Genomic DNA, 56,337 nt, shown 5'->3' on the forward strand with positions numbered 1-56,337 from the left:
ACGGGGATTCGCGGAAGGGGCATCCTGCCCCTGCCGCGAACGGCGCACATCCCTGTGCGCCGCCCTTCGGGTTTTTCCCCGCCATGGCCGCCGCTTCGGAAGGGAACCGGTAGGTCAAAAGCCAAAAGCCACAGCCGAAGCCACAGCCACAGCCACAGCCGAAGCCACAGCCGAAGCCACAGCCACAGCAACAGCCACAGCAACAGCCACAGCAACAGCCACAGCCACAGCCACAGCCACAGCCACAGCCACAGCAACAGCAACAGCAACAGCAACAGCAACAGCAACAGCACTAGCAACAGCGCTAGTAACAGCACTAACACTAGCAACTATGACCCTGAAGACAGTGCCGACCGGTGCGCCGCATGTCATGGCGACAGCGATCGCATCGCCTCGGTACCGGACCCCTTGCCGTACCCACAGCAGCGGCGGCATTGCTGTGGCGCAGATTGAGGCGGAACTGGGTCGATGTGATAGTGCGAAGGCCATCACCTTGCGCGCGCCATGCTCAGCTCCGCCTACAACGCCGATACCGTCGCCGCCTTCATCCAGGGCGCGCGCCGCCTGCTGGTCCTGACCGGCGCGGGCATGTCCGCCGAGAGCGGCGTGCCGACCTTCCGCGGGCAGGACGACAGCCTGTGGGCGCGCTTCGATCCGCAGCAACTGGCTACCGAGGAGGCGTGGCGGGCGGACCCGGCGCTGGTCTGGGGCTGGTACCGCTGGCGCATGGCGCTCGTCGCGCAGGCGCAGCCGCATGCCGGGCATCACGCCCTGGTGCGTCTGGCCGGGCTGAAGAGCACCACCCTGGCGACCCAGAACGTGGACGACCTGCACCAACGCGCCGGCAGCGAGGTCGCCGCGCACGTGCACGGTCGCCTGTCGGCGTTGCGCTGCGGCGACTGCGGCCAGCCCTGGCACGGACTGCTGCCGCCGATCGACGTGCAGGCGCCGACCCAGCGCCTGGCCCCGCCGGCCTGCGCGGCCTGCGGCGGCGCGGTGCGCCCGGGCGTGGTGTGGTTCGGCGAGGCGCTGCCGGCCGCTGACTGGGCGCGTGCCGAGAGCGCGGCCGATGCGGCCGACCTGGTGCTGGTGATCGGCAGTTCCGGCCTGGTCCACCCGGCCGCCGGGCTGCCGCTGCGGGCCAAGGAGCGTGGCGCCTGCGTGGTCGAGATCAACCCCGAGCCCAGCGGCCTGTCCGCGCACGCCGACCTGCACTGGCGCGACCGCGCCGCACTGGCCTTGCCGCTGTTGCTGCAACGCTGGCCGGCGGGCTGACGCCCGCGCGCACGCTGTCGGCTCGCGGGCGCTCAGCGCAACGAACGCAAGAACGCGTCCACCGCCGCGGTATAGGCCGAGGGCAGGCCGAGGTCGCGGTTGATCTCGGCGTGGCTGCGATCCTGCGGCAGCACCTCGACGCGGATGCGCCGTGCCGTCGCCTTGTCGGCCAGATGCCGGGCCTGCGCGCAGGCATCGGCGCGGCGGCTGGAACATACCGCCAGCAGCGGCGGTGCCAAGGTGCCCATCTGGTGATACGGCGAGGCGGCGATCCAGTCGCTGCGCTGGCTGCCGAAGGCGCGGTCGTACAGCGGCAGGTGCGGCGCCTGCATCACCTGCTCCACGTCCATCGCCGCGCTGTCCAGCGCCACGGTGCCCAGCGGCGCGCGCGCGCCGGCCTGCGCCAGCAGCGTCGGCGACAGGTCCAGCAGCGTCACCAGGTGCGCGCCGGCCGAGTGCCCCATCAACACCATGCGTGATCCATCGGTGCCCCAGCCTGCGGCCAGCGCCTGCACCTTGGCCACCGCGAGGGCGACATCGCCGGCCTGTTGCAGCGGCGTGGCCTGCGGCAGCATGCGGTAGTTCACCGACACCAGCGCGTAGCCCTGCGGCAACCAGTGCGCGACCTTGTTGGCGGCGACGCCGGGATTGTCCTTGTCGCCGTTCGCCCAGCCGCCGCCGTGCACCATCACGATCAACGGCGCGTTGCGCGCATTGGCGGGCAGGTAGATATCGAAACGTTGCGCTGGATCGGTGCCGTAGGCGACATCGCGCAGCAAGCGCGTGCCGTCGGGCAGCGTCGCGGGCGGTGCTGCCGCCGACTGCGCCAGCCGCGCGCGCAGGCGTTCGCGCAGGCGGCCATCCTGCGCGTGCAGCGCTGCGGTATGCAGCGCAGTCAGCAGCAGCGCCATACCGAGCAAGATGCGGGCGAGCGACGTCATGGACGGAGTCCTTGGAGAGGGCAGGCGCGGGAGGGGAGGGTGATGCGATGCGTTGCCGATACGCTTGCGGCGCGCGCGGCGCACGCTGCGGCAGCGGCTGACGCGGCGCGCATGGCGGCCAGCGTCGCCACTGCGCCGGCGTTCATGCCTCGCGCACCCGCAGCGTCGCGCGCAGGCCATGCGGCGCGGCGTTGTCCAGGCGCAGTTCGCCGTGGTGTTGGCGGGCGACGCGCTCGACGATCGCCAGGCCCAATCCGCTGCCGCCGTGGCCGCCGTGCACGAAGGGTTGTTGCGCGCGTGCGGCCAGCATCGGATCCAGCCCCGGGCCGTGGTCGCGTACCTCGATGCGCCAGCCGTCGCCGTCGCGCGCCAGGCGCAGCTGGAACGGTGCGGCGCCGTGGCGCTCGGCGTTGCCGATCAGGTTGCCGAGCGCGCGCTGCAACGCCATCGGTTTGGCGTACAGCGGCGCCTGCTCCGGCAAGTCGACCTCCCAGGCCGCGCGCGTCGCGCCCAGCGCATGCCGGCACAGTTCGGCCAGGTCCAGCGGCGCGCTGGCCTCGTCGCGGCCGTCGCGGGCATAGGCGATGAACTGCGCCAGGATCGCGTCGATCTCGCCGATGTCGCGTTCCATGCCGTCGCGCAGTTCCGGCTCCACTTGCGGCAGCAGCGCGAGTGCGTATTGCAGGCGGGTCAGCGGCGTGCGCACGTCGTGCGAGATGCCGGCCAGCAGCAACGTGCGCTCCGCCGCGGCGCTGCGTACGTCGGCACTGGCATCGGCCAGGGCGCGCGCCAGCTCGTTCACCTCGCGCGGGCCGCCGCCGGCGATCGGTATGGCACCGTCGCCACGCACGATATGCGGCGCGGCCAGGGCCAGTTGCCGCAACGGCAGCACCAGGCGCCGCGCGAAGTAGGCCGCGGCCAGCCACACCAGCAGCGCGCAGGCGGCCAGCAGCGCCACCGAGAAGCGGCGCATGCCGTGGCCGTGGCGCTCCCCGGCGAACGACACCCACAGCGGATCGGGCGTGGCCAGCTTGAGCCACAGCGCGCCGTCGTCCGCGCTGCGGCGCAGTTCGCGGCCCGGACCGAGCTGGCTTGCCGCGCGCCGCTGCAGTTCGTCGGTCAGCGGCCCGGCGCGGGTGCTGGCCGCTGGCGGCGGACTGTGCCGGACCTGCACTCCGGCTTCGCGCAGCGCCGGTTCCAGCGCTGTCGGCGCCGGCGCGCGCTGCAGCGCTTCGGCGACGTTGGCGAAACCGTCCAGCGTGCGCAGCAGCTGTTGCGCGGCCGGGCGCAGCGCCAGTTCGCGGCCGAGCAGCAGCGCCAGCAGGCCGGCCCCGGCCAGCACCAGCGCGATCACCAGCGCCAGTTGCCCGAACAGGCTGCGCGGCCAGCCGTCACCGCTGCGGCGGCCGCGGCTCATGGCGCGGCCTGCGGCGGCACGTAGACGTAGCCGATGCCCCACACGGTCTGGATCAGCCGCGGGTTGCGCGCATCGTCTTCGAGCAGCTTGCGCAGCCGCGCCACGGTGACGTCGATGCTGCGCGCGAAGGCGTCGTGCTCGCGGCCGTGCGCCAGGCTCATCAGGCGGTCGCGGCTGAGCGGCTGTTGCGGATGCCGCAGCAGCACCGACAGCACCGCGAACTCAGCCGTGGTCAGCTTCAGCGGCTGTCCGTCGCAACTTAGCTCGCGCCGGCCCAGGTGCAGGCGGAAACGGCCGAAGCCGATCTCGCCGCCGTCCGGCTGCGGCGCGCCGGCGCCGGCCGGTCCGGTGCGGCGCAGCACCGCGCGGATCCGCGCCAGCAGCTCGCGCGGGTTCACCGGCTTGGGCAGGTAGTCGTCGGCGCCGATCTCCAGGCCGACGATGCGGTCGATCTCGTCGCCCTTGGCGGTGAGCATCACGATCGGCGTGGTGTCGCCCTGGCCGCGCAGGCGCCGGCAGATCTCCAGGCCGTTCTCGCCGGGCAGCATCAGGTCCAGCACCACCAGATCGTAGTGGCCGCGCGCGAGCGCCTGCTGCAACTGCGCGCCGTCGGCCACCGCCTTCACCGAGAAGTCCTGGCTCTCCAGATAGCGGCGCAGCAGCTCGCGCAGACGCGCGTCGTCGTCGACCAGGAGCAGGCGGGCAGGGGCGTCGTTCATGCACGCACTATCGGCTGCGCCGCGGTCGCCCGGCAACGCCTGCCGCCCGGATTGTGTAAGCGGATGTTTCCGCCGCCGCCCGCGGAAACATCCGCTGGCCGGAACCCGACATCATGCGCCGGCGCGCAGCCTACCGTGGCTCCACCGCAGCGCCGTGCTGCTTCCCGGAGAAGAACCATGATCCTTTCGCTACGCAATCCGATCCTGTCGCTTGCCTTGGCCATCGCTGGCCTGGGCGCATTGGCGGCGCCGGACGCGCAGGCGCGCGAACGCATCCGCACCCGCAGCGCCAGCCACGTGGACGGCGCCCGCAGTGCCGCGGTGAACGCCAGCGCCAGCGGCGCCAACGGCAGCCGCGTGCGGGGACGCCAGTGGCAGGCCGATGGCCAGGGCAACGCGGCGGGCAGCAGCGGCGCCACGGCGAGCCGTGCCAACGGTGCGTCGGCCACGCGGCAGGGCAGCTTCTACCGCAATGACGACGGCAGCGCCGGCCGCCAGGGCAGCGCCAGCGTCGACGGTGCCAACGGCGGCAGCGTCAGCAGCAGCGGCAGCATCGGCAGGAGCGCCGATGGCAGCGTCGCCGGCAGCCGCCAGACCAGTGCCACCGCCGCCAACGGTTCCAGTTACCAGGGCTCGACCATGGTCGCCGACGGCAGCCTCAGCCACACCGGTACCTGCAGCAACGCCGCTGGCGAGGTCGTGGCCTGCCGTCCGTAGCTGGCTGCCCGGGCATGGCGATCACGCGCCCGCGGCGGCCAGTCCACTGCGGGCGCGATCGCCCACGTCGCCACTTTTCCGCCCATCCTTTATTCGAGAACCGCCATGAAGACAGCCATTGCCCATGGAATGCTGTGCAGCCTGCTGTTGGCCGGCACCGCTGCCGCGCAGGCCGCGCCGAGCGCCACGCAGAAGCAACAGTTGCAGCAACGGCTGAAGGCGGCCGACGCCAACGGCGATGGCCTGATCAGCCGCAGCGAAGCGGCCGCCTCGCTGCCGCGCCTGGCCCAGCGCTTCGATGCGCTGGACGGCAACCACGACGGCCAGCTGGCGCCGGAGGAACTGCGCGCGGCCATGCAGCAGGCCGGAGCGCGCTCGCGCTGAGTTGGAGCGGCGCCGCTGCGCGGTGGCGGCACCGCGCCTGCAACCCGCGTCCCCGGCCGGGCAGCGGTCAGCGCCGCTTGCTGTCCATCGGCGCTCGCCTGGGTCGCGCCCGGGCCGGGCGCGGCTGGCGGCAGCACGTGCGGCTGCGGTTCGGCCCACGCTGCGCGCTGTTGCCGGTACTCCGCGCAATCGCCGTGGGCCGACGCGCGCAGCAGGTTGTCGCCGGGGGCGCCGAGGGCCTTGCGGCATGGGCGATCCGGCCGGTTCCAGGCCCGATCCGGCGTCCTGTGGCCGGGTTTTGCGGCGCTGCGGCGGCAAACTATTGCCCCGCTTGGGTTTTCGGTTCGACGACTACATTTAGCGTTGACGAGGCCCAGGTACCACACTATCTTGTGGTGGTCGGTTCCAGCGGCCACCAGGCCGCGGGATCAAAAGGGAAGCCGGTGCGGCGCGCAAGCGCCTAGTCCGGCGCTGCCCCGCAGCGGTAATTGGGAACGAACCCGTCACCCGCACTGAGGCGTCCCGCCTTGGGAAGCGACGGGCTAGGAACCGGCCATCGGCCGTCGCCCATAAGCCCGAAGACCTGCCGACAGCCGCGCGATGCACACAGCGCGGCGCCGACCGTTGAATCTCCGGGGGGAGATGGTCGGTGAAGCGGTGACTGCCCGCAGGCTCGCGCCTGTGCCGTCGCGGTCGCTGCGACACCGCGTCCCCACGCTGCTGATCCGGTCGGAGTCCTGCCTGCGAGGGCCGGGCAGCCGGTGCACCACGCTTGGAGACCTTCATGAGCCAGACCCACAGCCTGCCGGCCGCAGCCCCCCTCGACGCCGCCGACGTCGACCCCACGCCCGCCGCCGCCGCTGCCGCGCAGCCCGACGTGGCCGCCAGCGAGCCGAGCAATGACCAGCGCGCCGTGACCTGGATCGTCAAGGACGGCGGCAACCGCCGCATGGCCTTCGACCGTTCGCGCCTGCAGCGCACCCTGGACCGGATCCATGCCGAGTTCCCGCAGCTGGACGTGGCCGACTACGAGCGCAAGGCGTTCGCGTTCGTCGAGAAGAAGGAAAGCCTGTCGGCCGACGAGATGGTCGACTACCTGATCCGCGAGGCCGAGTCGCGCGTGGACATCGCCACGCCGGAGTGGGAATACTTCGCCGCGCGCCTGTACCTGCACCGCCTGTACAAGCGCGCCAGCAAGAACCGCTTCTACGATGCCGGCGAGAAGTACGGCTCCTACGTCGGCCTGCAGGAAAGCCTGGCCGACCGCGGCGTGTACTCGATCGACATCCTCAAGAACTACTCCAAGGACGAACTCGCCGAAGCCGGCAGGATGATCGAGCCGGAGCGCGACAAGCTGTTCGCCTACAACGGCCTGTACCTGCTGGCCACGCGCTACCTGGCCACCGACAACTCGCGCAAGGTCTACGAGCTGCCGCAGGAGCGCTGGCTGACCATCGCGCTGTACCTGATGCAGGATGAAAAGCCGCGCGAGCGCCGCATGCAGCTGGTCGGCGAGGCCTATTGGGCGCTGTCCAACCTGTACATGACCGTGGCCACGCCGACCCTGGCCAACGCCGGCAAGATCGGCGGGCAGCTGTCGAGCTGCTTCATCGACACCGTCGACGACAGCCTGCAGGGCATCTACGACTCCAACACCGATGTGGCGCGCGTGTCCAAGCACGGCGGCGGCGTCGGCGCCTACCTGGGCTATGTGCGTTCGTCCGGCTCGGCGATCCGCGGGGTCAAGAACTCCAGCGGCGGCGTGGTGCCGTGGATCAAGCAGCTCAACAACACCGCCGTGTCGGTGGACCAGCTCGGCCAGCGCAAGGGCGCCATCGCCGTGTACCTGGACATCTGGCACCGCGACATCGAGGCGTTCCTGGACCTGCGCCTGAACAACGGCGACCAGCGTCTGCGCGCGCACGACGTGTTCACCGCGGTGTGCGTGCCGGACATCTTCATGGAAGCGGTGGAGCGCCGCGGCGAGTGGTACCTGTTCGACCCGCACGAGGTGAAGGAGGTCAAGGGCTGGTACCTGCAGGACTTCTTCGACGAGAAGCGCGGCGAAGGCAGCTTCCGCGCCAGGTACGAGGAAGTGGTGGCCGACGAGCGCATCGGCCGCAAGGTGGTCAAGGCCATCGACATGCTCAAGCGGATCATGGTCAGCCAGCTGGAGACCGGCAACCCGTTCATGTTCTACCGCGACGAAGTCAATCGCATGAACCCGAACAAGCACCAGGGCATGGTCTATTCCAGCAACCTGTGCACCGAGATCCTGCAGAACATGAGCCCGACCCGGGTCATCCAGGAGATGATCAGCGGCGACCAGATCGTGACCACCAAGCAGGCCGGCGACTTCGTCGTGTGCAACCTGTCCTCGGTGAACCTGGGCCGCGCGGTCACCGCGCAGCCGGACCTGCTGTCGCCGGACGTGCTGGAGCGGCTGATCCGGGTGCAGGTGCGCATGCTCGACAACGTCATCGACCTCAACGATCTGCCGGTGCCGCAGGCCACCATTACCAACCAGAAGTACCGCGCGATCGGCCTGGGCACCTTCGGCTGGCACCACCTGCTGGCGCAGAAGGGCATCGAGTGGAACTCCAAGCAGGCCGAGGACTACTGCGACGAGCTGTACGAGCGCATCAACTACCTGACCATCCAGGCGAGCCTGGCGCTGGCCAAGGAGAAGGGCGCGTACAAGGTGTTCAAGGGCAGCGACTGGCAGAACGGCGAGTACTTCAGCAAGCGCGGCTACGACAGCGCGCAGTGGCAGGAACTGGCCGCGCAGGTCAGCATCAACGGCGTGCGCAACGCGTGGATGATCGCGGTGGCGCCGAACATGAGCACCGCGCAGATCGCCGGCTCCACCGCCTCGATCGACCCGATCTACAGCGCGTTCTACTACGAAGAGAAGAAGGACTTCCGCCGTCCGGTGGTGGCCCCGGGCCTGACCGTGGACACCTATCCGTACTACGAGAAGGGCGCCTACCGGGTCGACCAGTTCGCCAGCGTGCGCCAGAACGCGCGCCGCCAGCGCCACGTCGACCAGTCGATCAGCTTCAACTTCTACGTGCCCAGCACCATCCGCGCCAGCACCCTGCTCGACCTGCACATGACCGCCTGGAAGGAAGGCCTGAAGACCACCTACTACGTGCGCTCCAACGACATCGACATCAGCGAATGCGAGTGGTGCTCGAGCTGATCGCCACCTCGTAGCGGCGCCTGCGCGCGCATGGTCTCTTTTAGGAGCGCCATGCGCCCGCTGCGCCGTCCCGCATCGCCGCGCCGCTCGCCGGCGCCGTTCAACCGACTACCGAATCCGACCCATGGCCATCGCGCTCGACCGCATCAAGATCCTCGAACCGATGCATCCCAACCGCTCCACCGGGATCATCAACGGCACCACCAGTGGCATCCTCAACTGGAACGACATCCCGTACCCGTCGTTCTATCGCGCGTACAAGGAGCTGTCGACCAACTTCTGGATCCCCGACGAGGTGGACATGAAGGGCGACGCCAAGCAGTACGGCGAACTGTCGGCGCGCGAGAAGAACGCCTACGACTCGATCATCGGCCTGCTGGCCACGCTGGATTCGCCGCAGACGCGCTTCATCTACAACGTCGCCGAATACATCACCGACCCGGCCGCGCACGCCAACGCGGCGATCATCGGCCAGCAGGAAGTGATCCACAACGAGAGCTACTCGTACGTGCTGGCGTCCATCGCCGGGCTGGCCGACCAGAACCGCGTGTTCGAGATCGCGCGCACGCACCCGACCATCATCGCGCGCAACCAGCCGATCATGCAGGCCTACGACGACTTCATGCGCGAGAAGACCGCCGAGACGTTGCTGCGCTCGCTGATCCAGTCCTCAATCCTGGAAGGCATCAACTTCTATTCCGGTTTCGCGTTTTTCTACAACCTGGTGCGGCAGAACCGCATGACCGGCACCGGCAAGATCATCAGCTTCATCAACCGCGACGAGCTGGCCCACACCAAGTTCATCAGCGAGCTGATCCGCGCGATCATCGGCGAGAACGCCGAGCTGCAGACCAACGAGCTGACCGACTACGTGCACCAGGCGTTCGAGCATGCGATCCGGCTGGAGACCGAGTGGTCCTCGGAAGTGCTCGACGGCATCGAAGGCATCGACGTGGACGAGATGATCCAGTACGTGAAGTACCGCGCCAACAAGATGTCCGGCATGCTCGGCATCGAGAAGCTGTACACCGACGCCAGCGACAACGTGATGCCGTGGATCAAGGCCTACGCGGACAACTTCACCGAGACCAAGACCGACTTCTTCGAGATGCGCAACGCCAGCTACAAGAAGACCAACTCGGACAACGGCTTCGACGATCTGTGAGAGAGGCCGGGATTAGGGATTGGGGATTCGGGATTGGTAAAACCGTGCCGAACCTCTCTTTCCCAAGCACCGATCTCCTGTCTCCACTCATTGACTCTGAGAAGCAGCGGTCCGGGAATGTGTGAGGCGTGATTTGGTCGCGGTCACGCCGAGCCTGCTTTTACGAATCCCCAATCCCGACTCCCCAATCCCCGCCTCATGCGCCTCCTGCTCGCCTACGCCTCGCTCAGCGGCAACACCCGCGACGTCGCCCGCCGCGTGCAGGCGCAGTGCGAGGCGGCCGGGCATTGCGTGACCTGGATCCACACCGACATGCAGACCCTGCATGCTGCGCTCGGCGACGCCGCGCGCGCGGCGGACTTCGACCTGCACCTGCTCGGCAGCTGGAGCGACAACGCCGGGCGCACCCCGGCGGAGATGAAGCGCTACATCGCCGAGCTGGTCGAGGCGACCGGCAAGACGATCGAGGTGGCGGCGTTCGGCACCGGCGAGACGCAGTGGGGGCTGGAGTACTACTGCGGCGCGGTCAAGCGCATCGCGCGTTTCTTCGACAGCGCCTATCCGCGGCTGGAGATCGAACAGATGCCGCATGGCGATCGCGACAACGCGGCGATCGACGCCTGGTGCGCGCAGGTGCTGGCGCTGCGCGCTGCGCGTGCGGCGGCGCCGGCCGGTTCCGTAGTGGCGAGCGTGCCGGCCGCTGCCGAGCCGGCATCCGGCAGGGCGGCCGGATTCGTGCCGCTGGCGTTGCCGTTGCACGATAGTGGCTGACGCTGCATTTCTGACCATTGTTTCATCGCGCCGCCGGCATCGTCGCTGCTGTGCCGCGCCATCCTCCGACATCAGACAAGGTTCCGCTCCATGTTCACCACCATCACCGTCGCCACCGCCCAGCAGTTCGCAGACGCCATCGCAGCGCATCCGCGCGTGCTGGCCGATTTCAACAAGGACAACTGCCCCGGCTGCCGCATGCTCGACAAGTCGCTGGAGCGCTTCGCCGAGAGCGACAGCGCGCAGGGCGTGACCTTGCTGAAGGTGAAGATGGAAGACGTGGGCGAGGACTTCTTCCGCGCCCAGGGCCTGCGCCAGACTCCGACGCTGATGCTGTTCCGCCAGGGCGAAGAAGTGGCGCGGGTGCCGGGCTTCGTGCCGCCGGCCAAGATCGACGAAGCGGTGCGCGCGCACCTGGGTTGAGCGCTCGCGGCAAGGCTCTTCTGTAGGAGCGGCTTCAGCCGCGACAGGTTCTACCCGGAGGTCCTGTCGCGGCTGAAGCCGCTCCTACAGGAGCGCGTCCGCGTGAACATCCCACACGCTGCGCGCCGTGCTTGACCTCAACTACGCTTCAGGTCGTCCAATAGCGGCTCCCGCACAAGGAGCCACCATGCGCATCACCCAACTGAGCCTGCCCGCCAGCGATCCCGGGGCCAGCGCCGCGTTCTATCGCGATGTCCTGCAACTTCCGGTCGTGGCCACGCAGGTGCGCATCGGCTGGAGCCTGCTCGATCTGCTGCCCGCCGACGCCGAGGTCGGCAGCATGCATCTGGCCTTCAACATCCCGCCTGCGCGCTTCGATGCCGCCTGCGACTGGCTGTCGCGGCGCGCGCCGTTGTTGCGCGATCCGCTGGGCGAGGTGCGGTTTGCGCTCGACGCGGCGTGGCAGTCGCAATCGGTGTATTTCGCCGGGCCCGACGGCGCGGTGCTGGAACTGATCGCGCGCCGGCCGTTGCCGGCGCAGGCTGTCGCCGACGGCGCGTTCTCCGCGGACGAGTTGCTGTGCATCAGCGAGATCGGATTGCCCAGCGCGCAGGTGCCGGCGGTCGCCGCCGCGGCGCAGGACCGGGTGGGCCTGATGCCGTTCATGCCGGTGTCCGACGCGTTCGCGCCGCTCGGCGATCACGAAGGCCTGTTGAGCGTGGTCGATGCGCAGCGGCGCTGGTTTCCCGAGCAACGCCAGCTACCGTTCGCGCGTGGCGTGCGGGTGGTCGTCGAAGGCGTGCGCGGCGGGCAGGTGCTGCGCGATGAGGCGGGATGGGAGGTGGTGTCGCGGTGAGCTTGTCGGCTCGCGCATTACTGTAGGAGCGGCTTCAGCCGCGACAGACGCTATCGGTAACGCGTGTCGCGGCTGAAGCCGCTCCTACAGGGACGCGTGCGCGAGTGATCCGCCACTACCCGCGCTTTCCCGCCGCATGCCCCTGCGCCAGCTGCCACAGGTGGCGCACCACCGGTAGCGCCTGCGCGGTGGCCGGCAGCGTGGCCAGCGCCAGTCGTGCCATCGGCACGCGGCCTTCGATGTCCAGGTAGCGCACGCCGGGCAGTTGCACCTGGGTGGTCGAGGCCGGTACCACCGAGACGCCGAGTTCGGCGGCGACCAGGTTCACGATCGACGACATCTGCGGCGCTTCCTGCTTGATTTGCAATTCGAAGCCGGACTGGCGGCAGGCTTCGAGGATTTCGTCGTACAGGCTGGTGCCGAAGCTGCGCGGGAACAGGATGAACGGTTCGCCGGCCAGCGCCGACAGCGGCGCGCGCTTGCGCTTGGCCAGGCGGTGCGCGGCCGGCACCGCGATCTTCATCGGCTCGTCGGGAAACTTCAGCAGCTGCAGCTCGGGCGGGGTGACCACGCTGTAGCGGATGAAGGCCGCATCCAGGCGGCCCTGCACCAGCGCGGCGAGCAGGCCGGCAGTGTTGGTTTCCTCCAGCGCCAGCGCCACCGCCGGCCAGCCGCGGCGGAAGTTGCGCACCAGCGTCGGCACGATCGGATTGAATGCCGCCGAGGCGGTGAAGCCCAGCCGCAGCACGCCGCTCTCGCCGCGCGCGGCACGCCGGGCGGCGTCGCCGGCGCGCTCCAGGTCGGCGAGCACGCGCTTGGCTTCGATCCGGAACGCGCGCCCGGCTTCGGTGAGGTCGGCGCCGCGCGGGGTGCGCACGAACAGCGGCGTGCCCAGCTCCTGCTCCAGCGCACGGATCTGCTGGCTCAGCGGCGGCTGCTGGATGCCCAGCTGCGCCGCGGCGCGGGTGAAATGCCCGGCCTCGGCGACGGCCAGGAAATAGCGCAGGTGGCGCAGTTCCATGTCATATCCACAAGATATGGAGAATGCCTGGATCATATATTGGACACCGGATCGGCGCAGGCAAATACTGGCCGTCCTTTCGCTGCGCCATCGCCGTCGTGACCACTTCCAGCCAATGCACGCCGCTGCACGCCGTGGACGCCGCGCCGCTGGCGCGCATCCGCCTGGCGCTGTTCCTGGCCGGCTTCGCCACCTTTTCGCTGCTGTACAGCGTGCAGCCGCTGCTGCCGGCATTTGCACGCGAATTCGGCGTCGACGCGGCGACCAGTTCGCTGCCGCTGTCGTTGGCCACCGGCGGCCTGGCGATCGCGATCTTCTGCGCCGGCGCGGTGTCGGAGAACCTCGGCCGGCGCGGGTTGATGTTCGTGTCGATCGCGCTGGCGGCGCTGCTCAACCTGATCGCCGCGTGCCTGCCGCACTGGGGCGCGCTGGTCGCGGTGCGCGCGCTGTCCGGCGTCGCCCTGGGCGGGGTGCCGGCGGTGGCGATGGTGTACCTGGCCGAGGAGGTGCCGGCGCGCAAGCTGGGCGCGGCGACCGGCCTGTACGTGGCCGGCAACGCGTTCGGCGGCATGGTCGGGCGCATCGGCATGAGCGTGCTCACCGATCACTTCGACTGGCGCATCGCGCTGGCGGCGGTCTCCGCGATCGACCTGCTGGCCGCGGTCGGCTTCGTGCTGCTGCTGCCGCGCTCGCGGCATTTCGTGCGCCGCCGCGGCGTCAACCTGCGCTTCCACCTGCAGGCCTGGGGCGGGCATCTGCGCGATCGCCACCTGCCGTGGCTGTTCGCGATCCCGTTCCTGGCGATGGGCGTGTTCGTCAGCGTCTACAACTACGCCGGCTTCCGCCTGGGCGGGCCGGAGTTCGGGCTCAGCCAGAGCCAGCTGGGCATGATCTTCAGCGCCTACGTGTTCGGCATCGTGTCCTCGTCGGTGGCCGGTGCCGCCTCGGACCGCTTCGGCCGCGGCCCGGTGGTGCTGGCCGGCATCGCGGTGGCGGCGCTCGGCGTGGCGCTGACCATCGCGCACGTGCTAGCGGTGGTGATCGCCGGCATCGTGCTGCTGACCATCGGCTTCTTCGTCGCGCACTCGGCGGCCAGCGCCTGGGTCGGCCGCCTCGGCGGACAGAACAAGGGCCATGCCGCGTCGCTGTACCTGCTGGCCTACTACAGCGGCGCCAGCCTGATCGGCTCGCTTAGCGGCGCGGCCTGGCAACACGGCGGCTGGAACGCGCTGGCCGCTTGCTGCCTGCTGTTGCTGGGCGTCGCCCTGGTCGCCGCGCAGGTGCTGCGCCTTGGCGCCGACGACAGCCGTCCGTACGGCCGCTTCGGCCCGCATCCGCCGCGCGGCGAATAGCCCGCCGCGCGGTTCCTCGCGGGAGCGACCGTTTTTCCTTGCCTGGAGGGAGCGACCGTTTTCCTTGCCTGGAGGCAGCCTGTGCAGATCGACCGTCTCGACCATCTGGTCCTCACCGTCGCCGACATCGAGGCCAGCTGCGCGTTCTACGTGCGCGTGCTCGGCATGCAGGTGCAGCGCTTCGGAGAAGGCCGCACCGCGTTGGCGTTCGGCCAACAGAAGATCAACCTGCACGCCGCCGGCCGCGAGTTCGAGCCGAAGGCGCGCGTGCCCACGCCCGGCTCCGGCGATCTGTGCTTCATCACCGCCACGCCGCTGCCGCAGGTGCGCCGCGAACTGGACGCGGCGGTGGTCGCCATCGAGGACGGCCCGGTACAGCGCACCGGCGCCACCGGCCCGATCCTGTCGCTGTATTTCCGCGATCCGGACGGCAATCTGATCGAGGTCAGCAACGTGCTGTAGTGCGGTCGCCAAGCCTGCGGACGTTCCGCTGGTTCATCGCGGTCGATGCCGAGGCCGCCCGGAACCGCTCCCCGCAGAAATGTCGCGCCCGCGTCCCAATCGCGGTGCGCCCGTGTGCGCACACCCTTGGTAACCCGTGCACGTTCATGTGCGGCCTTGTGCCGTGGCCGTGGATGCCCAAGATAGAGGCTACCGCCGCTATCGGAGTCCTGTGATGCGTCAGTTGCTGCAGCCAGAGGCGGACGCCGACGCCGCAGCGCTGGAAGCGTTCGTCGAACGCCACCGGCGCCTGTTCGTGCTGACCGGCGCTGGATGCAGCACCGATTCGGGCATTCCCGATTACCGCGATGCCGCCGGCGACTGGAAGCGCGCGCAGCCGGTCACCTATCAGGCGTTCATGGGCGAACTGGCGACGCGGCAACGTTACTGGGCGCGCAGCCTGGTCGGCTGGCCGCGCTTCGGCCATGCCCGGCCCAACGCCACGCATGCGGCGCTGGCGCAGTTGGAAGCGCGCGGCCAGGTCGAACTGCTGCTGACCCAGAACGTGGACTGCCTGCACCAGGCCGCCGGCAGCCAGGCGGTGATCGACCTGCACGGGCGCCTGGACGTGGTGCGCTGCATGGGCTGCGAACGGCGCCTGCCGCGCGAGGACTTCCAGCAGCAGCTGCTGCAGCACAATCCGCAGTGGGCGACGCTGCAGGCCGGGCAGGCACCCGATGGCGACGCCGACCTGGAGGACGTGGACTTTGCCACCTTCGTGGTGCCGGCCTGCACGCAGTGCGGCGGCGTGCTGAAGCCGGACGTGGTGTTCTTCGGCGAAAACGTGCCGCGCGAGCGCGTGGCCGCCGCCTTCGCGCACCTGCAGCAGGCCGACGCGATGCTGGTGGTGGGCTCGTCGCTGATGGTGTATTCCGGCTTCCGCTTCGTGCAGGCCGCGGCCAAGGCCGGATTGCCGATCGCCGCGGTCAACCTCGGCCGCACCCGCGGCGACGATTTGCTGAGCCTGAAGCTGGCCCAGCCCTGCGCGCAGGCGCTGCATTTCCTGCTGCCGCGCGTGGCGGCCTAGGGCGAGTCGTCGGTCCCAGAGAAGGCCGCGCCGCTCTTGCGCGCGCATGCGGCAAGCAAGAGGGCGGAAATGGCACCTGTCCATGTCAGAGCGATGCCGCGTGCGCGCGCAAGAACGGCCCGTCGGGTTGGGCCTGGCAGGCCGCCACCCGGCGCCGCGCGGCTTGACCTGAGCGCCAGTCAGGCGCTGCGCCACACAACGCTAGGTGGCGGCCTGCCAGACCCAGCGCGGCCTGCTTGGAATTGACGACTCGCCCTGGCGGCTCCGGCACCGCGCGTTCCGAATCCGCGCACGAACTGATCCATCGGCAGTGGTTGATCGGCAGCGCCGGCAGGAGTGCAATGGCAGCTTGCCCGCACTGCGGCGGGCGCCCCCACGGAACGCCACCTTGAGCCATCTCTTCTCGCCCCTCGCCCTGGGGCCGCTGTCGTTGTCCAATCGCATCGTCATCGCGCCGATGTGCCAGTACTCCGCCGAGCATGGCCAGGCCAGCGACTGGCACACCATCCACCTCGGCCAGCTGGCGCAGTCCGGCGCCGGCTTGATGATCCTGGAGGCCACCGCGGTGGAGCCGCGCGGGCGCATCAGCTACGCCGACCTGGGCCTGTGGGACGACGCCACCGAAGCCGCGCTGCGCGGCGTGCTGGCCTCGGTGCGGCGCTGGTCGCCGATGCCGCTGGGGATCCAGCTCGCGCATGCCGGGCGCAAGGCGTCCACGCAAAAGCCCTGGGACGGCGGCGCTGCGATCGCGCCGGCACAGCCGAACGGCTGGCAGACCGTGGCGCCGTCGGCGCTGCCCTTCGCCGAGCACGGCACGCCGCCGCAGGCGCTGGACCTGGCCGGCATCGACGCCATCGTCGCCGCGTTCGTCGCGTCGGCGCAGCGCGCCGAACGGCTGGGCTTCGAACTGATCGAACTGCATGCCGCGCACGGTTACCTGCTGCACCAGTTCCTGTCGCCGCTGAGCAACCAGCGCACCGACGCCTATGGCGGCAGCCTGGACAATCGCATGCGCCTGTTGCTGCGCGTGCATGCGGCGGTGCGCGCGGCCGTGTCGGCGTCGGTGGCGGTGGGCGTACGCCTCTCCGCCACCGACTGGGTCGAGGGCGGCTGGGACGTGGCGCAAAGCATCGTGCTGGCGCAGGCGTTGCAGGCGCAGGGTTGCGACTACCTGCACGTGTCCAGCGGCGGCCTCGACCGCCGCCAGCAGATCCCGATCGCGGCCGGCTACCAGGTGCCGCAGGCCGAGGCGATCCATCGCGCGGTGACGATGCCGGTGATCGCGGTCGGCCTGATCACCGAGCCGCAGCACGCCGAGACGATCCTGGCCGAGGGCCAGGCCGACGCGATCGCGCTGGCCCGCGGCATCCTCTACGATCCGCGCTGGCCGTGGCACGCCGCCGCCGCACTCGGCGCCAAGCTGAAGCCGTCGCCGCAATACCTGCGCTGCGAGCCGCGCTCGGCGCTCGGCCTGTTCGACGCATGATGCGCGCGCGCCTGGCCGTGCAGGGCGCGGCCTCAACCTAGCACCATTCAAGGAGTTTGCGATGAGCATCGGTTTTCTCGGCCTGGGCACGATGGGCCTGCCGATCGCGCACAACCTGCTGCGCGCCGGACATGCGCTGACCGTGTGGAACCGCAGCCCTGGCGCGGCGCAGACGCTGCTCGATGCCGGCGCGCAGGCGGCCGCGCAGCCGGCCGATGCGGTGCGCGGCCAGGTGCTGTTCTCGATGCTGGCCGACGACACGGCGGTGCGCGAGACCCTGCTCGACCGTGGCGCGCTCGACGCGCTGCCTGCCGGCAGCGTGCACGTCAACATGGCCACGATCTCGGTGGCGTTGGCGCGCGAACTGAGTGCGCTGCATGCCGAACGCGGCGTGGCCTATCTGGCCATCCCGGTACTGGGCCGGCATGACGTGGCGGCCGCCGGCCAGCTCAACCTGCTCGCCGCCGGCGACGCCGCCGCGCTGGCGCGGGTGCAGCCGCTGCTCGACGTGATCGGGCGCGAGACCTGGTATTTCGGCGCTGCGCCGGAGCAGGCCAACGCGGTCAAGCTGGCCGCCAACCTGTGCCTGGCCAGCGCGATCGGCACCATGGCCGAAGCCTCGGCGCTGGTGCGCGGACACGGCGTGGACGCGGCCGACTTCCTGGGCATGCTGGTCAACACCCTGTTCGCCGCGCCGGCGTACCAGAACTACGGCGGCATGATCGCGCAGCAGCGCTACAGCCCGGCCGGCTTCAAGACCACGCTGGGGCTGAAGGACGTGCGCCTGGCCTTGAATGCCGGCGAGACCCGGCACGTGCCGATGCCGCTGGCGGCGGTGCTGCGCGACCAGTTCATCGACGCGATCGCGCACGGCGACGGCGAGCTGGACTGGTCGGCGCTGGCCAAGGTCGCCGCACGCCGCGCCGGGCAGGACTGAGCGCCCGATCAGGCCGGATCTTCAGGCGGCCTTGTCGCGGCATGGCGCAGACTGCGTCGCCGCGCTTGAGCTGGCCGCATGCTTCCCGCTAAGGTGCGGCGGCTAGCAGGCGCATCATAGGAGGATGCCATGAGCCCGAATTCGTCCGACCCCGGCGCCATGACGCCCATCCAGCCGCCGCGCGCGGTCGCGCGCGAGACCGTGCTCGGCCCCGAGCACCAGGACCACCCCGATCATCTGCTGTACGCGCAGATCCGCGAAGGCGTGCACGCGCTGGACGCCGCCTGCGGCCGCGCCCCCGATGCGATCAGCGAGCGGATGGTGGCGCGGCTGCTGCCATTGGCGAAGGAGTACGGCTTCGACCAGGTCGATCACGTGGTGCTGAGCCGTGAACTGGGCGAGGTGGAGCAGGGTGAGAACGTGTTCCTGGTGCGCGGCGACCTGGACGATCCGGCGCACCTGCGCGCGCACATCACCACCCACGAAGCGGTCGGCATGTCGGTGGAAGACTCGCTGGCGCGGCTGGAGAAGGTCAACCGGCGGCTGGCGCTGCGACTGCGTCCGGAGTAGACGTGGCGTGCCGGCACGGCCGCCTGCGGCCAGCGCACGAACGCTCCACCTGTAGGAGCGGCTTCAGCCGCAACGAGCGAAGCGATGCACTTTCCTGCGCGGGTGAGGCGTCGGGACTGAAGTCCCTCCCACAGTGCACCCGATTGGCCTGCCGCAAATCCCTGTAGGAGCGGCTTCAGTCGCGAAGAGCGAAGTGATGCACTTCCTGCGCGTACGGGCTGAAGTCCTCTCCCGCAGTGCACTGGTTGGCCTTGTCGTAGCCCCTGTAGGAGCGGCTTCAGCCGCGACGAACGAAGCGGTGCACTTTCCTGCGCGGGTGAGGAGTCGGGACTGAAGTCCCTCCCACCGTGCACCCGATTGGCCTGCCGCAAGTCCCTGTAGGAGCGGCTTCAGCCGCAAGAGCGAACTAGCGCACTTTCCTCTGCACGGGAAGGTGCCGGGACTGAAGTGCCCCCCAAAAGTGCATCCGGTTGATCCTGCCGCAAGTCCCTGTGGGAGCGACTTCAGTCGCGACAGGCCTTACCGGTAAAGCCCGTGGCGGCTGAAGCCGCTCCTACAGTCGGCAAGGTGCCCGTCAAGGCCTGACGGCATTCCACATCCAATGTCCTGGCACCATCCGCCGCCACCGCCACCGCCACCGCCACCGCCACCGTCCCGAGCTCCGAGCTCTAGCCCGAGTCCCGAGTCCCGAGTCCCGAGTCCCGAAATTCTCCTATCATTGGCCCGATGCGCCCCGACTACATCCTGACCCTGTCCTGCCCGGACCGTACCGGCATCGTCTACCGCGTCAGCGGCCTGCTGTTCGAGCACGGCTGCAACATCCTCGATGCGCAGCAGTTCGGCGACGAGGAGAGCGGCCGGTTCTTTCTGCGCGTGCACTTCGACGTGCCCGCCGACGGCATCGTCGCCGCGGTGAAGGTGCAGCTGGCGCCGCTCGCCGCCGACTACGCGATGGACTGGCAACTGCGCGATGCGCGCCGCCGCGCGCGCCTGCTGGTGCTGGTTAGCAAGCAGGGCCATTGTCTCAACGATCTGCTGTTCCGCGCGCACAGCCGGCAACTGCGCGTGGACATCGCCGCGGTGGCGTCCAACCACCAGGATTTCGCTGCGTTGGCGCAGTCCTACGACGTGCCGTTCCACTACCTGCCGGTCAGCGCCGCCAACCGTGACGCGCAGGAGGCGCAGCTGCTGGCGCTGGTGGAGCGCGAACGCATCGACCTGGTGGTGCTGGCGCGCTACATGCAGATCCTGTCGCCGACGCTGTGCGCGGCGCTGGCCGGGCGCGCGATCAACATCCATCACAGCTTCCTGCCCAGCTTCAAGGGCGCGCAGCCGTACCACCAGGCGCACGCGCGCGGGGTCAAGATCATCGGCGCCACCGCGCATTACGTCACCGGCGACCTCGACGAAGGCCCGATCATCGAACAGGACGTGGCCCGCGTCGATCACGCGATGACTCCGCGCGACCTGGTGCGCCTGGGGAGCGATACCGAGTCGCAAGTCCTGGCCCGCGCGGTGCGCCGCCACGTCGAGCATCGCATTTTGCTCAACGGGCATCGCACTGTGGTTTTTCGGTGAGGCCGTGATTGGGGATTCGTGATTCGGGATTGGTAAAGGCGGCTTGACTGATTACCGTTTCAGCCGTGGCGCTGCCGGCTCTTGCGAATCCCGAATCCCGAATCACGGCTCAAACCGATACCCAGCCCCATACACCGAGCGCACCCACTCTTCGCCGCCGACGTCGGCAAGTTTGCGGCGCAGGTTCTTGACGTGGCTGTCCACGGTGCGGTCGGTGACGATGCGGTGGTCGGCGTAGAGCCGGTCCATCAGCTGTTCGCGCGAATACACCCGGCCCGGTGTGGCGGCCAGGGTGCGCAGCAGGCGGAACTCGACCTGGGTCAGGTCCAGATCGTGGCCATGCACGCTGGCACGGCATGCGGCTTCGTCGATGTGCAGGCCCGGCGCCGCCGCGTCGTTGGGATCGTGGCGATGGCGGCGCAGTACCGCCTGCACCCGCGCCACCACTTCGCGCGGGCTGAACGGCTTGCAGATGTAGTCGTCGGCGCCGATCTCCAGGCCGAGCAGGCGGTCGATCTCCTCCACCCGCGCGGTGACCATGATCACCGGCACCGCGCTCTCCTTGCGCAGGTCGCGGCAGATCTCCAGGCCGTCGCGGTTGGGCAGCATCAGGTCCAGCAGCACCAGGTCCGGCTTCTGCGCGCGGAACGCGCCCAGCGCCTGTGCACCATCGGCGATCCAGTCGTGCGAATAGCCGGCCGCGTGCAGGTATTCGCGTATCACCGCGGCCAGGCGCGGCTCATCCTCGACGATCAGCACGTGGCCGATCGGGTCCAGGCCACTCATGCCGCCAGCGCCGGCAAGCGCAGCACCACCCGAAGCCCGCCCAGCGCGGAGGCCTCGGCGTTGATCGAGCCGCCATGCGCCTCGGCGATGTTGCGGCAGATCGCCAGGCCCAGGCCGCTGCCGCCGCTGGCGCGGTTGCGCGAGGCCTCGGTGCGGTAGAAGCGTTCGAACAGGCGCTCGCGCTTGTCCGCGTCCACGCCCGGCGCGCTGTCCTCGACCACCAGTTCCAGCACCGCGTCGCGACGCGCGCAGCGCACCTGCACCGTGCCGCCGGCATCGGTGTAGCGCAGCGTGTTCTCCAGCAGGTTGCCGAGCAGCTGCTGCAGCCGGCGCTCGTCGCCGTCTACCTGCAGCGGGCCGGCGTCGATCTGCACCTGCAGCTGCAGCGGCGCGGCGGCGAAGCGCGCCTGCACGCCGGCCAGCACCGTGGCCAGGATCAGCGCCAGATCGACCGGCGCACGCCGGTAGGCGAGCGCGCCGACGTCGGTCAGCGAGACGTCGTACAGGTCTTCGATCAGCTTGCCGAGCTGGCCGACCTGCTGGTGCAGCGATCCCAGCGAAGCCGGGGTCATCGGCCGGATGCCGTCCTGCAGCGCTTCCAGTTCTGCGCGCAGCACCGCCAGCGGCGTGCGCAGTTCGTGCGAGATATCGGCCATGAACTCGCGGCGTGCGCGTTCGTTGTGTTCCAGCACCTGCGCCAGCAGGTTGAAGTCGCGCGCCAATTGGCCGAATTCGTCGCGCGCGCCGGTGTCGATGCGGGTGGCGTAATCGCCGGCAGCCAGCCGATGGGTGGCGCCGGTGAGCCCGCGCATGCGCCGCAGCAAGGCGCGCGACAGCAGCCAGCCGAGCAGCGCGGCGACCAGCAGCGAGGCGCTGCCGATCGTCCACCATGCGCGTTGCTGCGCCTGGTAGAAGCGCGCATCCTCGGCCGCCAGCACCTTCTGGAACGGCAGCATCGCCATCCAGCCGACGGTGCGGCCGTCGACCACGATCGGGCGCAGGATGTCGTTGCGGCCGACATCCGGGTTGCCGATCACCGACCTGTAGTCCTTGTCGAGCACGGCGAAGCGGAACACCGCGCCGGTCTGGTCGGAGATCGGCGGCGGGCGTCGCGGCTGGCCAGGGCTGCGCTCCGGGCGCATCAGCACGAACCAGGCATCGGGATTGTCGCGCACGAAGTCCCAGTTGCCGTGCCGCGCGTACTCGGCCCTGACCCGCGGCAAGGTCTCCAGCATGCGTTCCACGCCCTGCTCGTTGAGGTAATCCAGGAACTGGCGCTTGAGGAAGATCTGCACGGCCACGCCGTTGACCAGCAGCACCGCCACGCACGCGGCGAGGATGGCGAGGAACAGCTTGGCGGTGATGCCCAGTTTCATCGGAGAGGCAATGCGGGACGCGGCGACGGGGGATGCTGCGTATTAGCCGCGCCGCCGCAGGGGAAATCAAGCGAATCCGCGCCGCTGCCGGCAATCTCCAAATTTGCTGCACATTCGCGCCGTAGCGTGGCTACATTCGGATAAACCGTGAGTTCGCCGCATGCTGCCCGTCGTCGCCCGTCGCTTCCCTGTTTCGTCCTCGCGCTGGTGGCTGGCCGGCGCCATCGCCGTGGCGCTGGCCGCATGTTCTTCCAAGCAGCCGCCGCAGCGGCCGCAGGCGCAGGTCGGCGTGCAGACGGTGCGCGCGCAGCGGCTGGCCATGGACCAGACCCTGGCCGGGCGCACCGTGGCGTACATGAGTTCGCAGGTGCGTCCGCAGGTCGGCGGCATCCTGCGCAAGCGGCTGTTCACCGAAGGCCAGGACGTCAAGGCCGGGCAGGTGCTGTACGAGATCGATCCGGCCAGCTACCAGGCCGCGTACGACACCGCCAAGGGCGACCTGGCCCAGGCCGAGGCGGCGGTGCTGTCGGCCAGGCCGAAGGCGCAGCGCTACCAGACTCTGGTCGCGCTGGACGCGGTCAGCCAGCAGGACGGCGACGACGCGGTGGCCACGCTGCGCTCGAACGAGGCGGCCGTGGTCGCGGCCAAGGCCTCGCTGCAGACCGCGCGGATCAATCTCGACTACACCCGCATCACCGCGCCGATCGACGGCCGCATCGGCACCTCCAGCTACACGCCGGGCGCGCTGGTCAGCGCCGGCCAGAGCGACGTGCTGGCCACCATCAACCAGCTCGATCCGATGTACGTGGACGTGACCCAGTCCAGCGCGCAACTGCTGCAGCTGCGCCGCCAGCTCGACGCCGGCCAACTCAAGGCGGTGGACGGCAAGGCCGAGGTGAAACTGCAGCTGGAGGACGGCAGCACCTACGCGCGCAGCGGCACGCTGGAAGTGGTGGATGCCGCGGTCGATACCGCCACCGGCACGGTCAAGCTGCGCGCGGTGGTGCCCAATCCCGATCGTCTGTTGCTGCCGGGCATGTACGTCAAGGCGATGCTGTCGATGGCGGTGGACGAGCAGGCGATCCTGGTGGCGCAGCAGGCGATCAGCCGCAACAGCAAGGGCGAGGCGGTGGCGATGGTGGTCGGCAGCGACAACAAGGTCGCGCAGCGCGTGCTGACCACCGGCGATGCGATCGGCGACAAATGGGTGGTGCGCGGCGGGCTGAAGGTCGGCGACAAGGTCATCGTGCAGGGCCTGCAGAAAGTCGCGGTCGGCGATCAGGTCAAGGCGGTGGAAGTGACCTCGGCCGCCACGACACCCGCGGCCACCCAAGGCGCCGCTGCGGCCGCGCCGAAGGCCGACTGAGGAATCGCCATGGCCCGTTTCTTCATCGACCGTCCCATCTTCGCCTGGGTCATCGCGATCGTCATCACCCTGGCCGGCGCGATCTCGATCCTGTCGCTGCCGCTGGAGCAGTATCCGGACATCGCCCCGCCCGCGATCACCGTCAGCGCCACCTACACCGGCGCTTCCGCCGAGACCGTGCAGAACTCGGTGACGCAGATCCTCGAGCAGCAGATGACCGGTCTGGACAACCTGCTGTACATGTCCTCCAGCAGCAGCTCCGCCGGCAGCGCCTCGATCACCCTGACCTTCGACTCCGGCACCGATCCGGACACCGCGCAGGTGCAGGTGCAGAACAAGGTGGCGCAAGGCGAGTCGATGCTGCCCGAGGCGGTGCAGAGCAATGGCGTGACCGTCACCAAGTCCGCCGGCAGCAGCATGTTCATGGTGCTGGCCTTCACCTCCGAAGACGGCAGCATGGACAGCACCGATATCGGCGACTACATGGTGTCCACGCTGCAGGACCCGATCAGCCGGCTCAACGGCATCGGCGGAGTCAACGTATTCGGCTCCGAATACTCGATGCGGGTGTGGCTGGACCCGGAAAAGCTGCGCACCTATGCGCTGATGCCCTCGGACGTGAGCAACGCGATCTCGGCGCAGAACGCCGACGTCTCCTCCGGCGCGCTGGGCGCGCTGCCGGCAGCGCAGGGCCAGCAGCTCAACGCCACGGTCACCTCGCGCAGCAAGCTCAAGACCCCGGCGCAGTTCGAGGCGATCGTGCTGAAGTCGCAGGCCGGCGGCGCCACCGTGTACCTGCGCGACGTGGCGCGGGTCGAACTGGGTTCCAAGTCGTATGCGTCCAGTTCCAAGTACAACGGCAAGGCCGCCTCCGGCATGGGCCTGCAGCTGGCCACCGGCGCCAACGCGCTGGACGCGGCCAAGGCGGTGGAGGCCAAGCTGGAGCAGCTCAAGCCGTATTTCCCGGCCGGACTCAAATACGAGGTCGCCTACGACACCACGCCGTTCGTGCGCATCTCCATCGAGGAAGTGGTCAAGACCCTGCTCGAGGCGATCGTACTGGTGGTGCTGGTGATGTACCTGTTCCTGCAGAACTGGCGCGCCACGCTGGTGCCGGTGATCGCGGTGCCGGTGGTGCTGTTGGGCACCTTCGGCGTGTTGGCGTTGCTCGGCTATTCGATCAACACCCTGACCATGTTCGCGATGGTGCTGGCGATCGGCTTGCTGGTGGACGATGCGATCGTGGTGGTGGAGAACGTCGAGCGCTTGATGAGCGAGGAGGGTATGTCGCCGCGGCAGGCGACCTATACCTCGATGGGGCAGATCACCGGCGCGCTGGTCGGCATCGCCCTGGTGCTGACCGCGGTGTTCCTGCCGATGGCGTTCTTCGGCGGCGCCACCGGCGAGATCTACCGGCAGTTCTCGGTGACCATCGCCGCGGCGATGCTGCTGTCGCTGCTGGCGGCGCTGACCCTGAGCCCGGCACTGTGCGCCAGCCTGCTCAAGCCGATCGAGCAGGGCGGCCACGTGTCGCGCAAGGGCCTGCTCGGGCGCTTCTTCGGCTGGTTCAACGACCGCTTCGATCGCGGCGCCGATAGCTACGGCCGCGGCGTGGGCAAGCTGATCGGCCACCGCAAGCTCGGCGGGCTGGTCTATCTGGTGTTGCTCGCGGTGATGGCGCTGCTGTTCTGGCGCCTGCCCAGCTCGTTCCTGCCCGAAGAGGACCAGGGCATGCTGATGGTGATGTTCACCACCCCTGCCGGCGCCACCCAGCAGCGCACTCAGCAGTCGATCGACCAGGCCACCGGCTTCATCCTCAAGCAGCCGGAAGTGGCGGGGGTGATGACCATCTCCGGCTTCAGCTTCGCAGGCAGCAGCCAGAACTCGGGCATGGGCTTCATCAAGCTCAAGGATTGGGCCGAGCGCGATGCCTCCGCACAGGAGGTCGCCAACCGCATCACCGGGGTGATGATGGGCACGCTGCCCGACGCGCAGGTGTTCGCGCTGTCGCCGCCGGCGATCAACGGCCTGGGCACCAGCTCCGGTTTCACCCTGGAACTGCAGGACGTGGCCGGCAAGGGCCACGACGCCCTGGTCGCCGCACGCCAGCAGTTGCTGCAGCTGGCCAATGCCGACAAGGACATGACCGCTGTGCGCTTCAACGGCCTGGAAGACGCGCCGACCTACCGCGTGCAGATCGACGATGCCAAGGCCGGCGCACTGGGCCTGGCGGCCTCCGACATCAACGCCACGCTGGCCACGGTGATGGGCGGCAGCTACGTCAACGACTTCCTCAACAACAATCGGGTCAAGCGCGTCTACGTGCAAGGAGACGCCGCCGCGCGCATGTTGCCCAGCGACATCGACCGCTGGTACGTGCGCAACAGCAGCGAGGCGATGGTGCCGTTCTCGGCCTTCTCCAGCAGCGCGTGGGCGTATGCGCCGCAGGTATTGAGCCGCTTCAACGGGGTCGAGTCGATGGAGATCACCGGCAGCGCCGCCAGCGGCATCAGTTCTGGCGACGCGATGAACGGCATCGCCGGGCTGGTCGGGAAAGTGGGCAAGGACGTGGGTTACGCATGGTCGGGCATGTCCTACCAGGAGCAGGCCTCCGGCGCGCAGACCTGGATGCTGTACACGGTGTCGCTGATCTTCGTGTTCCTGTGCCTGGCCGCGCTGTACGAGAGCTGGTCGATCCCGATCTCGGTGATGCTGGCGGTACCGGTGGGCATCGTCGGCGCGCTGCTGGCGACGTGGTTGCGCGGGCTGTCCAACGACATCTACTTCCAGGTCGGCCTGCTGGCGACGATGGGCCTGGCGGCCAAGAACGGCATCCTGATCGTCGAGTTCGCCAAGGAACTGGAGGAGAAGGGCCAGCCGCTGATCGACGCCACGCTGCATGCGGCGCGCCTGCGCCTGCGCCCGATCCTGATGACCTCGCTGGCGTTCATGCTCGGCGTGCTGCCGATGGTGATCAGCAGCGGCGCAGGCTCCGGCGGTCGCCATTCGCTGGGCACCGGCGTGCTCGGCGGCACCCTGATCTCGACCATGCTCGGCATCTTCTTCGTGCCGCTGTTCTACGTGATCGTGCGCAGTCTGTTCCCCGGCAAGCGTGCCGAACCGGAACCGCTGCGCAGCAAGGAGGCAACGCCGTGATCCGTGTGTCCCTGACCCGTACCGCGCTGGCCCTGACCTGCGCCGGTGTCCTCGCTGGCTGCGCCAGCATGGCGCCGAACTACGCCCGTCCCGACGCGCCTGTGCCGGCCACTTTCGCCGACAGCGGCACCAGCACCGGTGGTGACGTCGCCGACGTGGCCACGCTAGACTGGCGCCAGGTGTTCCTGGATCCGCGCCTGCAGCAGGTGATCGCGCAGGCGCTGGACAACAACCGCGACCTGCGCGTGGCGGTGCTCAACATCGACAAAGCACGCGCGCAGTACCGCATCCAGCGCGCGGACCTGTTCCCGTCGGTGGACCTCAGCGGCAGCCAGAGCGCCTCGCGCAGCAGCGCGTCCACCAGCAGCAGCGGACGCTCCGAAGTGGGGCGCACCTATGCGGCCGACGTCGGCGTCAGCAGTTGGGAACTGGACCTGTTCGGACGCATCCGCAGCCTCAAGAACGAGGCGCTGGAAACCTACCTGGCCACCGCGCAGACCCAGCGCAGCACGCGCATGAGCCTGGTCGCCGAGGTCGCCGCCGACTGGCTGACCGTGGCCGCCGACCAGCAGCGCCTGGCGCTGGCGCAGCAGACCCTGGCCAGCCAGCGGCGGACGCTGCAGCTCACCGAACTGCAGCACCAGCAGGGCATCGTCTCCGGGCTGGACCTGGCGCAGGTGCAGACCAGCGTGGAGACCGCACGCGCCGACGTCGCCAGCTACACCACGCAGCTGGCCACTTCGCGCAACGCGCTGGACCTGGTGGTCGGCGCGCCGGTGGCGGCGGAGACGTTGCCGCAGGCGAGCGCGCTGGAAAGCGGCGTGGCGCTGGCGCCCCTAGCGTCGCCGCTGCCGTCGCGCGTGCTGCTGCAGCGCCCGGACGTGCTCTACGCCGAGCACACGCTGAAATCGGCCAACGCCGACATCGGCGCGGCGCGCGCGGCGTTCTTTCCGACCATCTCGCTGACCGCCTCCACCGGACGCAGCAGCACCGCGTTGTCCAGCCTGTTCGATGCCGGCAACCGCACCTGGGCGTTCGTGCCCAGCATCAGCGTGCCGATCTTCCGTGCCGGCGCGCTCAAGGCCGAGCTGGACGAGTCCAAGATCACCCGCGACGTCAACGTCGCCGAGTACGAGCAGGCGATCCAGACCGCCTTCAGCGAAGTGGCCGATGCGCTGGCCACGCGCGCGCAACTGGACGAACGCATGGACGCGCAGCGCGCCCTGGTCGCCGTCACCCAACGCAGCTACACCCTGGCCGACGCGCGCTACCGCAACGGCGTGGACAGCTACCTGGACGCCCTGGATTCGCAGCGCTCGCTGTACGCCGCGCAGCAGGACCTGATCACCCTGCGCCTGACCGAGGCGAGCAACCGCGTCACCCTGTACAAGGTGCTCGGCGGCGGTGCGGATGCGCGCAGCGGCGAGCCGGTGGCTGAAGCGACGCGTTAGCGGATTTCTTGCACGACTGTAGGAGCGGCTTCAGCCGCGACGGGCCTTACCGGGAGCACCTGTCGCGGCTGAAGCCGCTCCTACAAAGAACAGCATCGGGATCGAAACGGCACCAGCAGCATCGGCGCCGCACCAGGCCTCCATGCCCGGGCAGCGCTTTTGCCAATCCCGACTCCCCAATTCCGGCCCTCACCGCGCCGCGTTGGCGTTCATCGTCGCGTTGCGGTTGGCATCCAGGTACTGCGCCGGATCGCGCATGCCGGTGGTATGGCACTGGCCGGTGGTATGGCCGCGGTTGATCCCGCCCGGCAGCTGCGCGTTGACCTGCTCGACGGTGCCGTCCTCCGGGTCGTCCAGCACCAGGTCCGAGGCCGCGTTGCAGTAGTCGTTGGTGTACCAGTTGGTCTTGGCGAAGGAGGTGGTGTAGTAGTTGACCTGCGCCCGCGCCGAGGTCGGGATGCCGGCCAGCCAGGCCTTGGCGCCGTCGTAGCTGAGGTCGCTGTTGCTGCCGCAGCCCACGCCGAACCACGAGCCCACCGTGGCCAGGATGCCGGCCAGGTTGGTGCCCTGGTAGGGCGTACCCACCGACTGCATGACGCGGCCGCCGCTGGCGTTGTCCAGCCCGCTCCAGTAGTAGCTGTACAGGTGCAGCGCGGCCATGCCGCCCTGGCTGTGCGCCACCGTGCCGAACGAACTCCATTGACTGCCGAACTGCGCCAGCAGTTGCGCGAACTGGTCGTTGCTGCGGTTCTGGTTGACGTCCAGGAACGCCGAGGCATTGCTGAACTGCGCCACCGGCCACACCCCGCCCGAGCAGTAGCCATGCACCAGCAGCAGCCGCGCACCGGTCGCCTGCGGCTGCGCATCGGTCGCCGCGCGCAGCAGCGCGGCCGGGCGCTCGCCCATGCGCATGCTGGCGTCGATCGCGCCGCCGCGCGCCACGCTGCTGCGGCGCGGCGCCGGCAGGGTCAGCGCCAGCGTGTCGCGCGTGGCCAGCGGCACGAAATGGTCCGGGTCCTCGATTCGCAGGTTGCGCAGCGTGAACGGCGCGCGCGCGCCGGCGCGGACGATCCAGCGTTCGTCCACGCTCAGCGGCAGGCGCCCGTCCTGCGGCGCGAGCATGCCGCCGAGCCAGGCCACCGGCACCGCGCTGCCGTCGCGGCCGGTGCCCCACAGTTCGCCGAGCACACGGTAGTGCGCCGGCGCCTGGCCGCCGGCGCTGACCGGGATCGGCAGCATCAGGCGGGTGCCGTCCTGCGCGCTCGCCGTCACCGCGTCGGCGGCGATGCGCAAGCTGGTGTCGAGCACCGGCAGCACGTGTTCGGCGGTGCGCACGAACGCCTGGCCGGCGGCGTCCTCGCCATGCACCACCACTTGCGCGACGTAGCTGCCGGGGCCCTTCGCCGGGAAATCGCCGGCGTAGAGGCCGTCGCCGGCGGCGCCGTCGCCATGGCGGCCGTCGTCGGCCATCGGCCACTGCGTCACCGTGCCGTCGGGCGCGATCACGCGCAGCTGCGCATCGCGGATGCGCCCGGCCGTGGCGCCGAGCGCGGTGGCGCCGTGGCCGTCGATGCCGCCGAGCATCGCAGTCAGGCCGATGCGCTGGCCGCTGTGCAGTTGGCGGCGATCACTGGGATAGGACGCCAGCTGGGTGCGCGCGTCGCCTTCCATCAACAGGTAGCCGCGTTGCGCCTCGGTGCCGTCGGCGCGCAACGTCAAGGTCCAGTTGCCGTTGGCGGCAGCGTCCACGCGGTATTCGCGCGCCGGCAGTGCGGCGTCGCCGCTGCCCAGGCGGGTGGCGATGGCGTTCGGCACGATGCCGGCGGCGCTGGCGCGCGCGTTCGCCGCGCCAGGGGCATGCAACTGCGGTTGCCAGTCGTGCGCGCCGGACAGCAGCACGAAGCGCAGCTTGCCGTTCTCCACCGGCAGCGTCGCTTGCCATTGCGCAGCGGCGCCGCTGCGTGCGGATGAGAACTCCACCGGCAGCAACGCGCTCTTGGACAGGATCGCCGCCTCGGCCGGTGCCGGCGCGCGCATCTGCGCGAATTCCTCCGGCGGGCCGGCCAATTGCTTGGGAACCAGATCGGCCGCCTGCGCGAGCAGCGGCGACAGCAGCAGCGTGGACAGCAGGGACAACTTCGGTAGCGTCGACATGGCTCTCTCCTTGAACGGTGCGAAGCCGGACAGTGCGCCGATCGCAATGCGACCGCACGCCTGCGCAGCGGATGCAGCGCCCCCTCGCCGCGACGTGACTGCGTTATACCCCGCCCCGATGACAGTTCCACCATGCGCTGCAGCACTACGGCGGTTCCCGCGCCGCGGTGGTGGTGCAGGTGCCGCGGATCGGCTAGTGTCGGCGTTGGGGCGGCACTGCGGTGCCGATGGGAACGCTGGAACAGCCAGGGGGGATGTCCAGATGCTGCGTGCTGCAGTGCTTTTCTCTGTTGTCTTTGCCGGGCTTGCGCCCACGGTCGTCGCCGCGCAAGCGCCTGCGCCGATCCGCACCGGGTTCGCCTACTGCAGCGTGACCGACACCGGCACAGTGCCGGCCAAGGTCTGGGCCTCGCCAGTCGTCGAGGTGTCCTACCACGACGACGCCAGCGGCTGGCTGCGGCGCAGCAACGAACTGGCCAGCGATTTCCTGCGGCATGTCGGCAGCCTGGGCGGCGCCGGAACCAAGGACTGCGCGCTCGGCCCAGGCCGCGACGAAGCCCTGGCGCAGCGCGAGCAGCAACGCGCGCTGTGGAGCAAGCGGCCGTTGCTGATCAAGGTCGGCAGCTGGCGCGAGGTGGACTGGACGCCGCCGCCATGGAATGCCGCCGCGCAGGTGCCGACGCAGGTCACACGCTATTTCTACTGCTACCAGACCCAGGTCGACGTTCCCGATCGCAGCGACCTGGCGCGGACCGTCGCCAGCCAGATCTTCGCCATGCCGACCGACGCCGATCCGCTCGCGGTGTATGCCCAGAGCGCAGCGTACGCCGAGGAATTCAAGCAGACCGTGCGCGCGCACGGCCTGCCGGACGAAGGCACCACCTGCACCGCGTACGACACGCAGGCGGAAGCGGGCAAGGCCAGCCGCGATTACCGCAGGCTGTTCGGCGGGTTCAACACCAAGTTCACCGACGTGGCGTGGATGCCGAGCGGCCGTGCACCTGCAGCGGCCGCGGCGGCGCCGGCCTCGGCAGCGCCGAGCGCAGCCGCTGCGGCTGCGGCTGCGGCTGCGGCACCCAGAGCACTCGGAGTGCGCATCGCGCCGGTCACCGCGGAACTGGTGTTGGCAACCGGGCTTCCTTCCGCGCGCGGCGCATGGATCGTGGAGGTGATCGATGGGAGCGTCGCCATGCATGCCGGGATCAAACCGATGGACGTGCTGCTGGAGATCGACGGCCGGGCGGTCGGCGCCGCTCAGGACGTGCCGGCGCTGGTGACCGGAGTGCGCACAGGCGTTCCGGTGCCGGCGCAGGTATGGCGCGATCGCCGCATGCAGCAACTGAGTCTGTTGTTTGCAGGCGGCACTGACGCTGCGGTATCGGCGCAAGTGCCGGCGGCCGCTGCGCCAACGACGGAGTGAATTGAAGGCCTGTAGCTGCGGGTGTTTTGCCGCATGTCGGGTGTTCGGTGTAGCCGCCCGCAGCGCATCGCAGTGGGGTAGGGCAGCCTATTTCCAGGACCGGCGCATGAGCCAAGCGCTGCGCTGCGATAGCCGCGAACGGACATGCCGTGGCACCTGCCGTTGCGATGCCCGGCGTGCAGCACGCCGGGCATCGTCGGCGCATCGCCGACTTACGCCGCTTGCGCCTGCTGCGCGCGCAGCTGCCGTGCCGCGGCCACCATCGCCTCCAGCGCGCTGCGCGTTTCCGCCCAGTCGCGCGTCTTCAAGCCGCAATCCGGATTGACCCACAGCTGCTGCGGGTCCAGCACCGCGCGCGCCTTGTCCAGCAACGCCACCATCTCCTGCGTGCTGGGCACGCGCGGCGAGTGGATGTCGTACACGCCCGGGCCGATCGCGTTCGGATAGCGGAAGCGCACGAACGCATCGAGCAGTTCCATCCGCGAGCGCGAGGTCTCGATCGAGATCACGTCCGCGTCCATCGCCGCCACCGCCTCGATGATGTCGTTGAACTCCGAGTAGCACATGTGGGTATGGATCTGGGTGGCGTCGCGCACCCCGGCCGCGGCGATGCGGAAGCACTGCACCGCCCAGTCCAGGTAGGCCTGCCAGTCGGCGCGGCGCAGCGGCAGGCCCTCGCGGATCGCCGGCTCGTCGATCTGGATCACGCCGATGCCGGCCGCCTCCAGGTCGCGCACCTCGTCGCGCAGCGCCAGCGCGATCTGCCGGCAGGTCTGCGCGCGTTCCTGGTCGTCGCGCACGAACGACCACTGCAGCACCGTCACCGGCCCGGTCAGCATGCCCTTCATCGGCCTGTCGGTCAGCGACTGCGCATACCGCGTCCAGCGCAGCGTCATCGGCGCCGGGCGCCGCACGTCGCCGTAGATGATCGGCGGCTTCACGCAGCGCGAGCCGTAGCTCTGCACCCAGCCGTGCTTGGTGAAGGCGAAGCCGTCGAGCTGCTCGCCGAAGTACTCGACCATGTCGTTGCGCTCGAACTCGCCATGCACCAGCACGTCCAGCCCGAGCTGCTCCTGCGCGCGCACGCAGCGTTCGGTCTCCGCGGCCAGGAACGCGTCGTACTCGGCATCGCCGAGCTTGCCGGCCTTGTGCTGCGCGCGCGCCTGCCGCACCTGCGCGGTCTGCGGGAACGAGCCGATGGTGGTGGTCGGGTAGGCCGGCAGCCGCAACGCCGCTTGCTGCGCCTCGCGCCGCTGCGGATACGGCGACTGCCGGCGCCCGGCATCCTCGCTCAGTGCCGCCACCCGGCGTGCGACCTCGGGGCGATGCACGCGCGCCGACGCACGCCGCGTCTCCAGCGCCTCGCGCGCCGCGGCCAGCTCGGTCTGCGCGTGCGGCAGGTCCAGCAGCGCATCGGCCAGCGTGCGCAGTTCCTGTAGTTTCTGCCGGGCGAAGGCCAGCCATGCGTGCAGTTCGCGATCCAGGCGCTGTTCCTGCTCCAGATCCACCGGCACGTGCAGCAGCGAACACGACGGCGCCAGCCACAGGCGCTCGCTGCCGACATGCCCGACCGCGTAACGTGCCAGGGTCAGCGCGGTGTCCAGCGGCGTGCGCCAGACGTTGCGGCCGTTGACCAGTCCGGCCGACAGCACGCGGTCGGCCGGCAGCGCCTGCAGCACCGCGTCCAGCTGCGCCACGCCGCGCACCAGGTCCACGTGCAGGCCGTCCACCGGCAGCGCCGCGGCCAACTCCAGGTTGTCGCCCAGCTCGCCGAAATACGTGGTCAGCAACAGCTTCGGCCGCGGCGCCTGGGCCAGGAACGCATAGGCGCGGCCATAGGCCTCGCGCGCGGCGAGGTCCAGATCCAGCACCAGCGCCGGCTCGTCGATCTGCACCCAGGAGGCACCGGCCGCGTCGAGTTGCTGCAGCAGTTCGGCGTAGGCCGGCAACAGGCTGTCCAGCAGCGCCCAGCGGTCGCTGCCGTCCACGGTCTTGGACAGCAGCAGGAAGGTCACCGGCCCGATCAGCACCGGCCGCGTAGTGATGCCCAGCGCCTTGGCTTCCAGGAACTCGGCCAACGGTTTGTCGCCGCGCAGGCGGAAATGCTGGCGCCGCGCCAGCTCCGGCACCAGGTAGTGGTAGTTGGTGTCGAACCACTTGGTCATTTCCAGCGCGTGCAGGTCCAAGCCGTCCTCCTGCGTGCCGCGCGCCATCGCGAAGTAGCCGGCCAGCGGATCGGCATCGGCCAGCGCGCGGTAGCGCTGCGGGATCGCGTCGAACAGGAACGCGGTGTCGAGCATCGCGTCGTACAGGCTGAAGTCGTTGCTGGGCGGCAGGTCCACCCCGGCCTCGACCTGCAGCCGCCAGTGCCGCTGGCGCAACTGCCGCGCCGTGTCTTGCAGGCTTGCGCCGTTGCTGTCGCCGCGCCAGTAGCTTTCCAGCGCACGCTTGAGCTCCCGCCGCGCACCGATGCGCGGGAAGCCCAGGTTGGTCACGATCGTCATTTGCGTTTCCTCATTGCGTTCATGGGCATTGAGGAACGAAGGAACCGCGCGCCGTCCGCCCGTTCGCACGGGACGCCCGCCACGCCAGCGACCTTCGCCCCCGCGGGCGAACCGGCGCCACGCGGGCAGGCGGAAGAGCGCGGCGCGGCGCAGGGCCACGGCACGGCTTCCGGCCGCCTCCCCGCGGAGACGCCAGGTCGAATCGGAGGACGCACAGGTCCTCCGGCCGGGGCCGGTATTCGGGCTGATGGACGAGCGCACCGTGCCGGCTGCGCGCCTACTGTCCGTCGCTTCCCAGGCCGGCATGCGCCGGCCCAGTGCCATTGACGGAGGTCGTTTCCATTCACCGCTGCGGGGCAGCTCCGGAATGGGCAGGCGCTTGCGGCGCCGGCCTTCACCGGATTCCCGTTTAAATCCATCCCTTCATCCGAATGAAGCGATGGATACCTTCGGCGAGCGCACGATAGGCCGGATGCGGCGGCGGGTCAAGCGCCAAGTGAATTCGCCGACGTTGGCCGGCAACGTTCACGGCGAACGTGTAAGCTATTGATCCCAAAGCCAATGATCTGGCGCTCCCGCGGCAAGCGGCAGCGCAGCACCGCCGCGCCCAATGACGCTTCCGCTCCAGACCTTCGACCTGCCCGCGCGCTACGCCGCTTCCCTGCGCCTGTCCGTCGCGCCGATGATGGACTGGACCGACCGCCATTGCCGCGTGTTCCACCGGCTGCTGGCGCCGTCGGCGCGGCTGTATACCGAGATGGTGCACGCCAATGCGGTGGTGCTGGGCGATCGCGCGCGCCTATTGGGCTTCGATGCGGTCGAGCATCCGCTGGCGCTGCAGCTGGGTGGCAGCGATCCGGCGCTATTGGCGCAGGCGGCGCGGATCGGCCAGGAGTGGGGCTACGACGAGGTCAATCTCAATTGCGGCTGCCCGTCCGACCGGGTCCAGGCCGGGCGCTTCGGTGCCTGCCTGATGCGCGAGCCGGCGCTGGTCGCCGAGTGCGTGGCGGCGATGGTGCAGGCGGTGGACATCCCGGTCACGGTGAAGTGTCGGCTGGGCGTGGACCAGGACGACGACTACGCGGTCTTCCTCGCCTTCGTCGACCAGGTCGCCGCCGCCGGTTGCGGGCTGTTCGTGGTGCATGCGCGCAACGCGTGGCTGCAGGGGCTGTCGCCGAAGGAGAACCGCGAGGTGCCGCCGCTGCGCTACGACTGGGCTCACCGGCTCAAGCGCGAGCGCCCGCAGCTGCGGATCGTGCTCAACGGCGGGCTGGCCGACGTGGACACGGCGCGGGCGCAGCTGGACGCGGTCGACGGGGTGATGCTGGGCCGGGCGGCCTACCACGATCCCTATGTGCTGCACCGGCTGGACGCGGCCCTGACCGGCACCACGCCGCGGCCGCGCGCCGAGCTGCTGCGCGCACTGCGGCCCTACGTGGAGGCGCGCTTGGCCGATGGCGTGGCGCTCAAGCACATCGCCCGCCACCTGCTCGGCCTGTTCCACGGCCAGCCGGGCGGCCGCGCGTTCCGCCAGGTGCTCAGCGAGGGCGCGCACCGGCCGGGCGCGGACTGGGCGCTGCTGGAACAGGCGCTGCAGCCGACCGAGGGTGGAGCGCGCGCCGCGGCGTAAAGGGGCTCGGCAGGGTTGCGAGTGTCTGGCCTGGCGGGAACTGTGTTTCCTCCCATACGGTTTGGGCCGATGCCGCTTCGCTCCCTTTGACGCTCGTTCAGTTATTTTGTTCAGGTTGTTGCGGCGACCAGTGCCACCCTCCGAGAAGGCGGCAGACCGTGCACAACCGGGGCCGGGCACCGCCGGAGGCAGCTTGTCAGGGGCGCCAGCGGGAGTTCATTTGCCTGAACGCCGACAGCCGCAAGCGGAAAAGTTCAGATCGGATTCACCCCGAAAAATCAAGAATTTGGCTCGATTTTGCAGAATCGTGCCGCTGTTGCCATGCGGCCCGTTTCACAACTTTTGAACGTTTCCGATCAGTCCGTTAGGATGCCTGTCGTGACCCTTGCCACTCTCCGCCGCTGCCGCACCGCTGTCGTGATCGCGTTCGCGCTCACGGCTGCCGGCCATGGCTGGGCGCAGCAGCGTGGTCCGGGTCCGGGTCCGGCCATGGCGCAGGCCCGCGAGGCTGCCCGGGCGCGCGACTACAACGGCAGTTCGCTGTCCGATGCGGTGCGTCGGGTCCAGCGGTCCACCGGTGGACAGATCCTCGGCGCCGAGCGCGTGCCGTTCGACGGACGCGACATCAACCGGGTCAAGTACATGGATGGCCGCGGACGCGTGCGCTACATGGACGATCCGCAACCGGGCGGCGTCGCGCCGCCGCGCGTTCCGCGCCCGATCGAGCCGCAGGAACCACCACGCGACGATAACCCCTGAGCCAGGATAGTTTGGTTCAGTCTTGCAACATCCAATGCCCCGGCCGTCGGCCATCCGTAAGAAGTAACTAGGGAGAGTTCATGCGTATCCTTCTGGTCGAAGACGAAGCCCCGCTGCGTGAGACCCTGGCTGCTCGCCTGAAGCGCGAGGGGTTCGCGGTGGATGCGGCGCAGGACGGCGAGGAAGGCCTGTACATGGGCCGCGAAGTGCCCTTCGACGTGGGCATCATCGACCTCGGCCTGCCGAAGATGTCGGGCATGGAGCTGATCAAGGCGCTGCGCGACGAAGGCAAGAAGTTTCCGGTGCTGATCCTCACCGCGCGTTCGAGCTGGCAGGACAAGGTCGAGGGCCTGAAGCAGGGCGCCGACGATTATCTGGTCAAGCCGTTCCATGTCGAGGAGTTGCTGGCGCGGGTCAACGCGCTGCTGCGCCGCGCCGCGGGCTGGAGCAAGCCGACTCTGGAGTGCGGGCCGGTGGCGCTGGATCTGGCGGCGCAGACGGTCAGCGTCAGCGGCAGCAACGTCGACCTGACCAGCTACGAATACAAGGTGCTCGAGTACCTGATGATGCATGCCGGCGAACTGGTCTCCAAGGCCGACCTCACCGAGCACATCTACCAGCAGGATTTCGACCGCGACTCCAACGTGCTGGAAGTGTTCATCGGCCGCCTGCGCAAGAAGCTGGACCCGGACGGCGAACTGAAGCCGATCGAGACCGTGCGCGGCCGCGGCTACCGTTTCGCCATCCCGCGCACCGAAGGCTGATCCCACGCGCCTGCGATCCGCAAGCGAAGGAAGCGACGGCGTGCCGGCACGACCCAAGTGGTACAAGCGCTGGCGCCCGCGTTCGCTGCAGGCGCGCCAGTTGCTGGCCGCCAGCCTGAGCCTGGTGGCGTTCCTGGCCGCGGCCGGCTATGCGCTGGACCAGGCCTTCGCCGATACCGCGCTGAGCAACCTGCGCGAGCGCCTGAAGAGCTACGCCACCGCCTACGCCAACAACGTCGACGTGGCGCGCGACGGTTCGCTGTACATCAACAACGACAAGCCGCCGCCGGATCCGCACTTCGACCGGCCCGGCAGCGGTCTGTACGCGCAGATCGTGATGCCCAACGAACGCTGGATCTCGATGTCCAGCGAGGGCCCGCTGCCGCCCAAGGGCGGCATGCTCGAGCCGCGCCAGGAAACCTTCGACGGCCCCTGGCCGATGACCCAGATCGACGGCAGCGAAGGCGAGGTCTACCGCTACGGCATCGGCCTGGCCTACGTGCGCCGCGACAAGGAAACCCCGGTCACCATCTACGTCATGGAGGACACCCGCGCGCTGGGCGCGCAGCTGCGCGTGTTCCGCGGCCGGGTGTGGTTCAACCTCGGCGGCGCCGGGCTGATCCTGCTGCTGCTGCAGGCCTTCATCCTGCAATGGAGCCTGCGCCCGCTGCGGCGGGTGATCAACGAGCTGACCAAGGTGCAGCGCGGCGAAGCGGTGCGCATGGGCGATCGCCATCCGCGCGAGCTGGAGCCGCTGACCGACAGCATCAACGCCTTCATCGAGAGCGAGCGCGAGAACCTGGACCGCCAGCGCAATACCCTGGCCGACCTGGCGCACAGCCTGAAGACGCCGCTGGCGGTGCTGCGCACCCAACTGGACAGCGGCAACGACGGCCCCGAACTGCGCGAGGAACTGGACGCGCAGCTGCGGCGCATGAACAACCTGGTGACCTACCAGCTCAGCCGCGCCGCCTCCAGCGGCCACAAGCTGTTCTCCGCGCCGCTGCCGATCGAACCCAATGCCGAGGAGATCGTGCGCGGCCTGGAGAAGGTGTACGCGGCCAAGGGCGTGCTGTGCGAGTTCGACATCGAGCCGAGCGCGCGCTTCCACGGCGAGCCCGGCGACCTGCAGGAACTGCTCGGCAACCTGCTCGAGAACGCCTTCAAGTGGGCGCGGCGGCGGGTGCTGCTGAGCGTGCATCCGGCGCCGGCCGCCGGCAGCCGCCGTGCTGGGCTGGTGCTGTCGGTGGAGGACGACGGTCCGGGCATCGCGCCGGAAGAGGTCGCGCACATCCTGCAGCGCGGCGTGCGCGGCGACGAGCGCGTGCACGGCCATGGCATCGGCCTGGCGATCGTGCAGGACCTGGTCAAGGGCTACCGCGGCGAACTGCAGGTGAGCCGCTCCGAGGAACTGGGCGGCGCGCGCTTCCTGGTGACGCTGCCGCCTGGCCTGTAGCCCGGCTTCGGATTGCGTGGTCGCGAGGTGAATCCCGCGCAAACACCGCGGCGCGTTCCGACATCCGCTTAACGCCTGCGCTGGCCAGGCGCGGATACTGCGTGGATCGTCACGCCCGGTTTCCGGTCAAGGAGCGCCGCATGCCCGAGCCCCGGCCTCGCCCCGCATCGCGTCCGCGTTTGCGCGTGCATGGGCGTCGCGCATTGCGCAACGCGCAGCGGCTGCTGTTGTCGCTGCTGCTGGTGCTGTTCACCGTGGCGGCCATCGCCGGCAGCCAGAAGGTGCTCGAGCGCGACGATGCGCGCTGGCTGCAATCGATGACCACCGGCCTGGACAGCGCCAGCGTGGCGCAGCTGCAGCGCGACGGACGCAAGCGCTTCCTGCGCGATCAGTTGCAGGCCTCCGACGGTGATGCTGCCCTGCCCGCGGCGGTGCGCACGCAACTGGACGGCTACGAGGCGCTGCACACGCCGGTGCAGGAGCTGCTCAAGCAGCTGGATGCGCGGCAGCAGGACATCAAGGCGATGCCCGACGGCGAGGCCAAGGTCGCGGCGAAGAAGGCTTTGCAACAGCGCGCCGATGCGCTGCTGGCGCAGGCGCGGCAGGCGCAGTTGCTGCGCGCGGTGTACTCGCGCGACCAGCTGCGCGAGCAGATGGTGTGGTTCTGGCTCAACCACTTCAGCGTGTTCGCCGATAAGGGCCGCCTGCGCTGGACCGTCGCCGACTACACCGACAACGCGATCCGCCCGCACGCGCTGAGCAAGTTCTCCGACCTGGTGATGGCGACGCTGCAGAGCCCGGCCATGCTCGAGTATCTGGACAACGCGCAGAACGCCAAGGGCAAGGTCAACGAGAACTACGCGCGCGAACTGATGGAGCTGCACACGCTGGGCGTGGACAGCGGCTACAGCCAGCACGACGTGCAGCAGCTGGCGCTGATCCTCACCGGCGTCGGCATCGCCCCGCCCAACCGCGCCGCGCCGCCGAAGCTGCCGCCGCAGCAGCAGGCGCAGTACCTGCGCCGCGGCGCGTTCGAATTCAATCCGGCGCGGCACCAGCCCGGCGACAAGAGCCTGCTCGGCCAGCGCATCGCCGGCGGCGGTTTCGATGAGGTGGAACGCGCGGTGCAGTTGATCGTGCGCCAGCCGGCCTGCGCGCACTTCGTGTCGCGGCGGCTGGCCGAGTATTTCGTCGCCGACGACCCGCCGCCGGCATTGGTGGAGAAGATGACGCGCACCTTCCAGCGCAGCGACGGCGACATCGCCGCCGTGCTGCAGGTGCTGTTCGCCGCGCCGGAAATGGCCGCCGGCGCGCCGCACAAGTTCAAGGACCCGTACCGCTTCCTGGTGTCGTCGCTGCGCCTGGCCTACGACGGCCAGACCATCGCCAATCCGCAGCCGCTGCTGGGCTGGCTGAGCCAGATGGGCGAGCCGACCTATGGCCGCATCACCCCCGACGGCTGGCCGCTGCAGTCCAGCGCCTGGAACAGTTCCGGGCAGATGGCGCAGCGCTTCGAGATCGCGCGCGCGATCGGCGGCGGCAACACCCAGTTGTTCAACAGCGGCGGACAGCAGCGCGGCGGCTTTCCGCAGCTGACCACGCCGCTGTACTACCAGGCGATCGAACCGCAACTCGGCGACGCTACCCGCCGGGCGCTGGCGCAGGCGCGCTCGCAGCAGGAGTGGAACGCGTTCCTGCTGTCCTCGCCCGACTTCAACTACCGCTGACCCGGTCCATAGCGCCGGGCGCCGCGCTTGTCGCAGCGCCCCGGCGATCACGGAGGTCCCCCATGCACCGTCGCCATTTCCTGTTCGCGTCCGCTGCCGCGGCGGCCAGCCTGCCGTTCGCCGGGCGCCTGTTCGCCGCGCCGGCGCCATCGCCGCGGCTGCTGGTGGTGTTCCTGCGCGGCGGCTACGACAGCAACAACCTGCTGGTGCCCTATGCCAGCGATTTCTATTACGCGTCGCGGCCGACCCTGGCGATCGCGCGGCCGGATCCGGCCAACCCCAACAGCGCCATCGCGCTGGATACGCAGTGGGGACTGAACCCGCGGCTGCGCGACACCTTGCAGCCGTTATGGAACGACAAGCAGCTGGCGTTCGTGCCGTTCGCCGGCACCGACGACCTATCGCGCAGCCACTTCGAGACCCAGGACAACATCGAAGCCGGGCAACCGGCCGGACAACGCAGCGACTACCGCTCCGGGTTCCTGGCGCGGCTGTCGCAGGTGGCCACCGGCACCCCTTCGATCGCCTTCACCGATTCGCTGCCGTTGAGCTTCCAGGGCGGTGGCGACATTCCCAACCTGTCGCTCAAGCGCAATCCCACCCCGGCCTTCGACCAGCGCCAGGCCGGGATCCTGGCGCAGATGTACCAGGGCACGCCGCTGGCCAGCGCCGCGCACGAGGGCCTGGCGCTGCGCCAGCAGGTGTCGCAGGCGTTGCAGGACGAGATGCAGCAGGCCAACCGCGGCGCCGCCAGCGCCCGCACCTTCGCCGATGAGACCCGGCGCATCGCCACGCTGATGCGCGAGCGCTACCGGCTCGGCTTCGTCGATGTCGGCGGCTGGGACACGCACGTCAACCAGGGCAGCACCGACGGCCCGCTGGCGACCAATCTGGGCAACCTGTCCGAGGGCCTGGCCGCCTATGCCGAGGCGCTGGGGCCGGAATGGCGCAACACCTTGGTGGTGGTGCTGTCCGAGTTCGGTCGCACCTTCCGCGAGAACGGCGACAAGGGCACCGACCACGGCCACGGCACCACGTACTGGGTGATGGGCGGCGCGGTCAACGGCGGGCGCATCGCCGGCGAGCAGGTCGCGGTGAGCAAGGAGAAGCTGTTCCAGGATCGCGACTACCCGGTGCTGACCAACTACCGCGACCTGTTCGCCGGCTTGTTGCGGCGCATGTGGGGGTTGTCGCCGGCGCAGTTGCAGCAGGTGTTTCCGCAGGCGCGTGCGCGGGATCTGCAGCTGGTGTGAGATGCGCGCTGTGGCATTGCTGCACGAACGACGGCGCGCCGGCTGGGTGCAGTGGGGGATGAGCTTCGACGCCGATGCCGTTCGCCGCCGCCAGGTCTACTGCTCCGTTCGTCGCGACTGAAGTCGCTCCCAAAGGACTTGCGGCGAGATAGCTGGGTGCACTGTAGGAGGGGCTTCAGCCCCGACAGGCAGCGTCCGAAGCCGGTGCAGTTCACGACTTCGTTCGTCGCGGCTGAAGCCGCTCCTACAAGGAGCTGTGTTGGCCGATTGGGTGCATTGTGGGAGGGGCTTCAGCCCCGACAGGCAGTGTCCGAAGCCGGTGCAGTTCACGACTTCGTTCGTCGCGGCTGAAGCCGCTCCTACAGGGAACTGCGGTGGCCGGGTGGGTGCACTATGGGAGGGGCTTCAGCCTCGACGGTATCCGTAGCCGGGAAGCTCATCGCTGCGATTGTAGGCCGCCGTTGAAACCGCTCCTAGAGGAGGCTCGCCGGGCGCTTCGATCGTAGCCTGCCCCTACGCGCCGGCGAACGGCGAAGGGCCGTAGAACCGCGCCAGGTGCGCGGCGACGTCCGGCATTTCGCGCTGCAGCCGCTCCGGTGCGGAGAAGTGGTATTCGCTGACCACGGCGAAGAACTCTTCGGGCGCCTCGGCGGCGTAGGCGTCGATCTCGCTGGCGCGGCCGCGGTCCACGCGCTTGCAGAATGCGTCGTAGCTGCGCTGGAAGTCGGTAGCCCAGCGCCGCTGCCAGTCGCGCGGCAGGGGAGGGGTGCCGTCCAGCGCGCCGTCGAGCACGTCGAGCTTGTGCGCCATCTCGTGCACCGCCACGCAGTAGCCGGCGCGCGGGTCGTCCAGGTCGGCCTGCACGTCGGCCCAGGACAGGATCAGCGGGCCGCTGTCCCAGGATTCGCCGATCAGTTCGTCTTCCCATTCGTGCAGCACGCCGGCCGCGTCGACGTGGCTGCGTTGCACGCGGAATGCGTCCGGATACACCAGCAGCTGCGACCAGCCGCGCAGGCCGTCGGCGCCGAACTCCAGCAGCGGCAGGCAGCACAACGCGGCCAGCAGGGTCCGCTGCGCCGCATCCAGGTGCAGCTCGGCCAATGGGGAGATGGTCTTGCTGTGCAGGAACTGCGCCGCCAGTGCGCGCAGTGTCTGCTCGCGCGCCGCATCCAGCGCCGACACCCACGCGCAGCGCTGCCGCACCGCTTGCCAGGTCGTCTCGTCGATCGGAACAGGCGCCGGCGACAGCCAGCGCAACCAGCGTGGGATCAGCGGAACATCCCCGGCAGGAAGCTGTGCCACTTGGGCATGCGCAGGCGCGGGACCAGATCGCTGTCGCCGCCGCCGCCGCCGCCGCTCGGCGCTGCGCCGGGCTTGGCGGAGGCGGGCGGGTGCGCCGGTGCCGGACGTGCCTGGGCGGCGTCCGTGTCGGTCGCGTCGGTGTAGACGCAGTCGTTGCGCTGCTTGCTCGCCAGCGCGTCGGACGCGTGGGCGGCCGCCAGCGGGAGCAGCAGCAGGATCAGGCACGGCAGGAAGCGGCGCATCGTCGGCATCCAGGGCGAGCGGCGGTGAATCCCGATTCTAACGCGGTTTTTACCCGGCGCAGGGCCGTAGCTGGGCGCAGGCACGGCGCTTCCCGCATACTTTTCCGCTTCGAGGTCACGTCTTCAGGGGCGTGTGGATTGAAACGAGGCGATGGAACCGGCGTGGACGAGCGCGAACTACTGGCCCGGCTCAGCCAGGGCCGCCTTTCCGGCGACGCCCTGGCGCGCTCCTTCGGGCTGACCCGGGCCGCGGTGTGGAAGCGCATCCAGGCGCTGCGCGCGGCCGGGGTGGAGATCGATGGCCGCGCCGGCGAGGGCTACGGGCTGGCACGGCCGCTGGAATTGCTCGAGGCCGAGCGCATCGGCGCGGCGCTGGCGCCGGCGGCGCGCGCCGAACTGGCCGGGCTGGAGATCGCCTGGAGCCTGGCCTCCAGCAACAGCACGCTGCTGGCGCGGCCGGCGCCGGCGCGCGGCAGCGAGGTGCTGCTGGCCGAGCGCCAGACCGGCGGGCGCGGCCGCCGCGGCCGGGTCTGGGCCTCGCCGCTGGCGGCGCACCTGTACCTGTCGGTGGCGCGCGGCTTCGCCGGCGGGCTGGGGCGCCTGGGCGGGCTGAGCCTGGCCGCCGGCGTGGCCGTGGCCGAGGCGCTGCGCGCGGCCGGCTTCGCCACGGTCGGGCTGAAATGGCCGAACGACCTGCTCGCCGACGGATGCAAGCTCGGCGGGCTGCTGGTCGAGGGCGGCGGCGAGTTCGCCGGGCCGGCGCGGGCGGTGATCGGCCTGGGCCTCAACGTGCGCATGCCGGCGGCCAGTGCCGCGAGCATCGGCCAGCCGTGGACCGACCTGGCCACACTGGCCGGCGCCGAGGTCTCGCGCAACGCGATCGCGGCCATGGTGCTGTCGCATCTGCTGCCGGCGCTGGCGTTGTTCGACGCACAGGGCCTGGCGCCGTTCCTGCCGCGCTATGCCGCGCTGGACCTGCTCGCCGGGCGCGCGATCCGCATCGACGAGGGCGGCGTCGCGCGCGAGGGCGTGGCCCTGGGCCTGGCCGACGACGGCGCGCTGCGGGTGGCGTTCGCCGACGGCGAGCGGCCGCTGCATGCCGGCGAAGTCAGCGTGAGGCCGGCATGAGCGACTGGCTGTTCGACCTGGGCAATTCGCGCTTCAAGTTCGCCGCGCTGGAGCGCGGTCGCGCCGATGCGGTGCAGGCATGGGCGCATGGCGCCGAAGCGATGGACGCGGCCGCGGTGGCGGCGTTGCCGCGCGGCGACACCGCCTACGTCGCCAGCGTCGCCGCGGCGGCCTTGACCGCAGCGGTGCTGGACGCGCTGCGTACCCGCTTCGCGCAGGTGCAGGTGGCGCGCACCGAGGCCACCTGCGCCGGCGTGCGCATCGCCTATGCGCAGCCGCAGCGGTTCGGCGTGGACCGCTTCCTGGCGCTGCTCGCCGCGCACGGCGGCGGCGACGTGCTGGTGGTCGGGGTCGGCACCGCGCTGACCCTGGACCTGCTCGATCGCGACGGCCTGCACCATGGCGGACGCATTGCGCCGTCGCCGACCACGATGCGCCAGGCCCTGCAGCAGCGCGCCGCGCAGCTGCCGGCCGACGGCGGCGACTACCGCGAGTTCGCCACCGACACCGCCGATGCGCTGGCGTCCGGGTGCGACGGTGCGGCGCTGGCGCTGATCGAACGGAGCCTGCAGCAGGGCGAGGCGCTGCTGACGCGGCGGCCGCGGCTGCTGCTGCACGGCGGCGGCGCGCCACCGTTGCTGCACGGATTGCCGGCGGCCGAGCAGCGCCCGTCGCTGGTGCTGGACGGGTTGGCGCTGTGGGCGCAGGCGCACGCCGCGGCCGGGCGCGCCGGGTAGAATCCGCGCATGCTCGTCCGCGCCCTGCTCGTCGTCCTGACCATCCTCAATCTCGGCGTCGCGCTGTGGTGGGCGACGCAGCCGCAGACCCCCGCGCCGGCACCGCTGCCGACCCCGCCCGCCGGGGTGGCGACGCTGCAGCTGGTTCCGGCATCGCAGGCCGTGCCGCAGGCCGCGCCCCTGGCGCCGGCTTCCGTTGCGGCACCAGCACCAGCGCCTGCCACTGCCGCGGCGCCGAGCGCCGCCGCTGCGGTTGCCGACGCGCCCGCAACAACTGCAGTGCCAGCAACCGCAACGCCCACGACCGCAGCGCCGACCGCTGCCGCGCCACCACCGCCCAAAGCGCCCAGCGACGCCGTGGCCGCCGCCGCGGAGCCTGCCGCGGCCCCCGTCTGCCTGAGCCTGGGCCCGTATCCGGACCGTGCCGCCGCCGAGGCCGCCGTCGCCACACTCGGCACCGCCGCCACGCGCCCGCGCCTGCGCGAGGTCGGCGACGACGACGCCACCAGCTTCCGTGTGCTGCTGCCGACCATCGGCGGCGAGGACGGGGTCAAGGCCGCGGTCGAGCGCATCGTCGCCGCCGGCATCCGCGACTACTACCCGATCCGTCAGGGCGAGGAAGCCGGCGCGATCGCGCTCGGCCAGTACCGCAGCCGCGAAGGCGCCGAACGCCGCCGCGCCGAGCTGGCCAAGGCCGGCTTCAACGTCGACCTGGTCCCCAGCGGCGGCAGCGGCCAGTCGCGCTGGTGGCTGGACCTGCGCACGGCCTCCGCGGCACAGGCCGCCTCGCTGCGGCGGCAGCTCGGCGCGCAGCGCCAGCGCGCGCTGGACTGCGCCACGCTGCGCTAGAATGCCGCGCTGCGCATGCGCTTCGTCTTCCGGGCCGGTGCGGATCGCGACCCGCCGCCGCGATCTGCCGCGACGGCCTGCCAGCAGGTAGACTGCGACGGCCCGCAGCGCGGGCACTGCAGTCCTCGTGCCGCTTTAGCTCAGTCGGTAGAGCAACTGATTTGTAATCAGTAGGTCGTCCGTTCGATTCGGACAAGCGGCACCATTCTCCTCGCCTCGTTGCGTGTGCGACCGGCCAGCGCCGGCGCCGCTGCTCGTGCGTAGGCGCTTGCCGCTGTGCGGCCGTTCCCATGGATTTTCCGGCAATGCATCGCCGCACGTTGCGTACCGTCGGCGGTCGCCCTGCTGCGCCGCGGCGGGTCGCGCCGCGGGCGGCTCGCTAGACTGGCGCACATTTTTTGCTGGAGCACGTCCGCATGAGTTCCTCTTTTCTGCCGGTGTCCCTGATCGGCGTTCCCACCGATATCGGCGCCGGCCACCGTGGCGCGCGCATGGGGCCGGAAGCGTTGCGCATCGCCGGTCTGCACGAGGCGCTGGCCGGTCGCGGCATCGAAGTGCGCGACTTGGGCAACCTCGACGGCCCGCGCAATCCGTGGCAATCCCCGGTCGCCGGCTACCGGCACCTGGACGAAGTGGTGGCCTGGAACCGTGCACTGATGGAGGCCAGCTACGCCGAGCTGCGCGCCGGGCGCATGCCGATCATGCTGGGCGGCGACCATTGCCTGGGCATCGGCTCGATCACCGCGGTGGCGCGGCATTGCCGCGAGCAGGGCCGCAAGCTGCGGGTGCTGTGGCTGGACGCGCACTCGGACTTCAACACCAGCGAGGTGACGCCGTCGGGCAACGTGCATGGCATGCCGGTGGCCTGCCTGTGCGGGCTGGGTCCCAAGGCGCTGACTGAACTCGGCGGCGACGCGCCGGCGCTGCGCCCGGACCAGGTCCGCCAGATCGGCATCCGTTCGGTGGATCCGGACGAGAAGCGGCTGATCAAGCAGCACCGCATCGATGTGTACGACATGCGCTACATCGACGAGATGGGCATGAAGCGCACCATGGAAGCGGCGCTGGACGGACTCGATGCCGACACCCACCTGCACGTCAGCTTCGACGTGGACTTCCTCGACCCCAGCATCGCGCCCGGCGTGGGCACCACCGTGCCCGGCGGCCCCAACTACCGCGAAGCGCAGCTGGTGATGGAGATGATCGCCGACAGCGGGCGCATGGGCTCGCTGGACATCGTCGAACTCAATCCGGTGCTGGACCATCGCAATCTGACCGCCGAACTGGCGGTGGACCTGGTCGAAAGCCTGTTCGGCAAGTCCACGCTGATGCGAGACTGAGTTGGGTTTCTGGAAGAAAACTGAACACTGGAGCGCTTCATTCACGTGAAATCCACAGTGGTGAAGTCAGATTCACCGCCAGACGGTAGCTCGGCAACGGCTATCGCCGCTGTCCCCTAGACCCGTCTTACTGCGAGGATTCCACGATGAAGCGACTGCTCACCTTGATGATGCTGACCCTGTTCTGTGCGGGCATGCTGACTGGCTGCAACACCATGGCCGGTGCCGGCAAAGACATGCAGAAGGCGGGCGAGAAGGTGGAAGACAAGGCGGGCGATTGCAGCGACGGCAAGTGCTGATCGATCGGCCGTAGTGGCTTCGCGTTTTAGATATCCAATGCGTTACCCAGACGCGGCTCGTGCCGCGTTCCCATGATCAACAAAGGAGTGAACCTATGAAGCGTACTTTTGCGTGGATGCTGCTGGCGATGTTCTCGGTCGGCCTGCTGTCTGGCTGCAACACCGTTGCCGGTGCCGGCAAGGACGTGCAGAGCGCCGGCGAGAAGGTCGAAGACGCCGCCAAGAACTGAGCCCCAGCGCTCGGTGACAAGAACGGGCCGGCTTTGCCGGCCCGTTTTTTTTGCGTCTCGTACATGCCATCGCCAGGTCCGGTAAATGGTTCACCGAACTCATGCGCCGTTGACGTCGTATCGACCGCATGGCAACGGCGCAGGCGCGATGCTCTGCGCGCGGTTCAGTCGCCGCGGACCAACGAGAGCGATGCTATGAACAAAGACATCATTTCCGGCAAGTGGACCCAGCTCAAAGGCAAGATCAAGGCCCAGTGGGGCGATCTGACCGACGACGATTTCGACGTGGCCGAAGGCAATGCCCAATACCTGTCGGGCAAGCTGCAGGAACGCTATGGCTGGGATCGCGACCGCGCCGAAAAAGAGGTGCGTACCTTCCAGGACAGCCTGGACAAGGAATACCGCAACTGAGGCGATCCATGCGCCTTGCACCGGAACGGGCCGCGAGTGCGGCCCGTTCCTTTTTCGCGCCTACATGTGCGCGGGCTCAGCGCGCCGGCGGATCCGGCACGAAGTCGCCGGGAAAGGCATGCGGTGCGTCGGCCACGCGCGGGTACGGCCGCGACCGCGGGATCACCCCGCGTGCGATCAGCCGTGCGCGGCTGTCGTAACGTAGCTGCACGCGCTGCTGCGGCACCTCGCTGGCGCGTTCGAATTCGGTAGTGCTGGACGGCGACCATTCGCGTTCGCCATGGCCTGTGCCCAGGCGCTGCACCGCGCCCAGCGCGGCATCGCTTTCCTGGGCGCGCGCCGCCACCGGTGCCGGTGCTTGCGCCGGCGCGGCAGCGCTTTCGCGGCGCTCCTCGATGCTTGCCTGCGGCACGATGCGTGGCGCTTCGTCGAACACCGCCATGCCGATCACGCCGACGTTGTCGGGGCGGCCGGTGCGCGCGGCGTAGCTGTCGGCCAGGTCGGTGAACACGAACTGCGCGATCTCGCGCTGCGACTTGCGCCAGCCGGCGATCTCGGTGCTCTGCCACGGCGCCAGCACATAGCCGCGCTGGTCGCTGGAGGCCGTCTCGCCGCTGACTGCGTTGACTCCGTCCACCGACAGCACCACCAGCACGCGGCGGCCGGTGAGGTTGCTCAGGCGCAGCGCATAGCGGTGGCCGGGCGTGGCGGCGACCCAGCGCTGGCCGCGCTGCACGTGCTGCGGCAGATCGGCGCCGTCGTCGCGGTCGATCACGCTCAGGGCGACCAGCGACGCGGACGGCGGCGGTGCAGGGTAGGGGCGGAAACCGCACAGCAGGCCGATACACAGCAGGGCGATCGAGATCGGGCCGATCGGGCGGGTTGGAAGCAGGCGGAAGAGCGTGCGCATCGGGGCGACTCCGGGAAGGGACCTGGCATTGAACGCGCCATGCGCCGGAACGGGGTTGCCGCGCAGCGGTTAAACTCGCCGGGTTTTCTTCCGGCTTCGATTCCCCGCATGACCACCCGCGTCCTCACCGGCATCACCCCCTCCGGCACCCCGCACCTGGGCAACTACGTCGGCGCGATCCGCCCGGCACTGCAGGCCAGCCTGCGTCCGGGCATCGAGAGCTTTTATTTCCTGGCCGACCTGCACAGCCTGATCAAGGCGCAGGACCCGGTGCGCACCCAGCGCTCGACCCTGGAGATCGCCGCGTCGTGGCTGGCGGCCGGGCTGGATCCGTCGAAGGTGTGGTTCTACCGCCAGTCCGACGTGCCGGAAACCAATGAGCTGACCTGGTTCCTGACCTGCGTCGCCGGCAAGGGCCTGCTCAACCGTGCCCATGCCTACAAGGCGGCGGTGGACAAGAACCGCGCCGATGGCGAGGACGACGATGCCGGGATCAGCGCCGGGCTGTTCATGTACCCGGTGCTGATGGCCGCCGACATCCTGCTGTTCAACGCGCAGCAGGTGCCGGTGGGCCGCGACCAGATCCAGCACATCGAGATGGCGCGCGATATCGGCCAGCGTTTCAACCACGTCTACGGCCGCGATTACTTCACCCTGCCCGAAGCGCTGATCGACGAGCAGGTGGCCACCTTGCCCGGGCTGGACGGGCGCAAGATGAGCAAGAGCTACGACAACACGATTCCGTTGTTCGCCCCGCGCGAGGAACTGAAGAAGCGCGTGTTCGCCATCGTCACCGATTCCCGCGCGCCCGGCGAACCGAAGGACACCGAGGGCTCGGCGCTGTTCCAGCTGTACCAGGCCTTCGCCAGCGCCGAGGAGGCCGCCGCGTTCGCGCAGGCCTTCGCCGGCGGCATCGGCTGGGGCGAGGCCAAGCAGCAGTTGTTCGAGCGCATCGACGCCGAGATCGCGCCGATGCGCGAGCGCTACGAGGCGCTGATGGCGCGCCCGGGCGAGATCGAGGCGATCCTGCGCGACAATGCGCAGCGCCTGCGCGCACGCTATGCCACGCCGTTCCTGGCCGAATTGCGGCATGCGGTGGGCCTGCGCGACCTGTCGCTGCGCGAGGCGGAGCAGGCCGATGCCGCGCAGGCCAAGCAGGCGCTGCCGAGCTTCAAACAGTACCGTGAGGGCGACGGCCGCTTCTACTTCAAGCTGCTCGACGGCGAAGGCGCGCTGCTGCTGCAGAGCGGCGGCTTCGATTCGCCGCGCGAGGCCGGACGCGTGATCGGCGTGCTCAAGCAGGCGGCGCAGGCCGATGCGTTGCAGGCCGCCGGAATCACCCTGGCGGTGCCGGCCGAGGTCGCGCTGGCCGCGCTGCAGCGGCTGCGCGATGCGGGCTGAGGGTTACGCGATGCGATCGCACGTCCTGTAGGAGGGGCTTCAGCCCCGACCGGGGTTACCGGTAACGCCCGGTCGGGGCTGAAGCCCCTCCTACAAAAAGCGCCGGTCGTTGGGCTGCGCCGCGGACGGCGCGCGAACTGCGCACTGTCCTCATGCCCGCACGTCGTGCAGGGCTGGCAACGGCCTCCGTACGGCCTAGAATGGACCCTCGCCCAGCCACCGCACTGCGCATGCCACGCGATTCCAGCATCCATCTCATCGACACCGGTTTCCAGCGCGCGCAGTTCGATGCGGCCTACCTGATCGTGGAGCACGGTCGCGGCGCGTTCGTCGATTGTGGCACCAGCCACTCGCTGCCGGCCATGCTGGCCGCGCTCGACGGCGCCGGCCTGGCGCCGGGCGATGTGGACTGGCTGATCCTGACCCACGTGCACCTGGACCATGCCGGCGGCGCCGGTGCGCTGCTGCAGCGGTTGCCGAACGCGCGCCTGCTGGTGCATCCGCGCGGCGCGCCGCACATGATCGACCCGACGCGGCTGATCGCCGGCGCCACCGCGGTGTACGGCGAAGCCGAGATCGCGCGCAGCTACGGCACGATCCTGCCGGTGGCGGCCGAACGTGTCGTCGTCGCCGAGGACGGCCATCGGCTGTGGCTGGGCGAGCGCGAGCTGCTGTGTATCGATACGCCCGGCCACGCGCGCCATCACCTGTGCGTGTGGGACGCGCGCAGCCGCAGCTGGTTCAGCGGCGACACTTTCGGGCTGTCGTACCGCGAGCTGGACAGCGCGCAGGGCGCGTTCGTGATCCCGACGTCCTCGCCGGTGCAGTTCGATCCGGAGGCGATGCGTGCCTCGATCCAGCGCATGCTCGGCTATGCGCCGGACACGCTGTATCTGACCCATTACGGCGCGGTCGGCGCGGCAGAGACATTGGCCGCGGATCTGTTCGAGCAACTCGAGGCGATGGTGGCGATCGCGCGCGGCTGCGACGGCCATTCCGATCGCCATCGCTGCCTGGTCGCGGCGTTGACCGCGCTATACCTGGAGCGCGCGCGACTGCATGGCTGTCCGCTCGACGACGCCGGCGTGGAGCAGGTGCTGCGGATGGACATCGAACTCAATGCGCAGGGCCTGGCCTGCTGGCTGGATCGCTGAAAGGCCGGGATTCGTGATTTGGGATTCGGGGAGTGGGAAAAGCGTGTGTCTGCGCTTCTCGTGTCTCGATCCACCTCATTGCTGTTTCGTGACGGCGTCACGCTCTACACTGTGCAACCAGGTTTTTTCAGGTCCTCGCCGTGAATCCGATGCGCATGTTGCTGCTGTCCGCCTGTCTGTTCATGGGAGGCGCCGCGCAGGCGGCCAACGAGGCGCTGCCCGGCGGCGGCATCGATGCCGAAGCGCTGCAGCGGCATGTGCGCACGCTGGCCTCCGATGGGTTCGAGGGCCGCGCGCCGGCCACGCCGGGCGAGGACAAGACCATCGCCTATCTCAGCGAACAGTTCCGCCTGGCCGGGGTGCAACCGGCGGGCGACGACGGCGGCTGGACCCAGGCGGTGCCGCTGGTGCGCGCGCAGGTGGACGGACCGGTGACCGCGACGCTGCGCGTGGCCGGTGCGTCGCAGGCGCTGGTCAACGGCGAGGACGTGGTGCTGCAGAGCCTGCGTCCCGGTGCCAAGGTGGCGCTGAAGGATGCGCCGCTGGTGTTCGTCGGCTACGGCATCCACGCGCCCGAGCGCGGCTGGGACGACTACAAGGGCGTGGACCTGAAAGGCAAGATCGCGGTGATGCTGATCAACGATGCCGATTTCGAGACGCCGCAGCCCGGCGCCTTCGATGGCCGCGCGGTCACCTACTACGGGCGCTGGACCTACAAGTACGAGGAAGCCGCGCGGCAGGGCGCGGCCGGCGTGCTGATCGTGCACGAGACCGCGCCGGCGGCGTACGGCTGGGCCACGGTGAAGAGTTCCGGGTTGTCGCCGCTGTTCGACATCGAGCGCAGCGACGCGCAGGCGCGCGCGCAGCACGTGCCGGTGCGCGGCTGGATGCAACGCGCGTTGGCGGTGTCGCTGTTCCAGCGCGCCGGGCTGGATTTCGAGGCGGAGAAGCGACGTGCGCAGCGCGCCGACTTCCGCCCACAGGCGTTGGGCGGTGCGGCGCTGTCGGTGCGTTTCGCGCTCAAGCGCGAGCGCGTGGTCACCCACAACGTGGTCGCCAAGCTGGAAGGCGCCACGCATCCGGAGGAGACCGTCATCTACTCGGCGCACTGGGACGCGTTCGGCCTCGGCGCGGCCGATGCCGGCGGCGACCGCATCCGCCGCGGCGCGGTCGACAACGCCACCGGCGTGGCCAGCGTGCTGGAACTGGCGCGAGTGTTCGCGGCCGGTCCGCGGCCGCAGCGCACGCTGTACTTCATCGCCCTGACCGCCGAGGAAAAGGGCCTGCTGGGCGCGACCTACTACGCCGCGCATCCGCTGGCGCCGCTGGCGACCACCGTGGCGGTGATCAACAGCGAGATGTTCAGCCCCGACGGCGCCACCCGCGACATCGCCTCGTGGGGCCGCGGGCGCGTGTCGCTGGAGCGCGATCTGGCCGCGGCGGCGCAGGCGCGCGGCCGCGCCTATTCGCCGGATCCGAACCTGGAGGCGGGCTTCTTCTATCGCGCCGACCACTTCGCCTTCGCCCGCGCCGGGGTGCCGGCGATCACGGTGGGGCCCGGCTTGGACAAGCTGGACGGTGGTGTGGCCGCCGGCAAGGCGATCCGCGACCGCTATTTCGCCGAGTGCTACCACCAGCCCTGCGATCGCTGGAGCGCATCCTGGGATCCGGCCGGGCATGCCGCCGACACGCTGCTGCTGTACGACCTGGGCCAGCGCCTGGCCGACAGCCGCGAGTGGCCGCGCTGGGACGACGGCTCGGAGTTCAAGCCGGCGCGCGATGCGAGCGAGGCGGCGCGGCGTTGAGGTGGTGACTGTGACTGTGGCTGCGGTTGGGGTGGGTGTCGCGCGTCGCGACTGAAGTCGCTCCCACAAGTGAAGCTTCGCGCTGGGTTTGCTGGAGTGCAGCGCAGAAGTGCTTCGGTCTCCACTGCTGCCGAAGCCGATCGATTGCTGACGCGTCCTGTCGCGGCTGAAGCCGCTCCTACAGGGAGCCTTGCGCTGAGTTGCTAGGTGCACTGTAGGATGGGCTTCAGCCCCGACTGGTGCGAAGCCGATGGATTGCTGATGCCTCCTGTCGCGGCTGAAGCCGCTCCTACAGGAGGCCTTGCGCTGAGTTTGCTGGGTGCACTGTAGGAGCGGCTTCAGCCGCGACTGCTGCCGGAGCCGATGGAGCTGCTGGCTTCGTGGGTCGCGACTGAAGTCGCTCCCACAGAGGGAGCTTCGCGCTGAGTTGCTGGAGCGCTGTGGGAAGTGCAGAAGCGCTTCGGTTGCCACTGCTGCCGAAGCCGATGGATTGCGGATGCCTCCTGTCGCGGCTGAAGCCGCTCCTACAGGAACCTTGCGCAAGGTGCTGGGTGCATTGTGGGAGGGACTTCAGTCCCGACGCGGGGAGTCTGCCGCGCAGCGATTGCGGCTGATGGCCGAAGCCATCGGGGTTGCCTCTGCATGACGCACGCACGTGCTGTGCGCTCAAATCACGCTGGCTCAGCGCGGTGCGTATCGCCGATGGTTCGGCTGGACCAAACGCCACGCGCAAAACAGCGTGCCGCGCGCGTCGCGCTGCAATGCTGTCGCTGGTCGTGGCCGCTGGCCTAGAATTCATGTCCACACCGCTCGGTCCTTCTGCGCATGTCGTCCTCGTCCTCTCCCGCCACCGCCGTTCCCGCGCGCGGTGGTTTCGTCGTCCTCGCGCTGCTGCTGGTCTACGTCGTCTGGGGTTCGACCTATCTGGCGATCCGCTTCGCGCTGGAGGGCGGGACGCCGCCGCTGAGCATGGTCTCGGGGCTGCGCTTCGTGGTCGCCGGCTCATTGCTGTACGCGGTGCTGCGCTGGCGCGGCGTGGCGGCGCCGACGTGCGCGCACTGGGGGTCGCTGACGGTGCTCGGCGCATTGCTGCTGCTGTGTGGCAACGGCATGGTGGTGCTGGCCGAGCGCCAGGTGTCCTCGGGCCTGGCTGCGGTCGCGGTGGCCTCGGTGCCGCTGTGGATGGCGCTGTTCGGAGCGTTGCGCGGTCAGCATGCCAGCCGCGGCGAATGGCTGGGCATCGTGGTCGGGTTCGCCGGGGTGCTGTGGCTCAACGCCGGCAGCAGCCTCAGCGCCAGCCCCAAGGGCCTGGTGCTGCTGTTGATCGCGCCGATCGGCTGGGCGTTCGGTTCGGTGTGGTCGCGCGGTCGCGACCTGCCGGCGCCGTTCATGGCCGCCGCCGGGCAGATGTTGTGCGGCGGCGTGCTGCTGGTCGCCGCGGGCCTGCTGAGCGGCGAGCGCCCGCACGCCTGGCCGACGCCGCACGCGCTGGTGGCGGTCGCCTACCTGTGCGTGTTCGGCTCGATCGTGGCGTTCACCGCCTACGTGTGGCTGTTGCAGAACGTGCGTCCGGTGCTGGCCGGCAGCTATGCCTACGTCAATCCGGTGATCGCGGTGGCGCTGGGCAGCTGGCTCGGCGGCGAGCGCTTCACCGCCAGCGACCTGGGCGCGATGGCGGTGATCCTGGCCGGCGTGGTGGTCATCACCGTGGCGCGGACGCGGCGATGACCGCCGCCGAACAGGAGACGCGGCGCGGGTTGCTGATCACCGCGCTGGCGTTCGCGCTGTGGGGCGTGGTGCCGGTGTACTGGCATCTGCTCAAGGCGGTGCCGTCGTTCCAGATCATCGCCCACCGCATCGTCTGGAGCGCGGTGCTGGTGGTGGGCTGGCTGCTGTACCGCACGCGCCTGCAGTGGTGGCGCAGCATCGCCGCGCAGCCGCGCGCGCTGGCCATCCTGGCGCTGAGCAGCCTGGCGATCGCGTTCAACTGGGGCCTGTACATCTGGGCGATCAACGCCGGCCACGTGATCGAGGCCAGCCTGGGCTATTTCATCAATCCGCTGGTCAACGTGCTGCTCGGCGTGCTGGTGCTGAAGGAGCGGCTGCGCCCGCTGCAGTGGCTGGCGGTGGCGTGCGCGGCGCTCGGCGTGAGCTGGCTCACCGTCGATGCCGGCGCGCTGCCGTGGATCGCGCTGAGCCTGGCCGCCTCGTTCGGGCTGTACGGGTTGCTGCGCAAGCTGGTGCAGGTGGATGCGGTGGCCGGGCTGGGGGTGGAGAGCCTGTACCTGTTCCTGCCGGCGCTGGGCTTCGTGCTGTGGAGCGAGAGCGGGCACGGCGGCGGTTTCGCCGGAGGTTGGGGCTGGCGCAACGATCTGCTGCTGGTGT

At 69.8% G+C, this 56,337-nt stretch carries 48 protein-coding genes, 1 tRNA gene, 1 pseudogene and 2 riboswitches (1 of these 52 only partly in view); of the genes and pseudogenes, 38 read left to right on the forward strand and 12 right to left on the reverse strand.

Annotated elements, in window-relative coordinates; translation table 11 throughout:
- Nucleotides 1-293 (reverse strand): hypothetical protein (locus J2Y70_RS19725; protein WP_309921497.1); only part of this gene is annotated, 293 nt, incomplete at its 3' end.
- A gap of 211 nt (nt 294-504) precedes the next feature.
- Here J2Y70_RS19725 and J2Y70_RS19730 point away from each other — a divergent pair.
- Complete coding sequence (locus J2Y70_RS19730; RefSeq protein ID WP_309921500.1) at nt 505-1,275, forward strand: NAD-dependent protein deacylase; 771 nt, start codon at nt 505-507, stop codon at nt 1,273-1,275.
- Nucleotides 1,276-1,307: 32 nt separating this feature from the next.
- On the opposite strand, the gene J2Y70_RS19735 is transcribed toward J2Y70_RS19730, so the two are convergent.
- The 3 genes from J2Y70_RS19735 to ompR form a co-directional block, all read right to left on the reverse strand.
- Complete coding sequence (locus J2Y70_RS19735; protein WP_309921503.1) at nt 1,308-2,216, reverse strand: alpha/beta hydrolase; 909 nt, start codon at nt 2,214-2,216, stop codon at nt 1,308-1,310.
- 142 nt (nt 2,217-2,358) lie between these two features.
- Nucleotides 2,359-3,633 carry an ATP-binding protein gene (locus tag J2Y70_RS19740; protein ID WP_309921506.1) on the reverse strand — a complete coding sequence of 425 codons (1,275 nt, stop codon included), beginning with the start codon at nt 3,631-3,633 and terminating at the stop codon, nt 2,359-2,361.
- A complete protein-coding gene (gene ompR / locus J2Y70_RS19745) occupies nt 3,630-4,352 on the reverse strand; it encodes a two-component system response regulator OmpR (protein WP_263396727.1) in 723 nt (240 codons plus the stop codon). The genes J2Y70_RS19740 and ompR overlap by 4 nt, the downstream gene beginning before the upstream one ends.
- Before the next feature lie 177 nt (nt 4,353-4,529).
- On the opposite strand from ompR, the gene J2Y70_RS19750 reads away from it, so the two are divergent.
- The 7 genes from J2Y70_RS19750 (at nt 4,530) to J2Y70_RS19780 (ending at nt 11,870) form a co-directional block, all read left to right on the forward strand.
- Nucleotides 4,530-5,069: a hypothetical protein gene (locus J2Y70_RS19750; RefSeq protein ID WP_309921511.1), complete on the forward strand. Its 540-nt coding sequence runs from the start codon at nt 4,530-4,532 to the stop codon at nt 5,067-5,069.
- A 105-nt stretch (nt 5,070-5,174) separates the two neighbouring features.
- Nucleotides 5,175-5,453, forward strand: a complete 279-nt coding sequence (locus J2Y70_RS19755) for a hypothetical protein (RefSeq protein WP_309921514.1) — start codon at nt 5,175-5,177, stop codon at nt 5,451-5,453.
- 383 nt (nt 5,454-5,836) lie between these two features.
- Nucleotides 5,837-6,059, forward strand: a riboswitch (cobalamin riboswitch).
- 178 nt (nt 6,060-6,237) lie between these two features.
- A complete protein-coding gene (locus tag J2Y70_RS19760) occupies nt 6,238-8,655 on the forward strand; it encodes a ribonucleoside-diphosphate reductase subunit alpha (RefSeq protein ID WP_309921517.1) in 2,418 nt (805 codons plus the stop codon).
- Nucleotides 8,656-8,779: 124 nt separating this feature from the next.
- Nucleotides 8,780-9,820, forward strand: coding sequence for a ribonucleotide-diphosphate reductase subunit beta (locus tag J2Y70_RS19765; RefSeq protein ID WP_263396731.1), 1,041 nt, complete (start codon nt 8,780-8,782; stop codon nt 9,818-9,820).
- A gap of 198 nt (nt 9,821-10,018) precedes the next feature.
- Nucleotides 10,019-10,591: a flavodoxin gene (locus tag J2Y70_RS19770; protein WP_309921520.1), complete on the forward strand. Its 573-nt coding sequence runs from the start codon at nt 10,019-10,021 to the stop codon at nt 10,589-10,591.
- 90 nt (nt 10,592-10,681) lie between these two features.
- Nucleotides 10,682-11,014 (forward strand): thioredoxin family protein, encoded by a 333-nt coding sequence (locus J2Y70_RS19775; RefSeq protein WP_309921523.1) that lies wholly within the window; start codon nt 10,682-10,684, stop codon nt 11,012-11,014.
- A gap of 187 nt (nt 11,015-11,201) precedes the next feature.
- Entirely contained in the window at nt 11,202-11,870 is a 669-nt protein-coding gene (locus J2Y70_RS19780; RefSeq protein ID WP_309921526.1) for a hypothetical protein, read from the forward strand.
- A gap of 115 nt (nt 11,871-11,985) precedes the next feature.
- Here the strand turns inward: J2Y70_RS19780 and J2Y70_RS19785 are convergent, their stop codons facing one another.
- Nucleotides 11,986-12,891: a LysR family transcriptional regulator gene (locus J2Y70_RS19785; RefSeq protein WP_309921529.1), complete on the reverse strand. Its 906-nt coding sequence runs from the start codon at nt 12,889-12,891 to the stop codon at nt 11,986-11,988.
- Between the two features lie 98 nt (nt 12,892-12,989).
- Here J2Y70_RS19785 and J2Y70_RS19790 point away from each other — a divergent pair, with 98 nt between their 5' ends.
- The 7 genes from J2Y70_RS19790 to purU all read left to right on the forward strand — a co-directional run bounded on the left by J2Y70_RS19790 (nt 12,990) and on the right by purU (nt 20,342).
- Nucleotides 12,990-14,243, forward strand: coding sequence for an MFS transporter (locus J2Y70_RS19790; RefSeq protein WP_309921531.1), 1,254 nt, complete (start codon nt 12,990-12,992; stop codon nt 14,241-14,243).
- Between the two features lie 81 nt (nt 14,244-14,324).
- Nucleotides 14,325-14,705 carry a VOC family protein gene (locus tag J2Y70_RS19795; protein WP_309921534.1) on the forward strand — a complete coding sequence of 127 codons (381 nt, stop codon included), beginning with the start codon at nt 14,325-14,327 and terminating at the stop codon, nt 14,703-14,705.
- 214 nt (nt 14,706-14,919) lie between these two features.
- A complete protein-coding gene (locus J2Y70_RS19800; RefSeq protein ID WP_309921537.1) occupies nt 14,920-15,771 on the forward strand; it encodes an NAD-dependent protein deacetylase in 852 nt (283 codons plus the stop codon).
- A 388-nt stretch (nt 15,772-16,159) separates the two neighbouring features.
- A complete protein-coding gene (locus J2Y70_RS19805) occupies nt 16,160-17,257 on the forward strand; it encodes an NADH:flavin oxidoreductase/NADH oxidase (RefSeq protein ID WP_309921540.1) in 1,098 nt (365 codons plus the stop codon).
- Between the two features lie 61 nt (nt 17,258-17,318).
- Nucleotides 17,319-18,194: an NAD(P)-dependent oxidoreductase gene (locus tag J2Y70_RS19810; RefSeq protein WP_309921543.1), complete on the forward strand. Its 876-nt coding sequence runs from the start codon at nt 17,319-17,321 to the stop codon at nt 18,192-18,194.
- A 159-nt stretch (nt 18,195-18,353) separates the two neighbouring features.
- Nucleotides 18,354-18,764, forward strand: coding sequence for an XVIPCD domain-containing protein (locus tag J2Y70_RS19815; RefSeq protein WP_263398364.1), 411 nt, complete (start codon nt 18,354-18,356; stop codon nt 18,762-18,764).
- Between the two features lie 726 nt (nt 18,765-19,490).
- Nucleotides 19,491-20,342 carry a formyltetrahydrofolate deformylase gene (gene purU / locus J2Y70_RS19820; protein ID WP_309921545.1) on the forward strand — a complete coding sequence of 284 codons (852 nt, stop codon included), beginning with the start codon at nt 19,491-19,493 and terminating at the stop codon, nt 20,340-20,342.
- A 102-nt stretch (nt 20,343-20,444) separates the two neighbouring features.
- On the opposite strand, the gene J2Y70_RS19825 is transcribed toward purU, so the two are convergent.
- Nucleotides 20,445-21,128, reverse strand: coding sequence for a response regulator (locus J2Y70_RS19825; protein ID WP_309921548.1), 684 nt, complete (start codon nt 21,126-21,128; stop codon nt 20,445-20,447).
- Nucleotides 21,125-22,504 carry a sensor histidine kinase efflux regulator BaeS gene (baeS, locus tag J2Y70_RS19830; protein WP_309921550.1) on the reverse strand — a complete coding sequence of 460 codons (1,380 nt, stop codon included), beginning with the start codon at nt 22,502-22,504 and terminating at the stop codon, nt 21,125-21,127. The genes J2Y70_RS19825 and baeS overlap by 4 nt, the downstream gene beginning before the upstream one ends.
- A 160-nt stretch (nt 22,505-22,664) precedes the next feature.
- On the opposite strand from baeS, the gene J2Y70_RS19835 reads away from it, so the two are divergent.
- From J2Y70_RS19835 to J2Y70_RS19845, 3 genes are read left to right on the forward strand one after another with little or no spacing between them, the layout of a single operon-like run.
- Complete coding sequence (locus J2Y70_RS19835) at nt 22,665-23,870, forward strand: efflux RND transporter periplasmic adaptor subunit (protein WP_309921553.1); 1,206 nt, start codon at nt 22,665-22,667, stop codon at nt 23,868-23,870.
- Nucleotides 23,871-23,879: 9 nt separating this feature from the next.
- On the forward strand, nt 23,880-27,026 hold the full coding sequence (locus J2Y70_RS19840; protein WP_309921555.1) for an efflux RND transporter permease subunit: 3,147 nt from the start codon (nt 23,880-23,882) through the stop codon (nt 27,024-27,026).
- Nucleotides 27,026-28,477 (forward strand): efflux transporter outer membrane subunit, encoded by a 1,452-nt coding sequence (locus tag J2Y70_RS19845; RefSeq protein ID WP_309921741.1) that lies wholly within the window; start codon nt 27,026-27,028, stop codon nt 28,475-28,477. The genes J2Y70_RS19840 and J2Y70_RS19845 overlap by 1 nt, the downstream gene beginning before the upstream one ends.
- A gap of 189 nt (nt 28,478-28,666) precedes the next feature.
- Here J2Y70_RS19845 and J2Y70_RS19850 read toward each other — a convergent pair whose 3' ends face one another.
- Nucleotides 28,667-30,631, reverse strand: a complete 1,965-nt coding sequence (locus tag J2Y70_RS19850; RefSeq protein ID WP_309921558.1) for a choice-of-anchor X domain-containing protein — start codon at nt 30,629-30,631, stop codon at nt 28,667-28,669.
- On the opposite strand from J2Y70_RS19850, the gene J2Y70_RS19855 reads away from it, so the two are divergent.
- Nucleotides 30,630-32,051, forward strand: a complete 1,422-nt coding sequence (locus tag J2Y70_RS19855) for a PDZ domain-containing protein (protein ID WP_309921561.1) — start codon at nt 30,630-30,632, stop codon at nt 32,049-32,051. The two genes, J2Y70_RS19850 and J2Y70_RS19855, sit on opposite strands and share 2 nt — an antisense overlap.
- 212 nt (nt 32,052-32,263) lie before the next feature.
- Here the strand turns inward: J2Y70_RS19855 and metE are convergent, their stop codons facing one another.
- Nucleotides 32,264-34,555, reverse strand: coding sequence for a 5-methyltetrahydropteroyltriglutamate--homocysteine S-methyltransferase (gene metE, locus J2Y70_RS19860; protein ID WP_309921564.1), 2,292 nt, complete (start codon nt 34,553-34,555; stop codon nt 32,264-32,266).
- Nucleotides 34,556-34,767: 212 nt separating this feature from the next.
- A riboswitch (cobalamin riboswitch) is annotated at nt 34,768-35,021 on the reverse strand.
- 144 nt (nt 35,022-35,165) lie between these two features.
- Here metE and dusA point away from each other — a divergent pair.
- The 6 genes and pseudogenes from dusA (at nt 35,166) to J2Y70_RS19890 (ending at nt 42,144) form a co-directional block, all read left to right on the forward strand.
- Nucleotides 35,166-36,185, forward strand: a complete 1,020-nt coding sequence (gene dusA / locus J2Y70_RS19865; protein WP_309921567.1) for a tRNA dihydrouridine(20/20a) synthase DusA — start codon at nt 35,166-35,168, stop codon at nt 36,183-36,185.
- A 537-nt stretch (nt 36,186-36,722) separates the two neighbouring features.
- A pseudogene (locus J2Y70_RS19870) lies at nt 36,723-36,944 on the forward strand (hypothetical protein); the annotation flags it as partial.
- 80 nt (nt 36,945-37,024) lie between these two features.
- A complete protein-coding gene (locus tag J2Y70_RS19875) occupies nt 37,025-37,708 on the forward strand; it encodes a response regulator transcription factor (RefSeq protein WP_003469280.1) in 684 nt (227 codons plus the stop codon).
- Nucleotides 37,709-37,793: 85 nt separating this feature from the next.
- Nucleotides 37,794-39,164 carry a sensor histidine kinase gene (locus tag J2Y70_RS19880; RefSeq protein WP_263398367.1) on the forward strand — a complete coding sequence of 457 codons (1,371 nt, stop codon included), beginning with the start codon at nt 37,794-37,796 and terminating at the stop codon, nt 39,162-39,164.
- A gap of 140 nt (nt 39,165-39,304) precedes the next feature.
- Nucleotides 39,305-40,891 (forward strand): DUF1800 domain-containing protein, encoded by a 1,587-nt coding sequence (locus J2Y70_RS19885; protein WP_309921570.1) that lies wholly within the window; start codon nt 39,305-39,307, stop codon nt 40,889-40,891.
- Nucleotides 40,892-40,953: 62 nt separating this feature from the next.
- Nucleotides 40,954-42,144: a DUF1501 domain-containing protein gene (locus tag J2Y70_RS19890; RefSeq protein WP_309921573.1), complete on the forward strand. Its 1,191-nt coding sequence runs from the start codon at nt 40,954-40,956 to the stop codon at nt 42,142-42,144.
- A 513-nt stretch (nt 42,145-42,657) separates the two neighbouring features.
- Here the strand turns inward: J2Y70_RS19890 and J2Y70_RS19895 are convergent.
- Nucleotides 42,658-43,446, reverse strand: coding sequence for a zinc-dependent peptidase (locus J2Y70_RS19895; protein ID WP_309921576.1), 789 nt, complete (start codon nt 43,444-43,446; stop codon nt 42,658-42,660).
- Nucleotides 43,413-43,688, reverse strand: a complete 276-nt coding sequence (locus J2Y70_RS19900) for a hypothetical protein (protein WP_309921579.1) — start codon at nt 43,686-43,688, stop codon at nt 43,413-43,415. The genes J2Y70_RS19895 and J2Y70_RS19900 overlap by 34 nt, the downstream gene beginning before the upstream one ends.
- A gap of 162 nt (nt 43,689-43,850) precedes the next feature.
- Between J2Y70_RS19900 and birA the strand changes: the two genes are divergently transcribed.
- From birA to J2Y70_RS19940, 8 genes are all read left to right on the forward strand, one after another.
- Nucleotides 43,851-44,816, forward strand: a complete 966-nt coding sequence (gene birA / locus J2Y70_RS19905; RefSeq protein WP_309921580.1) for a bifunctional biotin--[acetyl-CoA-carboxylase] ligase/biotin operon repressor BirA — start codon at nt 43,851-43,853, stop codon at nt 44,814-44,816.
- Nucleotides 44,813-45,553, forward strand: coding sequence for a type III pantothenate kinase (locus J2Y70_RS19910; RefSeq protein WP_309921582.1), 741 nt, complete (start codon nt 44,813-44,815; stop codon nt 45,551-45,553). Before birA ends, J2Y70_RS19910 begins: the two co-directional genes overlap by 4 nt.
- 9 nt (nt 45,554-45,562) lie before the next feature.
- Complete coding sequence (locus J2Y70_RS19915) at nt 45,563-46,402, forward strand: SPOR domain-containing protein (RefSeq protein WP_309921583.1); 840 nt, start codon at nt 45,563-45,565, stop codon at nt 46,400-46,402.
- A 129-nt stretch (nt 46,403-46,531) separates the two neighbouring features.
- Nucleotides 46,532-46,607: transfer RNA gene (locus J2Y70_RS19920), tRNA-Thr, on the forward strand.
- A 211-nt stretch (nt 46,608-46,818) separates the two neighbouring features.
- Nucleotides 46,819-47,742 (forward strand): arginase, encoded by a 924-nt coding sequence (gene rocF / locus J2Y70_RS19925; RefSeq protein ID WP_309921586.1) that lies wholly within the window; start codon nt 46,819-46,821, stop codon nt 47,740-47,742.
- Nucleotides 47,743-47,888: 146 nt separating this feature from the next.
- Nucleotides 47,889-48,041 (forward strand): entericidin A/B family lipoprotein, encoded by a 153-nt coding sequence (locus J2Y70_RS19930; RefSeq protein WP_263111363.1) that lies wholly within the window; start codon nt 47,889-47,891, stop codon nt 48,039-48,041.
- A 95-nt stretch (nt 48,042-48,136) separates the two neighbouring features.
- Nucleotides 48,137-48,271, forward strand: coding sequence for an entericidin A/B family lipoprotein (locus J2Y70_RS19935; protein WP_263111362.1), 135 nt, complete (start codon nt 48,137-48,139; stop codon nt 48,269-48,271).
- A 195-nt stretch (nt 48,272-48,466) separates the two neighbouring features.
- Nucleotides 48,467-48,682, forward strand: coding sequence for a CsbD family protein (locus J2Y70_RS19940; RefSeq protein ID WP_263396757.1), 216 nt, complete (start codon nt 48,467-48,469; stop codon nt 48,680-48,682).
- Between the two features lie 76 nt (nt 48,683-48,758).
- Here J2Y70_RS19940 and J2Y70_RS19945 read toward each other — a convergent pair whose 3' ends face one another.
- A complete protein-coding gene (locus J2Y70_RS19945) occupies nt 48,759-49,592 on the reverse strand; it encodes a hypothetical protein (protein WP_309921592.1) in 834 nt (277 codons plus the stop codon).
- Nucleotides 49,593-49,700: 108 nt separating this feature from the next.
- On the opposite strand from J2Y70_RS19945, the gene J2Y70_RS19950 reads away from it, so the two are divergent.
- The 5 genes from J2Y70_RS19950 to rarD all read left to right on the forward strand — a co-directional run.
- On the forward strand, nt 49,701-50,993 hold the full coding sequence (locus tag J2Y70_RS19950; RefSeq protein ID WP_309921595.1) for a tryptophan--tRNA ligase: 1,293 nt from the start codon (nt 49,701-49,703) through the stop codon (nt 50,991-50,993).
- Between the two features lie 230 nt (nt 50,994-51,223).
- The gene (locus J2Y70_RS19955) at nt 51,224-52,147 is read left to right on the forward strand and encodes an MBL fold metallo-hydrolase (RefSeq protein WP_309921598.1); all 924 of its coding nucleotides are present in this window, start codon (nt 51,224-51,226) and stop codon (nt 52,145-52,147) included.
- A 149-nt stretch (nt 52,148-52,296) separates the two neighbouring features.
- A complete protein-coding gene (locus J2Y70_RS19960) occupies nt 52,297-53,952 on the forward strand; it encodes a M28 family metallopeptidase (RefSeq protein WP_309921745.1) in 1,656 nt (551 codons plus the stop codon).
- Between the two features lie 825 nt (nt 53,953-54,777).
- Nucleotides 54,778-55,680: a drug/metabolite exporter YedA gene (gene yedA / locus J2Y70_RS19965; RefSeq protein WP_309921601.1), complete on the forward strand. Its 903-nt coding sequence runs from the start codon at nt 54,778-54,780 to the stop codon at nt 55,678-55,680.
- A protein-coding gene (gene rarD / locus J2Y70_RS19970; protein WP_309921604.1) for an EamA family transporter RarD crosses the window boundary here: on the forward strand, nt 55,677-56,337 show its 5' portion. 296 nt of this gene lie beyond the right edge of the window; only the first 661 of its 957 coding nucleotides appear in the window; its start codon is at nt 55,677-55,679; its stop codon lies off the right edge, out of view. Before yedA ends, rarD begins: the two co-directional genes overlap by 4 nt.

The organism is Xanthomonas sp. 1678 (assembly GCF_031455575.1).
In the GTDB taxonomy this organism is placed as follows: domain Bacteria; phylum Pseudomonadota; class Gammaproteobacteria; order Xanthomonadales; family Xanthomonadaceae; genus Xanthomonas_A.

What these genes read in the sequence shown, in the direction of transcription:
- J2Y70_RS19730 (WP_309921500.1), top strand. Translation starts at nt 505, where the DNA reads ATGCTCAGCTCCGCCTACAACGCCGATACCGTCGCCGCCTTCATCCAG.
- J2Y70_RS19735 (WP_309921503.1), bottom strand. Translation starts at nt 2,216, where the DNA reads ATGACGTCGCTCGCCCGCATCTTGCTCGGTATGGCGCTGCTGCTGACT.
- J2Y70_RS19740 (WP_309921506.1), bottom strand. Translation starts at nt 3,633, where the DNA reads ATGAGCCGCGGCCGCCGCAGCGGTGACGGCTGGCCGCGCAGCCTGTTC.
- ompR (WP_263396727.1), bottom strand. Translation starts at nt 4,352, where the DNA reads ATGAACGACGCCCCTGCCCGCCTGCTCCTGGTCGACGACGACGCGCGT.
- J2Y70_RS19750 (WP_309921511.1), top strand. Translation starts at nt 4,530, where the DNA reads ATGATCCTTTCGCTACGCAATCCGATCCTGTCGCTTGCCTTGGCCATC.
- J2Y70_RS19755 (WP_309921514.1), top strand. Translation starts at nt 5,175, where the DNA reads ATGAAGACAGCCATTGCCCATGGAATGCTGTGCAGCCTGCTGTTGGCC.
- J2Y70_RS19760 (WP_309921517.1), top strand. Translation starts at nt 6,238, where the DNA reads ATGAGCCAGACCCACAGCCTGCCGGCCGCAGCCCCCCTCGACGCCGCC.
- J2Y70_RS19765 (WP_263396731.1), top strand. Translation starts at nt 8,780, where the DNA reads ATGGCCATCGCGCTCGACCGCATCAAGATCCTCGAACCGATGCATCCC.
- J2Y70_RS19770 (WP_309921520.1), top strand. Translation starts at nt 10,019, where the DNA reads ATGCGCCTCCTGCTCGCCTACGCCTCGCTCAGCGGCAACACCCGCGAC.
- J2Y70_RS19775 (WP_309921523.1), top strand. Translation starts at nt 10,682, where the DNA reads ATGTTCACCACCATCACCGTCGCCACCGCCCAGCAGTTCGCAGACGCC.
- J2Y70_RS19780 (WP_309921526.1), top strand. Translation starts at nt 11,202, where the DNA reads ATGCGCATCACCCAACTGAGCCTGCCCGCCAGCGATCCCGGGGCCAGC.
- J2Y70_RS19785 (WP_309921529.1), bottom strand. Translation starts at nt 12,891, where the DNA reads ATGGAACTGCGCCACCTGCGCTATTTCCTGGCCGTCGCCGAGGCCGGG.
- J2Y70_RS19800 (WP_309921537.1), top strand. Translation starts at nt 14,920, where the DNA reads ATGCGTCAGTTGCTGCAGCCAGAGGCGGACGCCGACGCCGCAGCGCTG.
- J2Y70_RS19810 (WP_309921543.1), top strand. Translation starts at nt 17,319, where the DNA reads ATGAGCATCGGTTTTCTCGGCCTGGGCACGATGGGCCTGCCGATCGCG.
- J2Y70_RS19815 (WP_263398364.1), top strand. Translation starts at nt 18,354, where the DNA reads ATGACGCCCATCCAGCCGCCGCGCGCGGTCGCGCGCGAGACCGTGCTC.
- purU (WP_309921545.1), top strand. Translation starts at nt 19,491, where the DNA reads ATGCGCCCCGACTACATCCTGACCCTGTCCTGCCCGGACCGTACCGGC.
- J2Y70_RS19825 (WP_309921548.1), bottom strand. Translation starts at nt 21,128, where the DNA reads ATGAGTGGCCTGGACCCGATCGGCCACGTGCTGATCGTCGAGGATGAG.
- baeS (WP_309921550.1), bottom strand. Translation starts at nt 22,504, where the DNA reads ATGAAACTGGGCATCACCGCCAAGCTGTTCCTCGCCATCCTCGCCGCG.
- J2Y70_RS19835 (WP_309921553.1), top strand. Translation starts at nt 22,665, where the DNA reads ATGCTGCCCGTCGTCGCCCGTCGCTTCCCTGTTTCGTCCTCGCGCTGG.
- J2Y70_RS19840 (WP_309921555.1), top strand. Translation starts at nt 23,880, where the DNA reads ATGGCCCGTTTCTTCATCGACCGTCCCATCTTCGCCTGGGTCATCGCG.
- J2Y70_RS19855 (WP_309921561.1), top strand. Translation starts at nt 30,630, where the DNA reads ATGGCTCTCTCCTTGAACGGTGCGAAGCCGGACAGTGCGCCGATCGCA.
- J2Y70_RS19850 (WP_309921558.1), bottom strand. Translation starts at nt 30,631, where the DNA reads ATGTCGACGCTACCGAAGTTGTCCCTGCTGTCCACGCTGCTGCTGTCG.
- metE (WP_309921564.1), bottom strand. Translation starts at nt 34,555, where the DNA reads ATGACGATCGTGACCAACCTGGGCTTCCCGCGCATCGGTGCGCGGCGG.
- dusA (WP_309921567.1), top strand. Translation starts at nt 35,166, where the DNA reads ATGACGCTTCCGCTCCAGACCTTCGACCTGCCCGCGCGCTACGCCGCT.
- J2Y70_RS19875 (WP_003469280.1), top strand. Translation starts at nt 37,025, where the DNA reads ATGCGTATCCTTCTGGTCGAAGACGAAGCCCCGCTGCGTGAGACCCTG.
- J2Y70_RS19885 (WP_309921570.1), top strand. Translation starts at nt 39,305, where the DNA reads ATGCCCGAGCCCCGGCCTCGCCCCGCATCGCGTCCGCGTTTGCGCGTG.
- J2Y70_RS19890 (WP_309921573.1), top strand. Translation starts at nt 40,954, where the DNA reads ATGCACCGTCGCCATTTCCTGTTCGCGTCCGCTGCCGCGGCGGCCAGC.
- J2Y70_RS19900 (WP_309921579.1), bottom strand. Translation starts at nt 43,688, where the DNA reads ATGCGCCGCTTCCTGCCGTGCCTGATCCTGCTGCTGCTCCCGCTGGCG.
- J2Y70_RS19910 (WP_309921582.1), top strand. Translation starts at nt 44,813, where the DNA reads ATGAGCGACTGGCTGTTCGACCTGGGCAATTCGCGCTTCAAGTTCGCC.
- J2Y70_RS19915 (WP_309921583.1), top strand. Translation starts at nt 45,563, where the DNA reads ATGCTCGTCCGCGCCCTGCTCGTCGTCCTGACCATCCTCAATCTCGGC.
- rocF (WP_309921586.1), top strand. Translation starts at nt 46,819, where the DNA reads ATGAGTTCCTCTTTTCTGCCGGTGTCCCTGATCGGCGTTCCCACCGAT.
- J2Y70_RS19930 (WP_263111363.1), top strand. Translation starts at nt 47,889, where the DNA reads ATGAAGCGACTGCTCACCTTGATGATGCTGACCCTGTTCTGTGCGGGC.
- J2Y70_RS19935 (WP_263111362.1), top strand. Translation starts at nt 48,137, where the DNA reads ATGAAGCGTACTTTTGCGTGGATGCTGCTGGCGATGTTCTCGGTCGGC.
- J2Y70_RS19940 (WP_263396757.1), top strand. Translation starts at nt 48,467, where the DNA reads ATGAACAAAGACATCATTTCCGGCAAGTGGACCCAGCTCAAAGGCAAG.
- J2Y70_RS19945 (WP_309921592.1), bottom strand. Translation starts at nt 49,592, where the DNA reads ATGCGCACGCTCTTCCGCCTGCTTCCAACCCGCCCGATCGGCCCGATC.
- J2Y70_RS19950 (WP_309921595.1), top strand. Translation starts at nt 49,701, where the DNA reads ATGACCACCCGCGTCCTCACCGGCATCACCCCCTCCGGCACCCCGCAC.
- J2Y70_RS19955 (WP_309921598.1), top strand. Translation starts at nt 51,224, where the DNA reads ATGCCACGCGATTCCAGCATCCATCTCATCGACACCGGTTTCCAGCGC.
- J2Y70_RS19960 (WP_309921745.1), top strand. Translation starts at nt 52,297, where the DNA reads ATGCGCATGTTGCTGCTGTCCGCCTGTCTGTTCATGGGAGGCGCCGCG.
- yedA (WP_309921601.1), top strand. Translation starts at nt 54,778, where the DNA reads ATGTCGTCCTCGTCCTCTCCCGCCACCGCCGTTCCCGCGCGCGGTGGT.